Annotated in this window: 38 protein-coding genes and 2 pseudogenes; 11 read left to right on the top strand and 29 right to left on the bottom strand. The window is 73.1% G+C overall.

Annotated features, from left to right (window positions below; all coding sequences use genetic code 11):
• Together E1264_RS05990 and E1264_RS05985 are read right to left on the bottom strand one after the other, a co-directional pair.
• Positions 1–189 (bottom strand): acyl-CoA dehydrogenase family protein (locus tag E1264_RS05990; protein WP_165964028.1); only part of this gene is annotated, 189 nt, incomplete at its 3' end.
• An 88-nt stretch (positions 190–277) separates the two neighbouring features.
• Complete coding sequence (locus E1264_RS05985; protein ID WP_132170388.1) at positions 278–520, bottom strand: hypothetical protein; 243 nt, start codon at positions 518–520, stop codon at positions 278–280.
• Between the two features lie 147 nt (positions 521–667).
• Here E1264_RS05985 and E1264_RS05980 point away from each other — a divergent pair, with 147 nt between their 5' ends.
• The 4 genes from E1264_RS05980 (at position 668) to E1264_RS05965 (ending at position 4,953) form a co-directional block, all read left to right on the top strand.
• A complete protein-coding gene (locus E1264_RS05980) occupies positions 668–1,258 on the top strand; it encodes a Uma2 family endonuclease (protein WP_207935741.1) in 591 nt (196 codons plus the stop codon).
• A gap of 141 nt (positions 1,259–1,399) precedes the next feature.
• Positions 1,400–2,242, top strand: a complete 843-nt coding sequence (locus tag E1264_RS05975; RefSeq protein ID WP_243710776.1) for an NADP-dependent oxidoreductase — start codon at positions 1,400–1,402, stop codon at positions 2,240–2,242.
• A 159-nt stretch (positions 2,243–2,401) separates the two neighbouring features.
• The gene (locus E1264_RS05970) at positions 2,402–4,069 is read left to right on the top strand and encodes a hypothetical protein (protein ID WP_132170384.1); all 1,668 of its coding nucleotides are present in this window, start codon (positions 2,402–2,404) and stop codon (positions 4,067–4,069) included.
• Between the two features lie 146 nt (positions 4,070–4,215).
• Positions 4,216–4,953: an alpha/beta fold hydrolase gene (locus E1264_RS05965; RefSeq protein WP_132170382.1), complete on the top strand. Its 738-nt coding sequence runs from the start codon at positions 4,216–4,218 to the stop codon at positions 4,951–4,953.
• A 97-nt stretch (positions 4,954–5,050) separates the two neighbouring features.
• Here E1264_RS05965 and E1264_RS05960 read toward each other — a convergent pair whose 3' ends face one another.
• Both E1264_RS05960 and E1264_RS05955 read right to left on the bottom strand, forming a co-directional pair.
• Complete coding sequence (locus E1264_RS05960) at positions 5,051–6,124, bottom strand: S1 family peptidase (RefSeq protein WP_132170380.1); 1,074 nt, start codon at positions 6,122–6,124, stop codon at positions 5,051–5,053.
• Positions 6,125–6,318: 194 nt separating this feature from the next.
• Positions 6,319–7,098 carry a S1 family peptidase gene (locus tag E1264_RS05955; protein WP_132170378.1) on the bottom strand — a complete coding sequence of 260 codons (780 nt, stop codon included), beginning with the start codon at positions 7,096–7,098 and terminating at the stop codon, positions 6,319–6,321.
• A 407-nt stretch (positions 7,099–7,505) separates the two neighbouring features.
• On the opposite strand from E1264_RS05955, the gene E1264_RS05950 reads away from it, so the two are divergent.
• Positions 7,506–8,471, top strand: a complete 966-nt coding sequence (locus E1264_RS05950) for an ornithine cyclodeaminase family protein (protein ID WP_132170376.1) — start codon at positions 7,506–7,508, stop codon at positions 8,469–8,471.
• A gap of 307 nt (positions 8,472–8,778) precedes the next feature.
• Positions 8,779–9,384 carry a response regulator transcription factor gene (locus E1264_RS05945; RefSeq protein ID WP_132170374.1) on the top strand — a complete coding sequence of 202 codons (606 nt, stop codon included), beginning with the start codon at positions 8,779–8,781 and terminating at the stop codon, positions 9,382–9,384.
• Positions 9,385–9,624: 240 nt separating this feature from the next.
• On the opposite strand, the pseudogene E1264_RS46195 reads toward E1264_RS05945, so the two are convergent.
• The 6 genes and pseudogenes from E1264_RS46195 to E1264_RS05915 all read right to left on the bottom strand — a co-directional run.
• Positions 9,625–10,194, bottom strand: a pseudogene (locus E1264_RS46195) (ATP-binding cassette domain-containing protein); the annotation flags it as partial.
• A gap of 893 nt (positions 10,195–11,087) precedes the next feature.
• On the bottom strand, positions 11,088–12,779 hold the full coding sequence (locus E1264_RS05935) for an ABC transporter ATP-binding protein (protein ID WP_132170372.1): 1,692 nt from the start codon (positions 12,777–12,779) through the stop codon (positions 11,088–11,090).
• 61 nt (positions 12,780–12,840) lie between these two features.
• On the bottom strand, positions 12,841–12,951 hold the full coding sequence (locus tag E1264_RS05930; protein WP_132170370.1) for a SapB/AmfS family lanthipeptide: 111 nt from the start codon (positions 12,949–12,951) through the stop codon (positions 12,841–12,843).
• Positions 12,952–12,956: 5 nt separating this feature from the next.
• Entirely contained in the window at positions 12,957–15,578 is a 2,622-nt protein-coding gene (gene lanKC / locus E1264_RS05925; protein WP_132170368.1) for a class III lanthionine synthetase LanKC, read from the bottom strand.
• Positions 15,579–15,811: 233 nt separating this feature from the next.
• The gene (locus E1264_RS45875; RefSeq protein ID WP_132170366.1) at positions 15,812–18,778 is read right to left on the bottom strand and encodes a helix-turn-helix transcriptional regulator; all 2,967 of its coding nucleotides are present in this window, start codon (positions 18,776–18,778) and stop codon (positions 15,812–15,814) included.
• A gap of 137 nt (positions 18,779–18,915) precedes the next feature.
• Positions 18,916–20,184 carry a glycosyltransferase gene (locus E1264_RS05915; RefSeq protein WP_132170364.1) on the bottom strand — a complete coding sequence of 423 codons (1,269 nt, stop codon included), beginning with the start codon at positions 20,182–20,184 and terminating at the stop codon, positions 18,916–18,918.
• Positions 20,185–20,351: 167 nt separating this feature from the next.
• Here E1264_RS05915 and E1264_RS05910 point away from each other — a divergent pair, with 167 nt between their 5' ends.
• On the top strand, positions 20,352–20,960 hold the full coding sequence (locus tag E1264_RS05910) for a histone deacetylase (protein WP_207935740.1): 609 nt from the start codon (positions 20,352–20,354) through the stop codon (positions 20,958–20,960).
• 10 nt (positions 20,961–20,970) lie between these two features.
• Entirely contained in the window at positions 20,971–21,426 is a 456-nt protein-coding gene (locus tag E1264_RS05905) for a peroxiredoxin (RefSeq protein ID WP_132170360.1), read from the top strand.
• On the opposite strand, the gene E1264_RS05900 is transcribed toward E1264_RS05905, so the two are convergent.
• Positions 21,423–23,051: a CocE/NonD family hydrolase gene (locus tag E1264_RS05900; protein ID WP_132170396.1), complete on the bottom strand. Its 1,629-nt coding sequence runs from the start codon at positions 23,049–23,051 to the stop codon at positions 21,423–21,425. The two genes, E1264_RS05905 and E1264_RS05900, sit on opposite strands and share 4 nt — an antisense overlap.
• 187 nt (positions 23,052–23,238) lie before the next feature.
• On the opposite strand from E1264_RS05900, the gene E1264_RS05895 reads away from it, so the two are divergent.
• Entirely contained in the window at positions 23,239–24,318 is a 1,080-nt protein-coding gene (locus E1264_RS05895) for a mechanosensitive ion channel family protein (protein ID WP_243710774.1), read from the top strand.
• 30 nt (positions 24,319–24,348) lie between these two features.
• Here E1264_RS05895 and E1264_RS43165 read toward each other — a convergent pair whose 3' ends face one another.
• From E1264_RS43165 to E1264_RS43155, 15 genes and pseudogenes are all read right to left on the bottom strand, one after another.
• Positions 24,349–24,756 carry an ankyrin repeat domain-containing protein gene (locus E1264_RS43165; RefSeq protein WP_165964029.1) on the bottom strand — a complete coding sequence of 136 codons (408 nt, stop codon included), beginning with the start codon at positions 24,754–24,756 and terminating at the stop codon, positions 24,349–24,351.
• Between the two features lie 81 nt (positions 24,757–24,837).
• A pseudogene (locus tag E1264_RS43160) lies at positions 24,838–25,200 on the bottom strand (ATP-binding protein); the annotation flags it as partial.
• 51 nt (positions 25,201–25,251) lie between these two features.
• Positions 25,252–25,965 carry a lysophospholipid acyltransferase family protein gene (locus E1264_RS05885; protein ID WP_132170356.1) on the bottom strand — a complete coding sequence of 238 codons (714 nt, stop codon included), beginning with the start codon at positions 25,963–25,965 and terminating at the stop codon, positions 25,252–25,254.
• Positions 25,966–26,105: 140 nt separating this feature from the next.
• Entirely contained in the window at positions 26,106–26,732 is a 627-nt protein-coding gene (locus tag E1264_RS05880) for a GPP34 family phosphoprotein (RefSeq protein ID WP_132170354.1), read from the bottom strand.
• A gap of 2 nt (positions 26,733–26,734) precedes the next feature.
• Positions 26,735–27,028 (bottom strand): hypothetical protein, encoded by a 294-nt coding sequence (locus E1264_RS05875; RefSeq protein ID WP_132170392.1) that lies wholly within the window; start codon positions 27,026–27,028, stop codon positions 26,735–26,737.
• Between the two features lie 11 nt (positions 27,029–27,039).
• Positions 27,040–27,954, bottom strand: coding sequence for an SPFH domain-containing protein (locus E1264_RS05870; protein WP_132170352.1), 915 nt, complete (start codon positions 27,952–27,954; stop codon positions 27,040–27,042).
• Between the two features lie 39 nt (positions 27,955–27,993).
• Positions 27,994–29,541 carry an MFS transporter gene (locus E1264_RS05865; RefSeq protein WP_132170350.1) on the bottom strand — a complete coding sequence of 516 codons (1,548 nt, stop codon included), beginning with the start codon at positions 29,539–29,541 and terminating at the stop codon, positions 27,994–27,996.
• A 67-nt stretch (positions 29,542–29,608) separates the two neighbouring features.
• The gene (locus E1264_RS05860) at positions 29,609–32,740 is read right to left on the bottom strand and encodes a BTAD domain-containing putative transcriptional regulator (protein WP_207935739.1); all 3,132 of its coding nucleotides are present in this window, start codon (positions 32,738–32,740) and stop codon (positions 29,609–29,611) included.
• Positions 32,741–32,792: 52 nt separating this feature from the next.
• Complete coding sequence (locus E1264_RS05855; protein WP_132170346.1) at positions 32,793–37,100, bottom strand: AAA domain-containing protein; 4,308 nt, start codon at positions 37,098–37,100, stop codon at positions 32,793–32,795.
• Between the two features lie 199 nt (positions 37,101–37,299).
• Complete coding sequence (locus E1264_RS05850; RefSeq protein ID WP_132170344.1) at positions 37,300–38,469, bottom strand: MFS transporter; 1,170 nt, start codon at positions 38,467–38,469, stop codon at positions 37,300–37,302.
• Positions 38,470–38,612: 143 nt separating this feature from the next.
• A complete protein-coding gene (locus E1264_RS05845; RefSeq protein ID WP_207935738.1) occupies positions 38,613–39,269 on the bottom strand; it encodes an HAD-IA family hydrolase in 657 nt (218 codons plus the stop codon).
• A complete protein-coding gene (locus E1264_RS05840; RefSeq protein ID WP_132170342.1) occupies positions 39,229–40,134 on the bottom strand; it encodes a YdcF family protein in 906 nt (301 codons plus the stop codon). The genes E1264_RS05845 and E1264_RS05840 overlap by 41 nt, the downstream gene beginning before the upstream one ends.
• Before the next feature lie 4 nt (positions 40,135–40,138).
• A complete protein-coding gene (locus E1264_RS05835) occupies positions 40,139–40,963 on the bottom strand; it encodes an NAD(P)-dependent oxidoreductase (RefSeq protein WP_132170340.1) in 825 nt (274 codons plus the stop codon).
• Between the two features lie 307 nt (positions 40,964–41,270).
• Positions 41,271–42,458 (bottom strand): GNAT family N-acetyltransferase, encoded by a 1,188-nt coding sequence (locus tag E1264_RS05830; protein ID WP_132170338.1) that lies wholly within the window; start codon positions 42,456–42,458, stop codon positions 41,271–41,273.
• Positions 42,445–42,600 (bottom strand): hypothetical protein, encoded by a 156-nt coding sequence (locus E1264_RS43155; RefSeq protein WP_165964027.1) that lies wholly within the window; start codon positions 42,598–42,600, stop codon positions 42,445–42,447. The genes E1264_RS05830 and E1264_RS43155 overlap by 14 nt, the downstream gene beginning before the upstream one ends.
• A gap of 752 nt (positions 42,601–43,352) precedes the next feature.
• Between E1264_RS43155 and E1264_RS05825 the strand changes: the two genes are divergently transcribed.
• Together E1264_RS05825 and E1264_RS05820 are read left to right on the top strand one after the other, a co-directional pair.
• Positions 43,353–45,320, top strand: coding sequence for an N-6 DNA methylase (locus E1264_RS05825; RefSeq protein ID WP_132170336.1), 1,968 nt, complete (start codon positions 43,353–43,355; stop codon positions 45,318–45,320).
• A gap of 138 nt (positions 45,321–45,458) precedes the next feature.
• Positions 45,459–46,256: a class I SAM-dependent methyltransferase gene (locus E1264_RS05820; RefSeq protein ID WP_132170334.1), complete on the top strand. Its 798-nt coding sequence runs from the start codon at positions 45,459–45,461 to the stop codon at positions 46,254–46,256.
• An 892-nt stretch (positions 46,257–47,148) separates the two neighbouring features.
• On the opposite strand, the gene E1264_RS05815 is transcribed toward E1264_RS05820, so the two are convergent.
• From E1264_RS05815 to E1264_RS43150, 3 genes are all read right to left on the bottom strand, one after another.
• Positions 47,149–47,655, bottom strand: a complete 507-nt coding sequence (locus E1264_RS05815; RefSeq protein ID WP_132170332.1) for a hypothetical protein — start codon at positions 47,653–47,655, stop codon at positions 47,149–47,151.
• Positions 47,655–48,104 carry a hypothetical protein gene (locus tag E1264_RS05810; protein WP_132170330.1) on the bottom strand — a complete coding sequence of 150 codons (450 nt, stop codon included), beginning with the start codon at positions 48,102–48,104 and terminating at the stop codon, positions 47,655–47,657. Before E1264_RS05810 ends, E1264_RS05815 begins: the two co-directional genes overlap by 1 nt.
• Positions 48,088–49,474 (bottom strand): hypothetical protein (locus E1264_RS43150; protein WP_165964026.1); only part of this gene is annotated, 1,387 nt, incomplete at its 5' end. The genes E1264_RS43150 and E1264_RS05810, both read right to left, overlap by 17 nt.

Below are 49,474 nucleotides of genomic sequence, written 5' to 3'. Positions count from 1 at the left end.
GCCGTGCACCTCGGGGATCGCGAGGCCCTGCAGCCCGAGCTGCTCCGCCATCAGCGCCCACAGCCCGGGGTCGTAGCCCTCGGCCGTCCGCATCAGCCGCCGCACCTCGCCGGACGGCGACCGGTCGGCGAACAGGCGCCGCAGCGCGTCCCGCAGCTCCCGCTGCTCCTCGGTGACGACGAGCTCCATCCCCGCGGCCTCCCCACGCTGGTCCCGCGGCCATCCTGCCGCACCCCGCCGCCCGCCTCACCGGCGCTTCCCGCCCAGCGGGACCCGGTCAGGGCGCCCAGTCGTGCGGCCCCAGCACGTACCCCTGGCGGGTCGAGTGCACGTGGTTGATCGCGACCAGGTGCCCGAGCGCGGCCCACAGGTCCTCCTCGGGCCCGCCCACCAGCCGCCCGATCGTGTCGAAGTCCGCCGCCCCGCCGTCCTTGTCGATCTCCGCCACGGTCTCGTACACGGTCAGCTCGAAGTCCGTGAGCTCCTGAACGTCCCCGCGCCCCACATCTCGCTCATCCATAGACAAACCGTTCCCACTCACGCCCCGACCTACCTGCATCTGGCGAGTCTCGGCCGTAGGCTGGGGGCGAAAGCTCGGGTTGTCACGATCTGTATGCGAAAGGTGACGCTCTGCTCATATACTCGCTTGCGAGGAAAGGAGCAGGGCATGACTGTGATGGTTGATGAGCCTCTGTCGCAGGGAGACGACGTTCTCCTGGAAGGTTTCCTCGCCCTTGATACCCCCGAGGGCTTCCGAGCCGAGCTGATCGACGGAGAGATCGTCGTGACCCCACCCCCGCTAGGTGACCATGAGCGATGCGTCGCCACGATCATCCACCAGGTCATCCGGAAGAGCGCCGCCGAACTCGAGTGCTCCGGTAACAAGGGCCTTCAAGTGCCGGGCGTTGACGGGCATCCGGACAATCGCGTGATTCCGGACATCACCTTCGTCTACGTTGAGCCGGACGCCTTTCACCGGGCCCCATCGTGGATGCCCGTCCAGGATGACGACTCCATCGTCATGGTCGTCGAGGTGACGTCCTCCAGGCCGAGGCGGGACCGGGAGGCCAAACGTACCGGGTATGCGCGGGCGGGAATTCCGTTCTACCTGCTGGTGGACCGGGAAGAGGAGAGAGTGAGCCTCTTCAGCCGGCCGGACGGGGAGGAGTACGGGCATACCGATCAGGTGCCCTTCGGCAAGGCACTTCCTCTGCCGAAACCGTTCGAGATCCAGCTGGACACGTCCAAGTTCGACTGAGCTGTCACAGGTCCGGGTGGTGTGTCGTCTCCCTGGCGAGGAAGTCTTCGAGTTGGGGGGACGGGCACGATGCGAGCGGTACGGATTCATGAGCGTGGGGGCAGTGACGGGCTTGTCCTGGAGGACGCGCCGTTGCCGCAGATGGCCACCGGGGACGTCCTGGTGCGCGTGCGGGCGGCCGGGTTCGTGCCGGACGAGCTCGACTGGCCCGGGACGTGGGTCGACCGGGCCGGGCGGGACCGGACGCCGTCCATCCCCGCGCACGACGTCGCCGGGGAGGTCGCCGAGGTCAGGTACGGCACCACCGGGTTCGCGGTGGGCGACCGGGTTTTCGGCCTGACCGACTGGCACGGGGACGGGGCGGCGGCCGAGTACGTGGCGGTGGAGGCGCGGAACCTCGCGCTGATGCCGCCCTCCCTCTCCTTCACCGATGCGGCCGCGCTGCCGCTGTCGGGGCTGACGGCCTGGCAGGGGCTCTTCGTGCACGGGGGACTGGAGGCCGGGCAGACGGTCGTCGTCCATGGCGCGGGGGGAGGTACCGGTGTACTGGCTGTTCAGCTGGCTCGGCAGGCCGGGGCGCGCGTCATCGGTACCGGACGGGGGCGCGCGGCCGACCTCGCGTTGAAGATGGGCGCGCATGAGTTCGTCGACCTGGAGACGCAGAGCTTCGCGGACGCCGTCGGGGCGGTCGACCTCGTGTTCGACACCATCGGGGGTGAGCTGCTCGAACAGTCCGCGGGCGCGGTCAGGGCGGGGGGCGCTCTCGTCTCGATCACGGCGCCGCCGCCCGTCTCGCCCGTGGGCGGGCGTGCCGTGTTCTTCATCGTCGAGCCTGACCGCGGGCAGCTCGCCGAGCTGGCGGGGCGCGCCGGGACGGGCGAGCTGCGGGCCCATGTCGGGGCCGTCCATCCCCTGGACGAGACCCGTGAAGCGTTCCAAGGCAAGAAAAGAAGCATTCCCGGCAAGGCCGTTCTTGAAATCTGACACGGGTGTGAGGTATGCCACGCCTGCGCGACCAAGATCGAGGATATGGTCGTCCTGTAATCCGGGACGGAACTCCCCGCAGGTGATCCTTCCAAGGATTTCTCATCCGGTTCTGCGCCCACTCACACGACCTCTGTCATCGAACAGAAGGGAACTACGGTGAGGCGCTGGAGAACAGCCCTGATCAGTGTCGCCGCCATCGCGGCGTTACTCGTCCCCGTACAGACGGCCGCGGCCGACGAGGCCAAGAAGCCCCAGGCACGCGATCTTCTGTCCGGGAAGCCCTACTTCAAGCTGGGACACAGCAAGATCAAGCCCCCCGCGCGGGTCAGCGCGGCGGCCGACCACGCGATCACGCTCCGCGGCATCAATCTCGACGGCCAGGCGGTGGCGCCCCTGGCGAGCCTGATCGATCTGGCGAGCGGCGCGGAGTACCCGCTCACCGAGTCCGGTGCGACGCTCACCGGCGTCGTCCCGGCCGGCGACTACAGCCTGACCGGGATCGTCCTCACGGGCGACCCGTTCGCGCCAACGGACCTGGCCCTGTACGGCAACCCCACGCTGACCGTGTCCGGTGACGTCGACCTCACCATGGACGCCCGGACGGCCACGGAGATCACGTCGGTCAGCCCGTCGGCGACCGCGACCGAGTTCCACAGCCACGCCCAGATCATCCAGACGATCGCCGGGCAGGAGATCTCCGCGACCGTGAGCGGCCGGCCGGGGACCACCCTGCGCAGCTGGCCGTCGGCCAGCACGACCCGGCCGTACCACTTCACCTACGCCGAGGCCAAGACCGAGCCGACGAACACGCGGGCGTACAAGCTCGCGTTCTCGACGACCGGCCGGATCCCCGCGAACCTGACGTTCACCGCGACGGCGGGGAACCTGGCGCTGGTGAACACGACCTTCGCGTCCCAGGGGATCCCCTCCGAGGGCGTCGGGCCGCACGTCTCGCTCATCGACTTCAGCGGCATCGGCGGGGAGACGCTCGGGCTCACCATTCCCGCCAGCGCGCCGAGCAGCCAGCAGGTCTACTACTCCGCGAACAACGTGAAGTGGAAGGGCAGCTACTTCTACAACCTCGACACCGTCCAGGTGCCGGAGAACCAGCTCGCGTGGCGCGCGTACACGGCGGGCGGCACCCATTCCGAGACGTTCAACAAGGCCGCGTTCGGGCCGACCGTGAACGTCGGGCACGGGGAGGGGACGATCTTCGTCCGTCCGCTGGTGACGAACACGGGCCAGCAGGGCCACGAGAACCTCAGCGGCAACACCACCAGGGGGACGACCGGCACGGTCACCCTCTACCGCAACGGGGCACTGGTCGGCGTGAGCACCAACCCGCTGGCCGGTGACTTCGCGGTGCCGCCCGAGTCCGCCACCTACCAGGCGGTCATGTCGACGCAGCGCACCACCGGCTGGTCGAAGTACGTCACGAAGATCGACGCGCGGTGGACGTTCACCTCCGCCGAACGGCCCGGAGACCCGTTCGAGAACCAGCACAGCCTGCTCCAGCCGCGGATCACCGGCGCCTTCGACAGCAGCGGGCGCGCGGCGCCCGGCACGACGTTCCCGCTGACCGTGGCCGTGGAGCGTGCCACGGGCGGGTCCGCGGTGTCCTCGATCTCGCTGCAGGCGTCCTTCAACGACGGCGCCACCTGGGTCAACGTGCCGCTGACCGTCAGCGGCACCGACCGCTGGACCGGCAACGTCACCCATCCCTGGTCGCACAACGGCTTTGTGGCCCTGCGCTTCAACGCCTCCGACGGCTCCGGGAACTCGGTCCAGCAGACCGTGACCCGCGCCTACGGCCTGCGCTTCTGACGCTTGGCCGACGCGGTCCCGGGCGCTCTCGCGGGCGTCCGGGGCCGCACCCGCGTCCGGGGCCAGGCGTTCGGGGGCCCGGCGCGCGGGGCCTTAGGGTGGCGGCGGAGACCGGCGCGTCCGCCGCCGTGAGGAGGAGTGATCACGTGACTTGGTTCCACTGCGCCGAGAGCCGTCCCTGGGCGTCGCTGCGGCTGTTCTGCCTGCCGCACGCGGGCGGGTCCGCGGTGTTCTACCGGTCGTGGGCCAAGGAGATCAACCCGGCCGTCGAGGTCCACGCCGTCCGGTACCCGGGACGCGCCGACCGGATGGGCGACCCCCTCGTCGCCGACGCGCACCAGCTCGCCCGGCTCATCGCCGGGGCGATGGCGCCGCTGATCGACCGCCCGGCCGCGCTGTTCGGGCACAGCATGGGCGCCGTCGTGGCGTACGAGGTGGCGCGGCTGCTGCAGGAGCGGGGCACCGCCCCGGTCCATCTCTTCGTGTCCGGCACGTGCCCGCCGCACGACCGCGACGACGCCCGCATCTCCGACCGGGACGATGACGGCGTGATCGAGGAGATGGTGAAGCTCGGCGGCACCGACGCCGAGGCGCTGCGCGACCCGGAGCTGCGCGAGCTCGTCCTGCCGTACGTCCGGAACGACTTCGCGCTGGTCGAGAACTACGCGCACCGGGCGGGCGTCCGGCTGACCGTCCCGGTGACCGCGATCATCGGGGACGACGACCCGGAGGTGACCGAGCGGCAGGCCGCCGGATGGGCGGAGGTCACCGACGGGCGGTTCGCGCTCACCGTCCTGCCCGGCGGGCACTTCTACCTGGTCGAACGGCAGCAGGACGTCATCGCGGAGATCCTCCGCACGCTCGAAGTCCCCGCCGCCCCCTGAGCCCGGGCGGAGAGCGGCGGGCCGCCTCCACGGGAGTCCGTGCGGAGGCGGCCCGCCTTCTCGTGCCGGTCGATCAGCCGATCGGTGGATCAGCGGATCAGTAGACCTCGACGCCGTACACCTGCAGCGGCTCGGTGACGGGCTGGAAGAACGTCGTCCCGCCCGACGAGCAGTTGCCGCTGCCGCCGGAGGTCAGGCCGATCGCGGTCGACCCGGCGATCAGCGAGCCGCCGCTGTCGCCCGGCTCGGCGCACACGTTCGTGCGGATCAGGCCGCTGACGCTGCCCTCCTGGTAGTTCACGGTCTGGTTGAGGGCGTTGACGGAGCCGCTGTGCACCTGGGTGGTGCTGCCGCTGCGCGTCACCTGCTGCCCGACCGCCGCGTTGCCGGCGCCGGTGACGTCCCGGGTGCCCTGGCCATAGAGGCTGACGGCGCCCTGGGTGTCGGCGGGAGCGGACGAGTACTTCACGATGCCGTAGTCGTTACCGGGGAAGCTGCTGCCCGTCACGTTGCCGAGCGTGCGCCCGGAGCTGTCGGTCCACGTCGTGCCGATGTTGGTGCAGTGCCCGGCGGTGACGAAGTAGTACTCGCTTCCCTTCTTGACGTTGAAGCCCAGCGAGCAGCGGGATCCGCCGGTGCGGATGGCCTCGCCGCCGAGCGTGAACTTCTGGAACCTCCCGGCGACCCGCTCGGTCCGGACGGCCGCGCCGTGCTTGGCCGCGGCGGCCTGGACCTTCTTCAGCTTCGCGCCGGTGACGGTGCTGTCCAGCGTGAGCAGGACCTGGTTGGCGGCCGGGTCGACGGCCCAGGCGGTGCCCGGGATCGTCGCGTCCCGCTTGAGCGCGGACATGACCTTCTTGAGGTAGGAGCCGTTGCGCGCGACGGTCTGCGGGACGGCGCCCGCGTCGCGCACGGTCCGCGCGGCCTCGGCGTCGGTCACCGTGACGACGAGCTTGCCGCCCTTCAGGTAGGAGCCCGCGGACCGGGCGCCGAGCCGCTCGGCGAGCTTCGCTGACGTGTCGCCGGGATTCGCGGGAGCGGCGGCGGCCACGGGAGCTGCGGCCGACGTCGTGGTCATGGTGGGAGCGACGGCGAGCGCACCCGCCACGAGAGCGGCCGTCGACGCCGGAACGGCGACGGTGAGCACACGCCTCTTGGTGATCTTCAACATGCCTCCACGGGGGGTTGGGCGCACCCTGCCGGTGCACCGGAGGACCCGGTCATCGCGATGGAAGCGTCAAGGCAGACGAAAGACGCAGAAAGTGACCAATTCACAACAGAGCGCTTGTCACCCTGACGGTCGGCTCCGTGGTCAGTGCGGGAATCACGGCCTGCAACGGACCAAAGGAGCCGATTCGGCAGCTGTCAGTAGACCTCCAATCCGTAGGCGTCGAGCGGCTCGCCGATGGGCTGGACGAACGACGTCCCTCCCGGGCAGCGGCCTTCGGCGCCGACCAGGATCCCGATGGCGAGGTGGTCGGCGAAGACGGGTGCGCCGCTGTCGCCCGGCTCGCTGCACACCGAGATGCGGATCAGCCCGGTGACGGCGCCCTCCTGGTGGTTCACCGTGACGTTCAGCGCCCTGACCTGGCCGGTCCGGGTGCCGGACGGGGCCGCGACGGTCACGGGCCGGCCCACCTGGGGAGTGGTGACGCCGGTGATGTCGTAGAACGCGCCGTGCGCCCTGACGCCGCCCTGCGTGTCCTGCGGAGGGGCGGCGTACCGGACGATGCCGTAGTCGTTGCCGGGGAAGCTGGTGCCGCCGGTGATGCCGAGGGTGCGTCCGGAGGCGTCGGTCCAGGTGCCGCCGGCCCGCGTGCAGTGCCCGGCGGTCAGGAAGAAGTAGGTGTCGCCCCTCCTGAGGTTGAAGCCGAGCGAGCAGCGGGTTCCGGAGGTGTAGATGGGGTCGCCGCCCAGGCCGGTGATGGCGGTCGTGCGGAACGGCGCGCCGGGTGCGCCGGCGGCCACGGGTGCGCCGGCGGCCACGGGTGCGGCGGCGGGCGCGGGTGCGGTGGGTGAGTGCGCGGTGGACGCGTTCGCGGCCGGTGCGGTGGCGGCGAGTGAGGTCGCCAGCAGCCCGGTCACGGCCGCCGCGGTGGCGGTGTGCGCACGTGCGGGTCGCGCACGTGCGGGTAGGGACTTCACGGTGCCTCCAGGGGAGCGGGCGCACCCGGACGGATGCGTCGGAGGTCTCGGGTCATGCTGAAAGAATGACGAAGAAGGCGTAAGGCAAGAAAGTGACAAATCAGTGGCGGCAGGATTGTCACAATGGGTGGCCGAGCGTCCAACTGATCGTCACGGTGGCCGGGGCGCGCTGACGGCCGCGCCGCTCGATCCGCCGTCCGGGGAGGGGCCGGAGGTGCGCTAAGTGACATCGCCGCCCGTCCCGGGCGGCGATGGACAAGGGCGCGGAGGGCCGGTCGATTGGGGCACTGAAAACGCTCGGGAATTGGCTTCCGCAATGGACCAATTGCTCCGGGGGACGGTTTCGTTCCCGGGGCGGGGGCGCCCGGGTAGTGACGCCGCGATGGGCGGGACGGGAGAATGGTCCGGTGACGCTCCTTTTGACCCGTTCCGACCTCGAAGCGCTGCTCGACCCCGCCGGCTGCCTGGACGCGCTGCGCCGCGGCTTCATGGCCGAGGAGGGCGAGGCGGTGGCGCGCCGGGTGGTGGGCAGGCTGCCGGGCCAGGGCACCGCGACGGCGCTGCTGCCCGGCCTGGTCGAGGAGATCCCCGCCTACACGGTGAAGGTCAACGCCAAGTTCCCGGGCAGCCGGCCCGCGCTGCGCGGCGTGGTCTGCTTGCACGATCTCGGTACCGGCGAGCTGCTGGCGCAGCTCGATTCGGCCACCGTGACCGCGTGGCGGACCGGCCTCGCCGCCGCGCTCGGCACGCACGCGCTGGCCCGCCCGGACGCCGGCGAGGTCGCCGTGATCGGCGCCGGTGCGCAGGCGGAGCTGGTCATGCGGGGGCTGCCGGAGCTGCGGGAGGTGCGCCGCCTCACGGTCTGCGACCTGGACGCCGCCCGGGCCGCCGGGTTCGCGGAGCGGCACGGCGAGCGGCTCGGCCTGACCGGCGACGGCGCGGTGTCGGTCGCGGCGGACCCGCGCGCCGCCGTCGCGGGCGCCGGGATCGTCGTCATGGCGACCTGGGCGCGCCGCCCGATCCTGCACGCCGCGGACGTGACCCGCGGCACCCACATCACCTCGCTCGGCGCGGACGAGCCCGGCAAGGCCGAACTGTCGGCCGACCTGCTGGAGGGCGCCCGCGTCGTGGTCGACGACGTGCCGCTCGCCGTGGAGATGGGCGTGCTGGCCGGAGCCGGACTCGACGTCAAGCACGCGGCCGGGACGCTCCGGGATCTGCTATGCGGCCAGGTGCCCGGACGGGTGAAGGGCAGCGAGATCACGGTCTACGCCCCGGTCGGGCTTCCCTGGCAGGACCTCGCGGTGAGCTGGGCCGCTTACCGCGCGGCCCGAGCGGCGGGCGCGGGCACCGAGTTCGACTTTCTTTCGTGATCATGTGTAGCGGAGGGTTTTCGCGGTATATGTGCGACCGGAATGGCCCTTTGTGACGCTCTTTACAATGACGCCGCGAATAGTGTTGACTCCGGGCGGTAGGTCATCCCGCTGACTATATCTCCGTCAAGGTGGCCCCCATGGAAGATCGCTCTTGTCCGGCCCAGCCCGGTCTTCCCACCCGTTCTCCGCCCGTCCCCCCTGGTCAGAGTGCGATTAGGGATCAGAATGCGATTCGGGCAAAGCATTCGCGCAGGCCGTGGCTGCTTTGCCGCGTATCGCCGCGCGCCAAGGCTAGGAGACGAAAATGATTCGCATACTGCTCGCCGAGGGGGCGCCCCTCCTCCGCGGCGGGTTGGTCGCGTTGTTCTCGGATGTGAAGGATCTCGATGTCGTCGCCGCGTTAGGAACCGGTGAGCAGGTGCTTCCGACGGCGCGCAGACGGCGGCCCGACGTCGCGCTGATCGACGTCGGGCTCCCCGGCATGGACGGTTTCGACGCCGCGTGCGCGCTTCGCGAGGCGGTGCCCGAGTGCCGCACCGTCCTGATGTCGGGCAAACGCAGGCCCGGTGACCTGCGCCGCGCGGTGGCGGCGCGGGCGGCCGGTCTCGTCCTGAAGGACACCTCGCCCGGGGACCTGGTGGACGCGATCCGGCGCGCCGCGAACGGGTCGCGCGTCATCGACGCCGACATGGCCTTCACCGAGCTCGGGTCGATGGACAGCCCGCTCACCGAGCGGGAGGTCGAGGTGCTCGAGCTCGCCTCACGTGGCGCGTCCGCGGCGCAGATCGCCGAGGACCTCGTCCTGACGATCGGCACCGTCCGCAACCATCTGTCCCGCATCAACCGCAAGGTCGGCGCGCAGAACCGGATCCACGCCATCAGGATCGCCGAGGAGGCCGGCTGGCTCTGAACCGCGGCCGGGCCCTGACTCCCACCGGCCGATGAGATCCCGGTAGAGGGGCGAGACCGCGGGCAGGTCGGCGTGCCGGCCGACCTGCGCGCGGGTCCCGTCCAGGACCAGGACGCGCCGCGCCCGCGCCGCGGAGCTGATCCGGTGCGCGATGACGATCAGAGTGCCCGGGCGCCGCGCGAACGCCTCCTCCGCCCGCGCCTCCGCGGACGCGTCGAGCCGGTAGGCGGCCTCGTCCAGGATGACGATCGGCTGCGGTGCGAGGTAGGCGCGGCACAGCGCGATGAGCTGCCGGTCGGCCTCCGACAGGTCCGCCGGGACGAGCCGCGCGCCGTACCCGCCGAGCCGCTCGGCGAGCGGCGCCAGCCCGACCTCGTCCGCCGCGCGTTCCACCTGCCCGGGTGCGGCGTCCGGCGCGTAGTAGGCCAGGTTGTCGTGCAGCGTGCCGCTGAACACGTACGCCTCCTGCGGGATGAGGACCCGCCGGTCCGGGTCGCCGGGCGGGTGGCCGTCCACCAGCACCTCCCCGGCGGTGGGGGAGACGAGGCCCGCGATGAGGGCGGCGAGCGTCGACTTCCCGATCCCGCTGGGGCCGACCACGGCGAGATGGCCGCCGGACGGGACGACGAGGTCGAGGTCCTCGATCACCGGCCGCGCGCCCTCCCCGTAGGCGAACGACACCCCGCGCAGCTCGACGGCCGGCGCGCCCGCGACGGGCGGCGCCGCCTCCGGCCGGGCGGGCGGGGCGGGCGCGCTCGTCTCCAGGATGCGGGCGAGCGTCACCGCCAGCCGCAGCCCGCTGCCGCCCATGCCGTGCACGAGCGTCCGCAGCGCGGGCTGCAGCCCGTGCAGGACATAGGTCAGCGCGCCGATCAGGACCCCCGGCGTGGCGCCGCGCCGCATCAGCCACGGCGCCGCCGCCAGGACGAGCAGCAGCGGCAGCCATCCGCTCACCGCAAGCGAGACGGCGCGGAGCGCCGCGAACCGCGCCACCGCGCGACCGGCCGCGGCCTGCGCCTCCACCGCGGCGCCCAGCTCCGCGCGGATCGCGTCCTCGCCGCCGCAGGCGACGGCGTCCCGCAGCCCCTCGGCCAGCGCCGTGGTGCGCTCGGCGATCTCCTCCTCGCCGACGACCAGGGCCCGCTGCCGGACGGCCGCCGCGCCGAACACCGCCCCGAACAGCAGCAGCCCGAGCACCAGCGGCGGCACCACCAGCAGCGCCACCTCGGGCATCAGGGTGACCAGGCCGATCAGCGCCGCGCCGGTCGCGAACAGGAACCCGCGAACGACGACGAGCAGCCCGCCGAAGGTGTCCCGGACGATCTCCACCTGGTGCGTGAGCCGCGCGACCGCGCCGGTGTCCGGCCGCCCGGCCAGGGAGCGGCGCAGCGCCCCGTCCGCGACGCGGCGGACGAGGTCGTCGCGGAACGGCTCCACGATCTCGGCGAGCGCGGGGTAGAGGCGGCGGCTGCCGAATGCCCCGGCAGCCGCCGCCAGGGAGAGGACGCCGAGCCAGATCGCCGCGTCCGCGGTGCGTCCCGTGCGGAACGCGTCGACCGCCTCGCCGACCGCGCGGCCGAACACCGCCGTCGGCACCGCCTCGACCGCCGACCACGCGGCGGCGCGCGCGACCGCCCGCGGCCGGGCCTTGACGGCGCCGCCGACCGTTTGCCGGAGCACCCGCGCCGCTTCCCGCCTGCTCCTCACCCGGCACCCCCGAAGAGCCCCCGGTAGTCGGGGTCGCGCCAGAGCTTCGCGTGCGGGGCCAGGGCGCGGACGCGGCCGTCCTCCAGCCACGCGACCAGGTCGGCGCGCGCCGCCGTGGACGCCCGGTGCGTGATGATCAGCCGCGTGCGGTCCCCGAGCCGGTGCAGCAGCGCGTCGGTGATCTGCAGCTCGGTGACGGTGTCGAGGCTCGACGTCGCGTCGTCCAGCACCAGGACACGCCCGGCGTGCGCGAACGCCCGCGCGAGGCCCATCCGCTGCAGCTCGCCGCCCGACATCGGCGCGTCGGCGAGGGGGGTCTGGTAGCCGTGCGGGAGGCGGCGGATGAAGTCGTCGGCGCGGGCGGCCCGGGCCGACTCGCGCAGCCACGCGTCCGGCGGGCTCGACGGACCGAACGCGAGCGCGTCCCGGACGGTGCCGCCGAACAGCGCGGGCCGGGCGAACGCGTAGCCGATCTCGCGGCGCAGTTCGGTGCGGGTGAGGCGGGGGAGCGGCGTGCCGTCCAGCAGGACCTCGCCCTGGTCGGGGTCGGTGAGGCGGCCGGCGAGCGCGGCCAGCTCCGAGGTGCCGGAGCGTCCGGTGACGGCGACGGCGAGGCCGCCCGGGACGGTCAGGTCGAGGCCGTCGATCGTGCCGCCCGCGGCGGTGACGCCGCGGAAGTCGAGGCGGCCGGGGCCGGACGCGAGGGTCTCGTCGCCGTGCCCGGGCGCGGGGAGCGCGAGGATCTCGGCGGCGCGGGCGGCGCCCGCGCGGGCGCGGCCGAGGCGGAGCACCTGCGTCAGGACGGGACCGAACCCGGCCGCGAGCCCCGTGTACTGGACGATCGCGACCAGCTCGCCGGGCGAGACCCGTCCCGCCGCGAGCTCCATGCCGGCGACGCCGACCGCCGCGATCTGCAGGAGCAGCAGCGCCAGCAGCCCGCGCGCCGCGATGCCGCCCTGGACCCGCCACATCGTCTCGCCCTCGGCGCGCAGCCCGGGCAGCGGCTCCAGGACGCGGACGGTCTCGCGGTCGACCGTTCCGGCCGCGGCGATCGTCCGGCATCCGGCGAGGGCCTCGGCGAGGCGGCCCGCGATCGTCCCCTGGACGGTGAGGTAGCGGTGCGCGGTCGCGCTGATGTCGCGGACGAACGCCCGCAGCAGCAGGAAGATCGCCGGCAGCGCCACCGCGATCGCCGCCGCGACCCGCCAGTCGATCAGGAACAGCGCGACCAGCGCCCCGGCGGCGGGCACCAGGCCCACGGCGGCCTCCGGCGCGGCGGCGGGCGCCACCCCGGCCTCGGCCGCGCCGCCGACCACGCGCCCGGCGACGTCGCCCGGCGGGACCCGCAGCGCGGGACCGACCGCGAGGACGTGCCTGACCAGCGTGTGCCGCAGCCAGGCCGTCGACCGCGCCGCCGCGCAGCCGGTCGAGAGCTCCGACAGCACCTCCGCCACGGCCGACGCCACGACGAGCGCGACGCACGGCCACACCGCCGCGGCGGCCGGGGCCCCGCCCGGCGGCACCGCGTCGATGGCGCGGGCCAGCGCGTACGGGAGCAGCACGGCCGCGGCGGCGTCGGCCAGCGCGGCGGCCGCCACGAGCGCGGTCCAGCCGCGGGCGCGCCCGGCGGCGCGCAGCAGCAGCCTGTTCGCGCCGGCCGTGGGGCTCGCGGCGGGAAGGGTGGTCATGGGGGCTCCAGAACGAGGGCGGCCATGGCCCCGGTGAGGGGGCCATGGCCGCAGACCGCCATTACAGGCAGATCGTGACACTGTGCGAGCTGTGGCAGAGGATGCTCAGGCTGCTGTTGCCGCCGCCGCCGCCGTTCTCGCTCGTCATCCCCTGAAGGTCGAGAAGCGCCATGTTCTTCACCTCCTTTCGGGCTGGATAGAGGTGGCCGCCGTAGGTGTTCCTACGGGGAGCTCATCGAGTTGAACGGAGCGAACCGGGGGGTGCGAGGGGTCGTCCCCCCGCCCGAGTTCGTCCGTCCTGAAGAAGGGCAGGCCGGGTGCCGGGTCGTGGAGGGCCGAGCCCAGGGCCAGCAGGACGCCGGCCGTGCCGGTCGCGAGGTCCATGGACAGGCGGTACATGTGCTCGCCCGGGAACGCGAGCCCGCCCGCGTACGGCAGCGCGTGCCAGGCCAGGTCGCGGACGTGCCCGGCGACCCGCGCGTCGTCGCGGCCGTGGCGGGCCAGGTAGAGCAGCATCCCGGCGCGCCCGCCGAACAGGCTCGGCTGCGCGTAGTACCGGGACATCGCGGCGACCCGGATCCCGCGCTGTGCTCGCTCGAACTCCTCGTCGGGGCGGTGCGCGAGGTACTCGTCCAGGACGAGCCCGATCCCGACGCTGCCGCGCCCGAGGTACGGGAACACCCGGTTGCCCTGGTCGACGTGGAGCGCGCCGTTGTGGTCGGTGACGCAGGCGGCGAGGTCGCGGCGCAGCGCGGCGGCGGCGAGGTCGAGCAGGGCCGCGTCGCCGGTCCGCTCGTGGGCGCGGATGAGCATCAGCGCGACGCCCGCGCCGCCGTGCATCAGGCCGGGGCGTGCGGTCGGGCCGTCCCCGGCGGCGTCCGCCGTGCGCCCGGCGACGATCTCGGTGGCGCAGCGGGCCTCGTCGTGCAGGGACGTCTCGCCGGTCGTCTCGGCGAGGTCGGCCAAGGCGAGCGCGACGCCGGGCAGCCCGCCGTACAGGTCGTCGCCGAGCCGTTCCCATCGCTCGTTCAGGCAGTGGTCGGCGGCGGTGAGCGCGTCTTCGCCGCGCCCCAGGCGGGCCAGCGTGTACGCGGCTCCGAGGAGCCCGTCGTACAGGCCGATGCCGGTGCCGCGCCTCGGGTCGGCGGCGCGCGCCGCCAGCCAGTCCTCGTGCGCGGGGAGGCGGCCCGCGCCCGTCGCGTCCAGCGCGTACAGGACGCCGGCGGCGCCGTGCGCGAGCCCGAGCGACGCGCCGTCGAACTGCTCGGGGTCGCCGGGGAACAGCCGGTCGGCGCGGTCCGGGGTCGCGCTCGCGCGGATCGCCAGCGACAGGGAGTCCCTGGCGCGGGCCCGGCCGGGCGCGTCCGGGACGAACTCGGGCGCCTCCATGGGCTCGGCGCCGCGCGTGATCTCCTCGACGGCCTCGTCCAGGAACGCCCGCGGCACCGGGAAGTTCGCGGCGATCAGGTCGGCGAGCTGCGGCGCCTTGCCCCGGTCGATGACGAACAGGGTGGTCAGCGGGACGAACAGCGCCAGCCGCAGGCACGCGAGGCTGTAGAGGTCGACGTCGGTGCCGCGCCGGTCGGGCGGCGCGAGGAACGCCGGGTTGGCGAGGGTCTGCCGGCCGCGGTCGGACGCGGGCGCCGCCGTCTCGAAGTCGATCAGCGCGGCGGAGTCGTCGGGGCCGACCATCACGTTGAACATGTGCAGGTCGTTGAACGCCACACCGCGCTCGTGGATCGCGGCGACCACCCGCTCGACGCCCGCGTGGACGCGCAGCGCCCATTCGGCATAATCGGCCGTCTTCTGCGGATCCGGGTCCGGATCGAGCATCGGATGCCGTTCCGCGAAGAAGGTGTTGAGCGTCCGGCCCTCGATGAACTCCTGGACGAGGAAATGGTGCTCGCCGAGCGTGAACCAGTCGAGCGCCTCGGGCACGCCGTCGATTCCGGCGAGCTTGCGGAGAACGTCGCGCTCCCGTTCGATGCGCGTCACCGCGTCCGCTCCGTCGGCGGCGAGCCCGGCATGCGGGCGCCCCTCTTTCAGGACGACCTTCCGCCCGGAACGGGTGTCGGTCGCCTCATAAACGCCGCCGCCGTTGGAGAAATGCAGCGCCTTGGTGATCTGGTACGGCAGATCGGTCGTCGTGGTGGCGCCGCGCGCTTTGAGATGCGGTTCCAGGCACGCCGGAAGGGTCACCCAGTCGGGGACGGAGAAGACCGGCTCGCGGCGGTCGGGCACCAGTTCCCCGTCGCCGTTCTCCAGCGCGGCGACGAGCTTGCCCTGCTCGTCCAGGCAGCGCCGCTCGGCGAAGCCGCCGTACCGCACGTGCAGGGGACCGGCGCCTATCCGCAGGTCACTGAGGATGTAGGGACCGGGGAGGCCGTCCAGGCGGGCGCCGAGCTCGGCCAGCACGCGCTCCAGCTCGCGCTCGTCCGCCGGGTAGATCGTGACGAGCTTCCCGCTCGCCCCGCGCGGCGCGTATTTGGCGTTCCGCATCCGGAGCGTGCCGGGGCCGCGCAGATGTTTGAACTCGATGTCGTTGTCGACGCAGTATTCCCAGACGCCGGACAGGATCTCCGTGGCGCTTTCCGCGCATCCCGAGACGTGCACTTTCCAGCCCTGCAGCGGGGCGCGGCGCTCCGGCGGGTCGTAGACGACCCACTCGTCGCCGAAAATCTGCTCCCAGCCCGCCGGAAGGTCACGTTCGGTGATTCCGAAGTCAGTACTGCGGGTGACGGGTGGCGCGTCGTAGAACAGCTTGTCCGCGAGGCAGTAAAGCTCGTACCCCTTGTCCACTGCGGTATTCCCTCCTCGCGCGCCGGCCCGTTTTGGCGCTCACAGGAGAAAGCGTCGCAGTTCGGACCGGTATAGGCCAGTACCGGGAATAACGAATGGCGTGTGAAGAACTACCGTCCGCCGCGTGTGCCCGTCACCGTACCGGTGCGTGACCGGCCGCTGACAGGGGGAGATCACGGAGAGAGACGGTGAGGGGAGGCGAGAGGGGGAGACGGAAAGGCGGGCGACGGCGGTCAGCGGAGCCCTTCGCGGTGCGCGATGGCGGCGGCCTGGGTGCGGCTCGCGACGTTCAGCTTCGCGAGGATGTTGGAGACGTGGACGCTCGCCGTCTTCGGTGAGATGAACAGCCGCGCCGCGATCTCCCGGTTGCCGAGCCCCTCCGCGACCAGCTTCAGGACCTCGCGCTCACGCCCGGTCAGCGCGCCGAGCGGCCCGGACGAGCCCGACGAGCCGGACGAGCCGGAAACCGGCGCCCCGCCGGGGGAGCCGAGCCGGGCGCGGGACCCGAGGTCGCGCAGCGCGGCCAGCAGCGGCTCCGCGCCGAGCCGCCCGGCGGTCGCGACCGCGGCCCGCCACTCCGCCGCGGCCGCGTCGCGGTCGCCGTTCTCGGCGAGCGCCTCGGCCAGCCGCCACCGCGACCGCGCCACCTCGTAGACGAACCCGCCGTCCGGGTCGCCGTAGGTGAACAGGTCGGTGGCCTTCCGCCACAGGTCCACGTCGTGGACGCCGTCCACGCGGCGCCGCTCGGCCTCCGCGCGGGCGAGCCACGCGTGCCCTTCGAGCCCGAGCCAGGCGCGGGGGAGCCCGTCGGTGGTGGTCTTGGACACCGTCCTGGCCCGGTTCAGCAGGTCGTCGGCCGCCTCGGCCGCCGCCCGCACCGCCTCCGCGTCGCCGGCGGCGCGGGCGCGGGACGCGATCTCGGCATGGGCCCACAGCCCGGTCGCCGCGAGGCGGATCGTGCCGTCGCCCTCGGCGTAGGCGGTGCCGAGGATGTTCGCGATGTGCTCGACCGCCGTGTCCGGGTCGCCGCGCCACAGGGCGTGCTCGGCCGCGAGACCCCGGGCGAGGTAGTTGAGGAACAGGTCCTCGCCCCACAGCGGCCCAATCCACCGCAGCCGCTCGTCCGCGCGCGGGGCGCCCTGCGCGACCTCGACGAACAGCGCGTACGCGGAGATCTGCGCCTCCGCCGGCCGGACGACCTGGACGGCGAACTCGTCGGAGAGCCGCCGCGCCGCCGCCCAGTCCCCGGTCGTGTAGTGGATCAGGTACCGCAGGGACCGCATGATGATGCCGTACGTGCTCCACCGCAGGCCCTTGTCCAGCACGAACCGGACGCCCGCGTCGGCGGCGCGCGCCGCGCCCGCGAGGTCGCCGCGGTCGAACATCGTCCGGGCGTGGTGGTACCGGGCGCGCACCGCCGCCTGCGGGCTGTCGCCCGCCGCGTCGGCCAGGTCACGGGCCCGCGCGAACACCTCCGCCACCCCCGAGTCGGCCTCCCGCGACTCCCGCCACAGCCCCAGCGTGACCAGCAGCGCCGCCTCGGCGCCCGGGGTCCCGGCGGCGCGGGCCTCCGCGACGGCCTTCTCCGCGAACTCCGGCATCTCGCCGTCCGGGTCCCGGTAGAGCAGCGACCGGGCGTAGGTGGCGAGCGCCCAGGCCCGCTCGGGCGCCGCCGGGTCGCCCGCGAGCATCGCCACCGCCTCCCGCGCGGTCGCCTGCGACTCCTCGTCCTGGTCGATGTCGCCGAGATAGGTCGCCAGATGCTCGCGGATCTCGGAGCCGAGGCGCAGGTCCGCCGGGTCGGCGACGGCCAGCAGGCGGCGGAGCCGGTGCACGGCGCGGCGCGGCTCCCCGGCCCGGGCCGACTCCTTCGCGGCCGTCAGCGACAGCCGGGCCCGGGTGACCCCCGCCTCCCCCTCCGGATCGGGGACGGCGTCCCACAGCTCCAGCGCCCGCTCGTAGTGCTCGAACGCCTCGTCGGGGGCGCCGAGCCGGCCCGCCTCCCGGCCCGCCCGGACGGACGCGGCGAACGCGGCGGGCAGGTCGTGCGCGGCGAGGCTGTGGTGCGCCAGCTCCGCCGCCGACCCGCGGGTCCCGGCGGGGAGCTCGGCGAGGAGCCGCGCGAAGTCGGCGTGCAGCCGGGTCCGCTCGCCCGGCAGCAGGTCGGCGTAGACGGCCTCGCGCAGCAGCGCGTGCCGGAAGGTGTACCCGGTCCCGGACGGGACGAGCAGCTGGTGCGACACGACCTCGCGGAGCGCCTCGCCGACGGCCGCCTCGTCCAGCCCGGACACGCGGCGGGCCAGCTCGTCGTCGATGCGGCGCCCGGCGACCGCCGCGACCCGCACGACGCGCTGCCCGGCGTCCGACAGCCGCTCCATCCGCGACAGCAGCAGGTCGGCGAGCCCGGACGGCAGCCCCTCCGGCTCGCCGCAGGGGGCGTCGAGCCCGGCGGAGTAAAGCTCGGCGGCGTAGAACGGGTTCCCCTCCGACCGGCGGTGCACCCGCTCGACGGCCTCCGCCGTGACCGGCGCGCCCCCGCGGGACAGCTCGGCGAGGTACTCCGCGGTCTCGCCCGGCCCGAACGGGGCGACCTCGACGCCGGTCACGTTCGGCAGCCGCAGCAGCTCCGCCACCACCGGCCGCAGCGGATGCCGCCGGTGCAGGTCGTCCGACCGGTACGTGCCGACCAGGCACACCCGCTCGCGCTGCAGGACGCGGCAGAGGAACGTCAGCAGATGCCGGGTCGACCGGTCGGCCCAGTGCAGGTCCTCCAGGACGAGCAGGACGGGCCGCTCCTGACCCAGCTCGCCGAGCAGCCCGAGCGCCGCCCCGAACAGCTGCTGCTGCCCGAGTTCCGTGACGGAGCCCGGCTCGGCGCCGCTGTCGGGCAGCAGCCGGCCGAGCACCGGGCGGGCGTCGAGCGCGGCGCGGACCGCGTCCGACTCGGGGGCCCCGGCGTGCGCGGCGGTCCAGAGGGCGTCCGCGAGCGGCAGGTACGGCACGCTCTCGCCCAGCTCGGCGCACTGCCCGACGAGCACGGCGAAGCCGTCGTCGCGGGCGGCGCGGACCAGCGCGGACACCAGGTGCGTCTTCCCGACGCCCGCGTCACCGCTGACCAGCACCGCCGCGGCGCCGTGCCCGGCGGCACGCGCCAGCGCCGCCCTCAGCTCCGCGAGCTCGGCCGCCCTGCCGATCAGCACGAAAAGCCCCTTCCGGTCACCAGCCAGTATCCCAGCCGACCAGGGATGACCGGGCGGGTCAGGGGACCCGCACGTGAACGGGCCCCGGATCCGGGGAGGGATCCGGGGCCCGCAGCGTGTGCCGGGCGGACGGTGCGTCAGCCGGCCAGGGCGGGGGTCCGGTCGGTGTCGTGCTCCGCCTCGTCCTCGGCCGCCTCCGCGTCCGCCTCGGGCTCCGGCTCGGCGGGCAGGACGCGCTGGTACGCGCGGAGCGTCTCGGCGGCGATCCGCTCCAGCGAGTACCGGGAGCGGGCGCGGTCGGCGGCGGCGATCGAGTAGCCGTGGAGGGTGGTCTCCTCGGTGAGCAGGTGCCGGATGGTGCGCCCGATCACCACGGGCCGCCCCGCCGGGACGTGCACGCCGGTGATGTGGTCGAGGACCTCATCGGCGTTCCCGCCCGCGGGGGTCGCGACGACGGGGACGCCGCAGGCCATCGCCTCCAGCGGCACCGACGGGCACGGCTGGTGCGGGGTCAGGCAGAGCGCGAGGCTCGCCGTCCGCAGCAGCTTCGGCAGCGCCTTGCGGGGCAGCCGCCCGAGGAAGATCACCCGGTCGTTGACGTGCAGCTCCTTCGCGAGCAGCACCAGCCGGTGCACGACGGGGTCGTTCTCCAGCTCCTCGCGGACCGGGCCGCCCGCGACGGCCAGCTCGGCGTTCGGGACGTGCACCAGCGCGCGCAGCGCGGTCGCGACGTCCCCGGCCTCCAGATCGCCGCAGATCATCACCAGCCGGCGCCGGTCGCCGCGCGGCATCGCGGGCCCGACCTGCGCGAACTGGTCGCCGTCGACGCCGTAGGGGACGACGGCGACGCTCGGTCGCGGCACGCCCATCCGGACGAGCGCGCCCGCCTCCTCGGCATGCCCGGCGAGCACGACGTCGGCGTCCCGCGCGATGGCCTTCTCCAGCCGGTCGCGGTGCGGGTGCACCCGGATCCCCGCGCGGCGCTCGGTTGCGGCCACGCCGTGGTAGCTCTGCGCGAAGGGGATGCCGAGCTCGCGGGCGACGGCGCAGGCGGCGAGCCCACCGATCCAGCCGTGCGCGTGCACGATGTCGGGGCGCCCGGCCCCGGACCAGCGGCGGCGCAGCCCGTCGGCGAAGTCGCGGACGTGCTTCAGCAGCTCGTCGTCGGAGAGCGGGCGGGCCGGCCCGGCGTCCAGATGGACGAGCGCGGCGCCCGGCGCGAGCCGGACCCGGGCGCGGGCGGAGGTGTCCTGCCGGCGGGCGTACACGGTGACCTGGTTCGGTTTCCCGTCGGCGGACAGCGGACGGGTCAGCGAACGGGCGAGATCCCGGACATGGACGGACTCGAGGTGTTCGCCGTCAAGGTCGGAGGCGGACACGAGAGCGATGTTCAGCGCGCGGTGCATACGGATCCTCCGGGACATCACAGGGGAAGCACGGAGGTATCTGCGTCGTAGACACCTGCTTGGCTAGTCTCCTATCCGGCCGCAGCTCCCGTCAAACCTCGCGAATCGGATCTCCCGCCGCGTCCGGCCCACCGCACCGCCGCCCACCAGGGGAGATAATGGATCAGATGGATGACGAGCCGCTCTGGTACGTGGCGTACGGATCGAACCTCTTCCGGGAGAGGTTCCGCTGCTACCTGTCCGGCGGCCGTCCGGCGGGCGGGAACCGGCACTACACCGGCTGCCGCGACCCGCGCCCCGCCCGCGCCGACGCGCCCGTGACGGTGCCGGGCGGGATCTACTTCGGGTACACGTCCCTGGTCTGGGGCGGCGGGATGGCGTTCTACGACCCCGGCCTGCCCGGCCGCGCCGCCGCCCGCGCGTACCTGCTCACCCGGCGCCAGTTCTGCGACGTCCTGTCCCAGGAGATGCGCCGGGACGTCGGCGCCGACCACGACCTGTCCGAGGCCGTCGCCCGGGGCCGCCAGCGCCTCGGCCCGGGGCGGTACGAGACCGTCCTGAAGGTCGGGGAGCGCGACGGGCACCCCATGCTCACGTTCACCTCCTCCGGCCCGCACCCGCCGAACGCGCCGACCGCCGCCTACCTCACGATGCTGGGCCATGGCCTGCGCGAGGCGCACGGCTGGTCCGCCGGACGCGCGGGCGCCTACCTGGCCGCCCGCCCCGGCGCCCGCGGAACCTGGACGTCCACCGACATCTCCGCCCTTCTCGGCTAGGTTCGGGCCTATGAACGCCGGTGACTTCGTCGACGACTTCCAGCTGCCCGACGAGACGGGCGAACCGCGCACGCTGACCGGGCTGCTGGAGCAGGGCCCGGTCGTCCTGTTCTTCTACCCGGCCGCGATGACCCCGGGCTGCACCGCCGAGGCGTGCCATTTCCGCGACCTGGTCGCCGAGCTCGCCGCCGTCGGCGCCCACCCGGTCGGCATCAGCGCCGACCCGGTCGCCAAGCAGAAGGAGTTCGCCGACAAGCACTCCTTCGGCTACCCGCTGCTGTCCGACCCGTCCGGCGACGTCCGCGCCCGCTTCGGCGTCAAGCGCGGCATCGCGCTGATGCCGACCAGGCGCCAGACCTTCGTCATCGGCACCGACCGCCGCGTCCTCGCCGTGATCAAGAGCGAGATCCGCATGAACGCCCACGCCGACAAGGCCCTGGAGGTCCTGCGGAAGCGGGCGTCCTAGCTCCCGACGACCGGGAGGTTGATGGTGGACGGGTGCGCGGGGGAGTGGAAGATCTCCTGGTCGGCGGTGAGCATCTCGGTGGCGGTGCCGATGGGGGCGCCCGTGCCGGGGTTGCGGGCGACGCGCGGGTAGGCACCGGACGCGACCTGCACGCGGATCCGGTGCCCGGCGCGGAACCGGTGACCGGCGGGCCACAGCTCGATGGCGACGTGCCGGACGCCGTCCTCGCCGGGCTCCGGGGTGCCGGGGACGAGCCGCCGCATCCCCTCGCACAGGTTCAGCGACGCGCCGTCCGGGGTGACGTCGCACAGCCGGACGACGAAGTCGGTGTGCTCCCGGTTCGACCGGATGTGCAGGTCGGCGGTGACCGGCCCGATGATCTCCAGATCGTCGTCGAGGACCTCGGAGGTGTAGGTCAGGACGTCCCGGCGCCGTTCCAGCCGCTTCTGGTCGGTCGACGGGTGGGTCTCGCCGAGCATGGTCGGGCCGCCGAGGAACGGGGTCGGGTGGTCCGGGTCGTAGCGGTAGGTGTCCGGCTCCGACTCGGGCGGCTCGCCGGGGGAGAGGGCGCCGCCGGGCTGCAGGTGCCAGCGCTCCTCTCGCATGCCGGGGACGGGCCAGTCGGGGAACTCGCGCCACTCGTCCGCGCCCGTGATGTAGAGCCGGACGGGCTGCTCCCGCAGCTGCGACGGGTCGTCCAGCAGGTGCGCGCGGAACCAGGCGATCGACTCGCCGATCGAGCCGCGCATCATCCGCTGGTCGGAATGGAACCACGGGCCGATCGTCAGGTAGGGGCGGCGCCCGGCGGCGCGCAGCGCCGCGTAGTCCTTGATCTGCCAGGGCAGGAAGATGTCGTACCAGCCGCCCGTCAGGTTCACCGGGGCCGTGACCTGCGACACGGTCGGGGAGAAGTCGCGCTTGTCCCAGAACGGGGTGTCGGGGCCGTTGATGAGGAGGTCCTGGAAGAAGCGCTGCTGCTCGCCGGTGGCGAGCCGGTCGAGCTCGGCGAGGGGGCGTCCGGACAGCGTGGCGCGGCGGGCGCGGCGCGGCGACAGCACGGTGGCGGAGATGCCGGACAGGGAGCTCTTCATCCGCGCGGTCATGTCCACCCAGATGAGCGCCGACTCCAGCGCGAACGTCCCGCCGACGTTCACGGCGTCCCGGAACGTCGACGCCGTGACCTGCATCGACAGCGCCTTCAGCTCCGGCCCGGCGTCGGCGGCGACGGCCCACTGGACGTAGCCGAGGTAGCTCGGGCCGTGCATGGCGAACGTCCCGCCGAACCAGGGCTGCGAGGTCAGCCACTCGACGGTGGCGAGGCCGTCCTCGCGCTCGTCCAGCGCCTCGAACACGCCGCCTGACCCGAACCCGCCGCGGACGCTCTGCACCACGACCTGGAACCCGTGCGAGGCGAACCCCTGCCCGCACATGAGCCCGAACGGCCCGCGCCGCCCGTACGGGGACCGGACGAGCACCGTCGGCGCCCGTTCCACGTCGGCGGGCGCGTAGTGGTCGGCCAGCAGCGTGACGCCGTCGGCGGCCGGGACCTCCAGGTCGCGCTCGACCGTGACGCGGTGGGGGCCGTTCCGCAGTCCCAGCGCCGTGACCCCGAGCCGGCGCATCATTCCCACGCCTACCACTTGATCGATCGTAATGGCCCCATGGAGCGTTCCCCGTCCCGGGAGCCCGTGATGTGCCTCGCACGCTGCGGGTCTTCACTACCATCGGGGACGCACAAGCATGGCAAATCGGACGTCACGGGCAGCCCATGGGGTGGCCGGGGCGCCGGGCGGAGGGAGAGATGCACGCGTCATGGACGACCTGAGCTGGGAGCGGATCATCGTCGCCGCGATCGTGCTGGCGGGCGCCCTGGCGATCGCGGTCATCCTGCGGTTGCTGACCGGACGGCTGTTCAAGCGGGCGGGCGACACCCGCTGGGCCTGGGACGACCTCGCCGCCCGGCTGGTCAGGGACCTCGCCGTCCCCGTCTCGGTGATCCTCGGCCTGTGGTTCGCGGCGAAGGCGCTGCACCTGCCGCGCGGCACGCTGGACGTGACCGCCAAGGTGCTCGTCGCCGTGACGATCTTCATGGTGTCGCTGGCGCTGGCCCGGCTGATCGCGAACTCGGTCAGCTCGTTCGCGCTGACCGGGCAGGGCGGCGCCGCCGCCAATGTGACGATCTTCGCCAACATCGCCCGGGTGGTGGTGATCGGCGTCGGCGTCCTGGTGATGCTGCAGAGCCTCGGCGTGTCGATCTCGCCGCTGCTCGGCGCCCTGGGCGTCGGCGGCCTCGCGGTCGCGCTCGCGCTGCAGGACACCCTGGCGAACCTGTTCGCGGGCGTGCACGTGCTGGCGTCCAAGACGATCGAGCCCGGCGACTACATCAAGCTGGCCACCGGCCAGGAGGGGTACGTCGTCGACATCAACTGGCGCAACACCTCCATCCGGACGCTGTCGGACAACATCGAGGTCATCCCGAACCAGCGCTTCTCCGACACGATCCTCACCAACTACCACCGTCCCGCGCAGGACATGTCGATCATGGTCTACGCGAAGGTGGCCTACGAGGTCGACCTGGACCGGGTGGAGGAGCTGATCACCGAGGTCGGCGAGGACGTGATGCAGGACGTCCAGGGCGGCGTCGAGGATTCGAGCGTCCTGGTCCGGTTCGACGACTTCAACGACGCGACCGTCGGCTTCCACGTCATCCTGCGCTCGACGGAGTTCGGCGACCAGTTCCTCATCAAGCACGAGTTCCTCAAGCGGCTGCACCGGACGCTCCGCGAGGAGGGCGTCGCGCCGCCGTACTGGCACCACCGCGTCGTCCTCAGCGACCAGACGGGCGCGACGGGCCCGAGCGAGCTGCCGCAGAAGGACGGCCTGCACCTCTGAGGGGCGCCTCGGCCCCGGTCGCCCGGCCGGTCAGTCGCCGGGCGGGGGAGGCGTCTCGTCGAACCAGGCGAGGAACTCGGCGGCGCCGAACATCCGCGCCGTGTCGACGGCGGACGGCGACCCGGCCCGCGGGTCGGCGCCCGCGTCGAGCAGGGCCCGCACCACGTCCGGCTCCTTCTTGAACACCGCGCCGGCGAGCGGCCGCTGGCCCCGGTCGTTGGCACGTTCCGGGTCGGCGCCGCGCGCCGCGAGCGCCCGTACGGTCCCGGCGTGCCCGTGGTAGGCGGCGAGCATCAGCAGCGTGTCGCCCTTGTCGTTGGACAGGTTCGGCGGGACCCCGGCGTCGACGTAGCCGGCGAGCTCGGCGGTCCGGCCGGCGCGCGCCATCTCGAACAGCCGGGTCGCGAGCTCCTCCATCTCCGGGTCGGTCTCGCTCATGGTCGGAACCTTACTGTCCGCGGTGAGCAGGCCGCCGAAGCTGTCCTCCCGGTACCGCAGGTGCTTCTCCAGCGCGACGAGCGCGCCGTTCTGGGGCAGCGTGCGGAAGCGGACGTCGTCGGCGAGCGCCTTCATGATCAGCAGCCCGCGGCCCCGCTCCGCGCCCGGGGCGGGGTCGGGGACGTCCCCGGGATCGAATCCCCGGCCCGCGTCGATCACCTTGATCAAGCAGCGGCGGTCCTGAATCGTGGCCCGCACGGTGTAACCTGCGCCGTCCTCGGCGTGCTGGATCACGTTCGTGCACGCCTCGGTGAGCATCACCTCGATGTCGCCGCGGATGTCGGCATCCACCCCGAGGGCCGTCAGCGCCGCGTCCAGCAGCCTCCGTGTCGCCGGGACGCTCGCGGCGTCCCGGGGGAGCAGGAGGTCGAGGCTGATCTCCACGTCCTCTCCGTCCGTTTTCCGTCCCTGTGGTTCGTGCCCTTCCGGGCCCCCTCAAACATCGGACGGGCCCCCGCGGCGGGGCGGGCGGGGCGCTCTCGGCGCGTAGGCGTCCACGTACTCCTGGCCGGACAGCCGCTGGATCGCCTCCATGATCTCGTCGGTGACCTGCCGCGCGGCCTTCCCGCGCGGGACGCCGTCGTCGCGCCCGGCGAAGTCCATCGGCGCGCCGATGCGCAGCCCGATCCGCCCCGGTTTCGGGACGGCCCGCCCCACCGGCTGCAGCCGGTCGGTGCCCTCGATCGCCACCGGCACGACGGGCGCGCCGGTCCGCATCGCCAGCCGCGCGACGCCCGTGCGGCCCCGGTACAGCCGGCCGTCCGGCGAGCGGGTGCCCTCCGGGTGGATCGCGAACACGCCGCCGCGCTCCAGCACCGCCGCCGAGGTGTCCAGCGCGGCGACCGCCGACCGACCGCCCGCCCGGTCGATCGCGATCGCGCCGAGCCCGCGGAACAGCGACGCGACGGCGCGGCCCTTCACGCCGGTCCCGGTGAAGTACTCGTGCTTGCCGAGGAAGTGGACGCGCCGCGGGACCATCAGCGGCAGGACGAACGAGTCCAGGACCGCCAGGTGGTTCGCCGCCAGGATCACCGGCCCGATCCGGGGGACGTGCGCGAGGCCGCTCACCCGCGGCAGGAAGGCGACGCGCATCACGGGGCCCATCAGGACGTGCTTCAGCAGGGGATAGATCACGCGATCGGGCTCCATGTACGACGAGGCTATGGCCCGCGCGATCCCGGCCGCCGCTCGCGCCCGGTACAAGTTCGGCCCGCCCGTCCTTGTAGGACCCCGCACTTGCGGCCACCGGCTCGGCGTGGGGGGTGCTCCGCCCGCGTTCGCGGCGGTGCTCAGCCCGCGGCCTCGGCGGCGTTCTGCTCGCGGATCACCCGGCGGACCGCGGGCGCGGCGGGCCCCGACCGGGCGGTCAGCTCCTTGATCCGCCGCCTGTGCCGCCGCCGGTCCCGGCCGGGCAGGACGGTCTTCAGCTCGCCCGCCGCCGCCAGCGCGACCGCCGCCGCGTCGTAGCTGTTCACGTGGGCGACCGGACGCCCGCGCAGCGCGGACGACGCCCCGCCCCACAGCTCCTTCACCACCCGCGGGTCCCTGACCGTGATCTTCCGGTAGGGGAACAGGCCGAGGGCCTTGCGCGTCCGCACCCGGATCCAGCCGCCGCGGACGAGCTCGTCCCGCACCGCGTCCACGATCGCCTTGCTGTCCTTGCGCACCCAGTGCCGCCACGACCGCGGCCGCGACGCCGCGATCTGCGCCAGCACCCCGTACGGGTCGTCGCCCGGCGTCCCCGGGACGGGCCTGCGCCGCTCCTCGCCGAGCCTGCCGTCGAGGTACAGCTCGGTGAGCGCGGCGCCGCGCAGCACGTAGCCGAGCCGCGCGCCGTTCTTGGTCATCTTGTGCTTGGTGGTGTCGTAGGCCAGCAGGAACATCCGCGCCGGCAGCGATTCCGGAACATCGACCATGGCTAGTCCTCGCTCCCGCCGCCGCGCGCGGGGCCCGGCGGGTCGTGCTCTTCTTGCTCTTCTTGCTCTCCGTGCTCTCCGTGCTCTTCTCCGGGTTCGGTCTCCGCCTTGCGGGGACGGCCCCGCCCGCGCATCCGGCCCGCCGACCCGGGCATCCGGCCCGCGTCGGCGAGCGCCCGCCGGAGCAGGAACTCGATCTGCGCGTTGGTGCTGCGCAGCTCGTCCCCGGCCCACCGGGCGAGGGCGTCGTGCACCGCCGGGTCGAGCCGCAGGAGGATCTTCTTCCGCTCAGCCACGGGCAGGGCGGTCACTGGTAGAGGCTGCCGGTGTTGACCACCGGCTGCGCATCGCGGTCGGCGCACAGCACGACCAGCAGGTTGCTGACCATCGTCGCCTTGCGCTCCTCGTCCAGCTCGACCACGTTCTCCTCGTCCAGCCGGTCCAGGGCGAGCTGCACCATGCCGACCGCGCCCTCGACGATCCGCTGCCGCGCCGCGACGACCGCGCCCGCCTGCTGCCGGCGCAGCATCGCCTGCGCGATCTCCGGCGCGTAGGCCAGCCGGGTGATCCGCGACTCGATGATGTCGACGCCCGCGGAAGCGACGCGCTGGGACAGCTCCTCCGACAGCTGCGCGGTGATCTCGTCGGCGTTGTCGCGCAGCGAGATCCGGTCGTGGGCGTCGTAGGGGAAGCTGCCCGCGATGTGCCGGACGGCCGCCTCGGTCTGGAACGCCACGAACTCGACGAAGTCGTCGACCTCGAACACGGCGCGGGCGGTGTCGGCGACCTGCCACACGACCACGGCCGAAATCTCGATCGGGTTGCCGTCCAGGTCGTTGACCTTGGCGAGGCCGGTCTCGTGGTTGCGGATCCGGGTCGAGACCCGGCTCCGCTCGGTCAGCGGGTTGACCCAGCGGAGCCCGTCGGTGCGGACCGTCCCGTAGTACCGGCCGAGCAGCTGCAGCACCCGCGCCTCGTTCGGCGCCACCGGGGTCAGCCCGGCCGCGACGACCAGCCCGGCCAGCCCGAGCAGCGACCCCGCGACGACGCCCGCCGCGATCGAGGCCCCCTCGCCGCCCGCCACGCCCAGCAGCACCGCCACGGCGGCCAGCAGGATCAGCGCCAGCGCGAGCCCGAGCATCGCCCATCCGCCGCGGTCGGCCGCCGCCCGCTCCTCGATCTTCGGGCGCGGCATCTCGACCTTGGTCGTCACGTCTGCCATCCCCGTCCCCCTTCACGTCCATCGGTTGGCACCAATCTATCAAAGTGATATCACTTTTTCCAGATCGGGGTCGTCGGCGGCGTCCGGGATGACCTTCGGGACGTTGCGGAGCGTGACGAGCGCGAAGACCGCGACCAGGGCGGCGCACCCGGCGCTGCACACGAGCGCGGCGTGCATGCCGTCCACGAACGCGTCCCGCGCGGCGGCGGCGACCTGGGCGGCGAGCGCGCCGGGGAGCTGCGCGGCGGCCTGCAGGGCGGCGCCGAGGGAGTCGCCCGCCGCGGCCGCGGCGGGCGCGGGGACGCCCGCGGGGAGGTCCAGCACGTTGCGGTACACCGCGGTCAGGACGCTGCCGAGGATCGCCATGCCGAGCGCCCCGCCCAGCTCGGTCGCGGTCTCCGCGATCGCCGACGCCGCCCCCGACCGCTGCTTCGGCACGGACGCCAGCACGGTGTCGCCGGTGACCGTCATGGCCACGCCCATCCCGATACCGGACAGCAGCATGCCGGGGACCATCGCCCAGTACGGGGTGTCCAGCCCGAACGTCAGGTACGCCGTGAAACCGCAGGCCGACAGCAGCATCCCGGCGGCGACCACGCGGGCCCGCCCGAGCGCGCCGATCAGCGGCGGGGCGAGCAGCGCGCCGCCGAGCATCGCCCCGGCCGCGCCGGGCAGCCCGGCGAGGCCCGCCGTGAGCGGCGACCAGCCGAGCGCGAGCTGGAAGAACAGCGAGAAGATCAGCGCCTGCGCGACCAGGGCGAACATCGCGAACATGGTGGTGACGACCGAGCCGGTGAACGCGGCGTTGCGGAACAGCCGGACGTCGATCAGCGGCTCGTCCAGCCGCGTCTGCCGGAAGAGGAACGCCGCCAGCGCCAGCACGCCCAGCGCCGCCGACACGTAGATCCGCGGCTGGTCCAGGCCGTGCGCCGCCGCCTCCTTGACCGCGTACACGGCGCCGAGGACGCCGCCGACCGACAGCGGGACGCTGGGCAGGTCGAGCCGCCCGGGCACCGGGGTGCGCGACTCGGGCAGCACGAGCGCGCCCGCGACCAGCGCCACCGCCATGATCGGCACGTTGATCAGGAAGACCGAGCCCCACCAGAAGTGGTCGAGCAGCGCGCCGCTGACGACGGGCCCGAGCCCCACCGCGAGCCCGGCGACGCCCATGAACGCGCCGACCGCCACCGTCCGCTCCTTCGGCTCGGTGAAGGCGCGGCGGATCAGCGACAGGCACGACGGCATCAGCGTCGCGCCCGCGACGCCCAGCATGGCGCGGGCCGCGATCAGCAGCTCAGCGGTCGGCGCGTAGGCGGTCACGGCGGACGCGGCGGCGAACAGCGTGATGCCGATCAGCAGCAGCTTCTTGTGCCCGATGCGGTCGCCGATGCCGCCCATGGTGATCAGCAGGCCGGCGAGCGCGAACCCGTAGGCGTCCGCGATCCACAGGATCTGGGTGGACGAGGGGTCCAGGTCGGCGCTCAGGTGCGGGACGGCCTGGTTGAGCGCGGTGAGGTCGATGTTCGGCACGAGCGCGACCAGGAGGCAGATCGTGAACGTGCCCCATTTGCGGGCCGAGGTGTTCATGCCCGCAACGGTCGCGGAGGGCGCTGACCGTCCCCGCACCGTCCGCTGACCGCGCCGTCAGCCGCCGTTAGCGGGCGTGCAGCAGGGCGAACGCCTCCTCGCGCGACAGCCCGGCGCCCCCGGCGAACGCCGCCTCGTACGCCGCGTCGCCGAGCACGCTCCGGGCCGCGGCCGTGACCCGCTCGGTGTCGGGATCGGACGCCGCCTGGACGCCCCGCAGCGCCGCCGCCGCGCCGAGCAGCGCCGCCGCCCGCTGCCCGTCGCCGTCGGCGAGGGCGACGCCCGCGAGCCCCGCCGCGGCGAGCGCGTGGTAGGTGAAGATCGGATGGTCGAACGCCAGGTCCAGGGCCTCGTGGAACAGCTCCTCCGCCCGCGCGTGGTCGCCCTCGACGACGGCCGTCCACGCCAGCCCGACCAGCGCCGAGCCGCGCACCCCGGCGGCGATGAACCGCTCGGAGGAGTAGCCGGTCAGCGCCGTCTCGAACAGCCGCCGCGCCCCGGCGAGGTCCCCGCGCAGCCGCGCGACCTCGCCGAGCCCCTGGTACCCGGCTGCGATCTTGTCGGGGGTCCCGGCCCGCCGGGCCAGCTCGATGCCGTGCTCGTACCCGGTCCGCGCCGCGTCCAGGTCGCCGCCGTGGATGTGGACGAGGGCGCGCTGGTAGAGCAGGTCGGCGGTGTCCTCCAGCGCGCCGAGCTCCCGCATCAGCTCCAGCGCCTCGTCCAGGAGCGCGAGCGCCCGGTCGCGGTCGCCGCGCCGGTCGGCGGCCTGGGCGAGCGGGTCCAGCGAGTTGGCGATGCCCCACCGGTCGCCGCAGGCCCGGAACCCGTCGGCGGCCTCCGCGCAGGTCCGCTCCACCTCGGCGAGGTCGCCGCCGATGTGGGCGAGGAACCCCTCGCTCATCCGCACCAGCGCCCGCGTCCACGGGTCGTCGCCGATCTGCTCGGCGAAGATGGCGTACTCGGTCCGGGCGGGACCGGCGATCAGCGCCCACATCACGACGGTGACCGGATTGCGGAGCGGTCCCGTGATGCCGCGCAGCAGTTCCGCGGCGCGGTCGAGCCACGCCGCCGCCCGGTCGAGGGAGCCGCCGCCCGAGACCGCGTTGGTCACGCACAGGGCGTACTCCTCGTTGAGCCCTTCCGGCGGGTCGTCGCCGAGCACGTCCAGGACCTCGCACGCCAGCGGCGCGCCCTCGACGCGGCCGCGCAGCAGCCAGTACCACGACAGGGCCCCGATCAGCCGCAGCGCCAGCGCCGTGTCGGCCCGGACGGACCGGCGCAGCGCCGCGTGCAGGTTCCCGTGGTCGGCGGCGAGGAGCGCGAGCCATTCCAGCTGCTCGACGCCCCGCAGGTGGGGGTCGGCGCGCTGCGCGAGCGCGAGGAAGTACTCCGCGTGCGCCCGCTCGAACCGCTCCGTCTCGCCCGCCTCGGCGAGCCGCTCCGCGCAGAACGCGCGGACGGTGTCGAGCATCCGGTACCGGGCGCCGTCGCTCTGCACCAGCGACTTGTCGGCCAGCTCCGCGACCAGCTCGTCGGCATCGGCCAGATCGCCGTCCAGGTCGCAGACGCCCACGGCCGCCGCCAGCGTGAACCCGCCCGCGAACACCGTGAGCCGCCGGGCGAGGGTCTGCTCCGCCTCGTTCAGCAGGTCCCAGCTCCACTCCACGACGGCGCGCAGCGTCCGGTGCCGCGGCGGGGCGCTCCGGTCGCCGCGCGACAGCAGCCGGAACCGGTCGCCCAGCCGCGTCGCGACCTCGCCGACCGGCAGGGACCGCAGCCGCGCCGCCGCCAGCTCGATCGCGAGCGGCAGCCCGTCGAGCGCCCGGCAGATCCCCACGACGGACGCGACGTTGCCGTCGTCCACCGCGAAATCCGGCCGTACCGCCCCGGCCCGGTCGAGGAACAGCCGCACCGCCGGATACGCCGCCACGTCACCGGCCTCCGCCCCCTCGGGCGGCAGTTCCAGCGGCGGCAGCGGACGCAGCGCCTCGCCCGTGATGCCCAGCGCCTCCCGGCTGGTCGCGAGGATGCGCAGGCCGGGGCAGGCGGTCAGCAGCCGGTGCGCGAGGTTCGCCACCGGGACGACGACGTGCTCGCAGTTGTCGAGCACGAGCAGCATCCGCCGCCCGTCCAGGGCCGTGACCAGCCGCTCCAGCGCGTCCGGCGGCCCGCCGGGCACCGGCCGCATCCCGCCTTCCCGGAGCCCGAGCGCCGCGAGCAGCGCCTTCGCGACCTCGTCGCGGCCGACCGGCGCGAGGTCCACGAAGCAGACGTCGCCGCCCTCCCGGCCCGCGGCCTCGACCGCCAGCCGCGTCTTGCCCGCGCCGCCGGGGCCGAGCAGCGTCACGAGCCGCCCGTCCGCGAGCATCTTCCCGACCCGGCGCAGCTCCTCGTCGCGCCCGACGAAGCTGGTGAGCTGCGCGGGCAGGTTCGCCCGGGCGGCCTCGGGCGGGCGGTCGTCGGCGCCGCCGATCTCGCCGCGCAGGATGGCCAGGTGCACGTCCGCGAGCTCCCGCGACGGGTCGGCCCCCAGCTCCTCGGCCAGCGCCCGCCGCCCGTCCTCGAACACGGCGAGGGCCTCGGCCTGCCGACCGCAGCCGTGCAGCGCCCGCATCAGCAGCGCCCGCGCCCGCTCCCGCAGCGGCTGCGCGTCCACCAGGCCGCGCAGCTCCGCGACCACCGTCGCGGCCTCCCCGGTCGCGAGCCGGGCCGCCGCGAGATCCTCGACGACCGCCGCCCGCTCCTCCTCCAGCCGCGCCGCCCGCGCCTCCGCGAACGGCGCGCTCACGCCGGCGAGCGCGGGCCCGCGCCAGAGCGCGAGCGCCTCCGCGAAGGCCGCGGCCGCCGCGCGGTGCCGCCCGTCCGCCAGCGCCCGCCGCCCGTCGCGTGCCAGCCGCTCGAACCGGTGGACGTCGACGTCATCGGCCTCGACCGCGATCCGGTACCCGGCCGGGAGGTTCTCGACCAGGGCCGCGTCCCCGAGCCCGCGCCGCAGCCGCGACACCTGCGACTGCAGCGCGTTGGCGGCCCCGCCCGGCGGCTCGTCCCCGTACAGCCCGTCGATGAGCCGCCCGGACGGGACGACCCGTCCCGCCTCCAGCAGCAGCATCGCCAGCACGGCCCGCACCGAGGGACCGCCCACCGGCACGGGCGCCCCGTCGATACGGGCCTCCACCGGACCCAGGACGCCGAACCGCATGCCCCGATTCTCCCGCATCACGATGCTTTCGGAGGCGGCGGCGTAGGCCGGTTCAGGAGTCGATACGGGCGGGGTCGTCAGGCGTGATGCCGAGCGTGCCGAGCAGGGGCCAGAGCGAGGACATCGCGGCGTCCGGGTCGCGGTAGAAGACGCTGCCGCGGACGCGCCAGAACCGCCAGCCGAGCCGCTCCAGGACGGCCTGGCGGCGCAGGTCGTCCTCCCACTGGCCGGGGCCGTGGAACTTGTCGCCGTCGCACTCGATCGCGAGCTTGTGCCCGCCGCCGCGCACCACCAGATCGATGCGCAGGTTCCCCACGGGATGCTGCGGCGTGACGAGGTACTCGCGAGCGAGCAGCATGCGCAGCACGCGGCGCTCGAACCCGGAGTCGCAGCGGGCCTCCAGGTCGCGGGCGAGGTCGGGGGAGCGCTGCCCGTCCGCCGCGTAGCGGATGAGCCGGGCCCGCTGGTCCTCGGGGTGCAGCCGGTGCGGCTGGACGCTGTGGAACACCCACATCTGGTCGCGGGCGCGGCTGGCGGCGACGTTGATCCGCTGCTCGTAGCGCCGGGACGTGAACGGCGCGCCCTCCCCGTCCGACACCACGCTGATGAAGACCACGTCGCGCTCGTCGCCCTGGAAGCCGTAGGAGTCGCCGCAGCGCAGCAGGCGCCGCTCGTACTCCTCCGGGCCGAGCTTGCCCAGCAGCCGCTCGTCGATGAGCTGCGCCTGGCGGCTCGTCCCGAGCAGCGAGATGACGCCCATGGTGCGGCCGTCGTAGGCGGGGTCGGAGCAGCACTGGACGACCTGGTCGACGACCGCGTCCGCCTCCGCCTCGTTGACGTTCCCGATCGCCAGGTCGCGGCGGACGCCGTCCGGGACGTGCACGGCGCGGACGGCGGGCCCCGGCGGCCGGTCGGCGGTCTCCTCCCGCAGCGGCTGGATCTCCCCGCCGTAGTAGTGCTGCGAGGAGAACTCGATGATGCGGGGCAGGCAGCGGAAGTGCTCCCGCAGCCGCACCACGCCCGGGAACAGCCGCGCGGACGCGTCGTAGAGGCTCGACTCCATGTCCAGCAGCAGCGCGTTGGGGAAGCCGGGCAGGTGGGCGCGGATCAGCTCGTCCACGCGGTCGCGGCGGACGCCCACGGCGGACGGGCTGATCTGCTTGTCGTCGCCCACGACCACGACCTTGTGCCCGAGGCCGAGCAGGCCGAGGGCGAACACGTCGCACTGGCTGCTCTCGTCCACGATGACGACGTCGAACGGGGGAGCGGCGGCGGGATCGAACGACTCGGCCACCCGGTAGTACGGCATGATCCACACCGGGACGGCGCCCATCGCCTCCGGCATCAGCCGCTGCGCCTCGGCCCGCCACTTGTTCGCGTTGACGCCCGTCCCCTTGCCGATCTTGCGGAGCGTCTGCAGCCAGCCGACGAGGGCCTGCCGCTGCGTGTGCCCGAGGCCCCGCTTCATCGCGAGCCACGCGGACCGCCGCGTCAGCTCCAGCGTGAGGCGGCGCTGCTCCTCCTGCGCCTCGTCCAGCCGCCGCTGCACCTGGCCGAGGTCGTCGGCGTCGATGATCGCGCGGAGCCAGGTCTCGGCCTGCCGCCACCGCCACAGCGCGTCGAGCCGCGAGGGGTCGCCGCACGCGCCGGTGTCACCGCCCGACTCCAGGATGAGCCGCGCCCACCGCGGCGCGACGGCGGCCAGCCGCGCGTGCAGCTCGTTGAGCCGTTCCACCTGGGGCCGCAACGCGGCCAGCCGGGTGGCGGTCGCGAGCGCGGCGTCCCAGGCGCCGGCGTCGTGGCGTTCGAGGGCGGTCAGCAGGTCGGTCCAGAGGGGGCTTGCGCCGTCCCGGCCCCGGCCCTCTGCGAGGAAGGCGGCCAGGGAGTCGAAGTCCGCGTGCAGCCGCCGCTGCCGCACCCGCGCCTGCAACCCGCCGAGCACGGTCGCGAACCGGTGCAGATCGTCCGGGACGGGACGCGCCGGAACCGCCTCGTCGGCGAGCACCCGCGCCAGCCGCGAGCGCAGCCGTGGCCACCGCTCGGTCTCCCAGGCCAGCGCGGCATGGATCTTCTGGGCCTCGGCGTCGATCCAGACCTCCACCGCGCCCCCGCCCGCGCCCGGCGGGACGGGCGCGCCGAGCGCCGCGACCAGCTCCTCGTGCCACAGCCGCGCAGCCGTCTCGCGCCGCCTGCGCAGCTCCGCGAACGCGGCGATCTTGTCGATGTCCGCGGCGGTGCGGGGCGGCTCGCCGTCCAGCAGCGTCGTCTTCAGGAACTGGGCGAGCCCGCGCTGCACCAGCGGCGACACCCGCTTGCCCTGGGCGAACCGCGCCCGCGCCTGCTCCAGCAGCGCGAGCGTGTCCCGGTAGGGCGCGGCCGTCAGCTCGATCAGCGACCCGGCGATCGTGGCGCGGAGCCGCCCGCATTCGGCGGCGTCCTCCGACAGCCGCCGCGCGTGCCCGGCCCACAGCTCGCGCCACCCCGGATTCTGGGCGACCTGCCCCCGCAGCCGCGCCACCCACGGCTCCTGCAGCGTCCCGAGCGTGCGCGCCGCGTGCCCGCATTCCTCGGCGAGCGCGGCCAGCTCCTCCGGCGCGACGCCGTCGACGCGGCCGAGGTCGGCGCCGTGCTCCTGGAGCCCGGCGAGGACCTCGCCGAGCCTGCGCAGCTCGTCCCACCGGGCGGTGAGCCCGGCACCGGCGGGGAGCCGCCGGGCGGGCGGCAGGTCCAGGGTCGCGTCGACCGCGTCCTGCCGCCCGATCCCGGCGGCGAGCGTGTGGAACTCGGTGATCTCGCGCGTGTCCAGGGGGCACTCGGACGCGGTCGTGAGCGGATCCGGGACGCGGCCGAGCTCGCCCTCGTGCTCGGCCAGCCACTCGGCGACCTCCGCCGCCGTCCGCCGGAACCCGCCGACGTCCAGGCTCTCCCGCTCGCGCTCCAGCGACGCGCGGAGCCGCTTGCGCAGCAGCGCCACGTCCGCCTCCACCCGGTCGAGCCGGTCCCGGAGCGCGGCCGCGGCCCGCTCCTCCCGCTCCTCGTCGACGCCGTCGGCCGCCGCCGTGATCGCCTGAACGGACCGCTGCAGCTCGGTGATCTCCGCCGACGACGACCCCAGCACCGCCAGCGACAGGTCCCGCAGCTCCTGCGGGATCTTCTCCCGCAGGACGGCGAGCGCCTGGTCCTTGTGCGCCGTGACCAGCACCCGCTTGCCGTGCGCGACCAGATGCGAGACGAGGTTGGCGATGGTGTGGCTCTTGCCGGTCCCGGGCGGGCCCTGCACGGTCACGCCGCTGTGCCGGGCGAGCTTGCGGGCGATCTGCTCCTGCTCGTCGTTCGCGGCGAGGGGCAGCAGCAGGCGTTCGGCGACCGGCGCCCAGTCCCCGTCCCCTACCGCGACGGCCTCGCGCGCCGCGTCCTCCCCGGCGGCGAGCGCGACCATCGGGGCGGGCAGCCGCTCCCCATCGGCGACCGCGGCCTTGAGCTGCTCGAAGAACCGCAGGAACATCACCCGGCGCCTGCGGACGAACAGCCGCCACGTCGCCGCGATGACCGGCGCCCTTCCGCTCTCCGGCAGCGCGTGGCCGTCGTCGAGCCGGTCGTCGAGGCCGAGCGGTGCGAGGATCCGCCGGTACAGCGCGCGCGTCGCGTCCGGCGCCCAGGGGTCGACGGCCTCGTCCCGCACGTGCTCCACGACCGCGGTGAGCCGGTCGAGCCCCGCGACGCCAAGGCCCTGCAGGCAGTCCAGCTCCAGCGCGGGCAGCCCGTCCGGGACGATCGAGAGCTCGCCGGACCGCTCGTCGAACGCGATCCGCGCCCGCGTGATCAGCAGCGGGTGGCACACGCGCTGCCCGCCCTGCCTCCAGCCGAGGACGCCGTGGCCCCAGACCAGCTCGTGCGTGGCCTCGTCCGCCCGCATCCGCTGCCGGAGCCGGAACAACGTCTCGTACAGGTGCCGCGCCGCGAGGACGTCCCGCGCCGCCTCCGCCCAGGGCGCCCACACCCCCTCCCGCCACCGCTCGAACGCGGCGACCAATGCCTCGTCGTCCGGGGTGAGGTCGTCCGGGGCCTCCGGCGGGACGCGCGGATCGTCCCGCACGACGCCGCGGAACCGTTCGCGCAGCTCAAGGGGGAGCCCGGGCGGCAGCGGCCGCGGCACCTTCCCGACGCGCAGCCACGCGTCCCCGGCCGCCGCCCCGGCGCGCACCGCGGGATGCGCGGGCAGCTCGTCCGGCGACACGGCGATGTCGTGCTCCCCGACATGCCGGACGGGTTTGGCGTGAACCTCCTGGGCGAGCGCGCCCAGGTAGTCGTAGAGATGCCCGATCCGCTCCCGCGTCATCGCGTCCCCGGCCACCGGCACCCCCACAATCCTCGCGTTTCTCCCATATACCCACGAACTAGACCTAGATGGGACGCGCACCACCGTGTTCCGGTTGCCGTCGCGGTGACATCCCGCGCTTTGGCCTATGCAGGACGACTCCAGTGACGCCATTCCGCTCTCGCCGTGATCGTCCAGCTTTTATTCCCGAACACGCGGAGAGGCGTCGTGAATATCGATTTCAGTGCTGATGCTCTTCCGATTCGTCGGAGCGTTGCTCAAGCGTGAAAGCGCCGACCCCACCGCCGGACCGCGCCGAGCGCCATGCCCAGGAGGCCGCCGCCATGGCGAACACCCCGGCCGCGGAAAAGAACAGCGGAATGGTCGCGGGCGCATGGGTGACGGGCCAGGTGATGAGAACCGGCACCAGGACGCTTCCCGCCATCGACGACGCGGACGCCATCCCGACGGCCCGCTGGCCCCCGCCGAGCCGGACCAGCCAGGCGAGGCCCGTCGGGAAGACCGGGCCGAGCGCGAGGCCCGTGAGGGCGTAGGCCACGACGGACGCGTGCGGCACCGTCGCCAGGGCCAGGGCCGCCGTCGTGCCCGCCAGGCCGATGAGAATGATCTTCCCTTCGGGCGTCCTGGCCGCGTAGATCGGGACCGCGAACTTCGCGATGGCGGTGCCCGCCCAGAAGGCCGCCAGAATCCGGGCGGCGTTCGCCGCGGAGAAGTCCTGGCTTTCGAGATGGGTGGCGGCCCAGCCCCCGATGCCCGTCTCCAGAACCCCGTAGCAGAGGTAGAGCAGGAGGAACGGCGCGATGGACCTCGCGATGGCGACACCGGACGAGGCGCCGGACGAGGTGTGGTCCGAGGCCCCGGGCGAGGCATCGGAGCGCGGTGGTCCATCCTCCGCGGGCCAGTGGCGCAGGCGCGATACCCGGTGGCAGAAGACCGTCCCGATCGTCACCGCCAGCAGCCCGTACGGCCGTCCCGTGCCGATCGACCAGCCCGCCACCAGCGGGCCGACGATCGTCCCCGAGGCGAACATCCCGTTGAGCAGGTTGATCAGCGCGACGCCCCCGTCCTGCCGGGCGAAGGCGGTGTTGGTGTACAGGATCAGGCCGCCCGCGGACAGGCCGGCCATCGTGGCGGACGCCGCCGCGGGCCCCAGCCACGGTGACAGGAACAGGCCCGCGTTCCCGGCCGCGTAGAGCGTCAGGGCGCACGGGAAGAGCCAGCGCCCGGACAGCCGTACCAGCGACGCCGTCAGCATGGCCAGCAGCGCCCCGGCGAAGTAGCCGGTGATGAGAAGCGAGGAACGCGGCGTGCCCACGTCGAACCTGTCGTTGTAGAGCGACAGCAGCGGTCCGAGGCTCGACTGCGAGATGCCGATGAGGAAGAACACCACCAGCGCGGAGGCGAATCCGGGCCGCCCGCCTCCGGACCGCCCGCCTCCGGGCCGCCCGCCTCCGGGTCGCCCGCCTCCGGGCCGGAGGCCGGAGCGGCGGCCGCGCGGGGTCTGAGGCTTCCCCGCCGCCCGTCCGTCCACGGTCAGTCCGCGACCGTGATCCGGAGGCCGCCGGAAAGCACGGTGACGCGCACCCGGCTCAGGTCCTCCACGGCGGCGGCGAGGATGCCGTCCGGTGCCGCGATGGCCTCCGCGCCGACCCCGACGCACCGCATTCCGGCCGCGCGGGCGGCCTCCATTCCGGCGCGCGCGTCCTCGAAGACCACGCACCCGGCGGGGTCGGCCCCGAGGACGCCCGCCGCCTTCAGGTAGCCCTCCGGGTCGGGCTTTCCCGCGGCGATGTCCTCCGCCGCGACCAGGCAGTCGGGCGTGGGCAGGGAGACAGCGCCGAGCCGTCCGGTGGCGACGGCGCGCGGCGCGGAGGTCACCACCGCCCACCGCCCGGGCGGCACGGCGCCGAGGAGGGCGGCGGCGCCGGGGATCGGGCGCAGCCCGGCGAAATCGCGCTCCTCGCGTTCGGCGATGGCCCGCGCCTCGGCCTCGGCGTCCAGGTGCGGCGCCACCAGGCGGACGACGTCGATGTCGCGGCGCCCGTGGGAACCGGCGAAGACGAGGTCGGCGTCGAGGCGCCGTTCCGCCGCCCACGTCCGCCAGTTGCGTTCGATGAGCGGCAGGGAGTCGACGAGGACGCCGTCGAGGTCAAACAGGAGGTGGCCGCAGGACATCGGGGTCGTTCGCATCGCCGGGGCGCCTTTCGAGTGGGGTCGGCAGGAAGTCGGGACCGAAGAGCAGGGTGGCCGCCACGGTCTTGGCCAGCGCCTCGGACTCGTGCTCGGAGAAGGCCGCGAGCCGTTCCGCGGGCAGGTCCGGATGCGGGACCGCCACCACCCGGCATCCGGGGAGGACCAGCCGCGTGATGTAGCGCACCCGGGCCGCGTGGTAATCGGAGGTGATCAGGGAGGCGTCCGCGAAAGGGTGGTGGTCGCGCAGCTGCCGGAGGAAGAGGAGGTCGTCATAGGTATGGCGTGTCTCCAGGCAGGCGAGGACGTCCTTGGGGAGGACCCCCTGTGGTTCCAGCCACCGCAGGCAGTGCTTCCAGTGCGGTTCGGGGGTCGTGTTGAACTGCTTCCCGAATCCGCCCGTCAGGACGATCCGGGATCCCGGCGTCCGGCGTGCGAGGTCGACGGCCGCGCGCGTCCGGTCTTCGGCCATGACGCTGAGCCGGCCGCGCTCGTCGTTCGGGGCCGCCAGCACGACGACCACCAGCGGGACCCGCCCCGCGGCGGCGGTGGGCTCCGCCGCCGCGGGGGGCGAGGTGGCGCCGGCCAGGCACGGCCGGAAGCCGGGGCCGCCGACGGCATGGGTGAGCGCCGCGAGGCCCCGCCGGTCGCCCTCGATGCCGACGAGGCCCGACATCACGACCGAGGTCCCGGTGGCCCTGCCCGCGCGCACCAGGTCGGGGACCGCCTCGGGGACGGTGATCCGCACGTCCGCCGGCGCCGGGTGCCCCGCCCGCCAGCGCGCCCCGGAGCCGCCGTCGACGACCAGGTGATGCGCGCGGAGCGGACGGCCGTCGCGCTCGACGACCACACTCGCCGTGAACAACGGGTCAGGCCTCCGCGAACTGCCGGTAATGCACGATGGTGCGTTCTAGCTCGTCCTCGCGGAACTCCGGATGCCAGCCCAGCAGGTCCCATCCTTCGCCTTTGGCCACGAGGTCCGTCGTCGCGGTCTCGCCCTTGCGCATGGGGAGGTACTCGACCCCCGCCTTGGATCCCGTCACCGCGAGGACCCGCTCGGCGACCTCGTTCACCGTGAGAGCCAGTCCCGTGCCGCCGTCGAAGACCTCACGGTCGCCGAAGGCCAGGGCGTCCACGAGCATGCGGCCGAGGTCGGCCGAGTGGACCAGGTCGAGGGTCTGGTTGCCGTCGCCCCAGATCGGAATGGGCTGCCCGCTCCAGGCGCGGACCGCGAACGTCGGGATGATCTTCTGGACCCCGTAGTGCTTCTGCCCGGGACCGAACGCGTTGAACGCCCGGACATGACTCACCGGCACCCCGAAATTGGTGTTCCAGGCGTAGGACAGTTCCTGCCCGCACCGTTTCGTCGCCTGGTACACGTTGCTCCATACCTGCGGCATGGTGATGCCCACGAACCGGGTCCCGTTGTTGCGGCACGCTTCGAGGATTCGGTACGTGCCCTTGATATTGACGTCGATGGCCGCCTCGACCGAGTCGAACAGTTCCTCGGTGCCTAATATCCCGGCCAGGTGGATCACTCCTTCCGTCCCGCGCAGGGCCGGCTCCAGTTTGTCCTCCATGATGTCGATGCCTGAGGCACGGTCGATCGAGAAGGCCTCGTGGCCGAGGTCGCGGAGATGCTGGATGGCGTAACGGCCGATGAAACCGTCACCACCGGTCACGGCGTATCGCATTGTGCTTCCTTCCGGATGATGTGTGGTTGCTGCGTCGGTCGGACAGGGCTTCGCGCCGCCGGCATGTCGAATCGCCCTGGCGCAGCCCTGTGGGGCGGGCCGCCGGTCTGGACGGTCGCCGGGCTCGGAGTCATGGCTCGTCGTGCTGGGAGCCGCTCACATCAGTGGAGCGATAGGGCGCACCCCTGCCGTCGTCGCTCCGAGCGCGGGGCCACCGGCGTGCCGGTGGGGAAGTGGCGCTCGTAGCCGTGTGGGGTCGTGCCGTGTGTGATCGTGCCGTGCGGGGACCCGCCGTGCCGGCGCGGAATCAGAAAAGGTCGGCGAGCCAGGGTTCCTGACCTCCCGTCATGGCGTCCATCGATTGCAGGGCGGTGGTGTCGGCGCGGAGCAGGCAGAGCCGGCTCGCGCGGGACGCGCTGAGCGCTCCCGCGTACCAGGCGGCCAGTCCGCGTTCGGTGATGGGAATCAGCCCGCGTCCGCCGTCGTGCACCTTTCCCTGGCCGCCGGTGACCACCAGCGTCAGTAGCCGGTCGGCCTCCGAGCGGCTCTCGACGGCCAGTTCCAGCTCGGCGTCGACGGCCGGGGACCAGCCGCGTGCCTCAAGGGCGCCGCGGATGTCGGTGAGGCGGAGCATCCAGGGGTACCAGTCGTAGGATTCCGCGCGGTGGCGGGGGAGCAGCCACGTGAAATCGGGGTCGGGGGGCAGCACCCCGGGAGGGAAATGCACCCGTTCGGCCTGGGCGCCGTGCTCGCTCAACATCCCGGAAAGGGCCTGGAGCGTCCGCGCGTCCGGGGCGTGGAGATCGCGGACCGCGAGGTCGTATCCCCATGGACGCCGCGTTTCACAACGCAGGGTCGCGTAGCCGACGAGGTCGCCTCCGGCGGCGAATCCATAGGAGACGGTGTCGTCCTCCCCGCCCGCCTGTTTCCACGCCGTCCACCAGCCCGGCCGGAGCAGCGCGCCGTTCCAGCGCGCCGCGTCCCGCTCCCGCACGGCCCGCATCGCTTCGGGTGAGGGGTCGGGAACGAGCGTGAGATCCGTGGCGGGCGCGTCGCGGAAGGCGTCGATCGGGTACCACGTTCCACGCGCGTTGCCGGCCACCTCCCAGCCGCACCGGCGGTAGACCCCCGGGGTCGCGGTCCACAGCGACACCACGGGCATCCCGTCGGCGGCCAGCGCCGTCGCCAGCTCCGTGACGACGCGGGCGGAGATCCGCCGTCCGCGCGCCTGCGGCGCGGTGCAGACCAGTGAGAGTCCCGCGGTGGGGACGACCCGCCCGCCGAAGTGCTGGTGAAAGGGCAGGGCGATGGCGCCGCCGACGACCTGGCCGTCCAGCAGGGCCAGGCAGACCAGCCCATGCCGGCGCGGGATCTCCAGGTCCATGTCGATAGGGCCGAAGCACCGCCCTGTCAGTTCGGCGTACTGCGCCCAGTGCCCGTCGGACACGCCGGATCCCGGCTCCGGCCCGGCGATCCGCGGCTCAGCCGAGCTCAAGGCGTCCGCCCCGGTGAGGGCCCCTGCCCACCTCCTTCGCCGTCACGGCGCCCCCGGCCGCGATGCCTTCGGTGGTGCTGGATAAGTGCCCGTGCGCGCTCTCCCGCAGGTCGAAGAGCACGGCGTCATTGATCGGCGCCATTTAGGAAATACCCCCGGAACCATTCATGAAGTAGTGGTGATGCCCCGTACGCAGGAAGGCCACCGTGCTGCCCGGCAAGGGACATGGCGGATGACCAGGATGATCTCGCTCCGAACAAGTAGTTCGACGCGGAGGTCAGGGAGACTTTGTTGGCTAATTGTGCTGACAAGAGGCAATGCTAGTAGTCACTATCTTGTTTGCAAGGTGTGATCATGTCCGGATCCGGCCACTGCGGTGGCGGGGATCAGTGAGCCGGAGCGTCGCGCGAACGACCACACAACGTGATTTCGTGCTGGTGGGGGCGCCGCTCCTCGGCCCTCATCTTGACGACGGCGGCGTCCGCCGGACGTGACGTGGCCGGTAGGGCCCTTACCGACCGTTGTTGAATTTCGCTCTTCGGGAAATTCAGGCGACGATGCGGGCCATGTCCCCGGCGGTGCGCGAAGCGCCGTTGTCGTTGCCGGGATGGGCGTCGTGCCATGCGCGGAGGAACGCCTCGACGAGCCCTTCGGCGCGGGCGGCGGAATCGAAGCGCTCGGCGCCACGGCGCCTGGCGATGGAGGCCAGTGAGTCCGCGGTCTCGTTCCACGGATGGCCGAGCCATACCTAGAGCTGTGAACTCAATCAACCTAGAAGAATTTGGGAATCTCAGATACGGTGGAAATGATCTTTTGAGGAGGCGTGAACCAGATCAACCGCTGCAACGGCCGTGGTGGGCGCTAGGGTGAGGTCGTTCGCAGGAGGGAGTGCCGGTGTCGAACGACGCGACGGTCACCGCGGCCGACATCGCGCGGCTGGCCGCGGTCGGCCGCGCCGCGGTGAGCAACTGGCGCCGCCGCCACGACGACTTTCCGCAGCCGGTCGGCGGGACGGCGGTCAGCCCGACGTTCTCCCTCGCCGAGGTGGAGGACTGGCTCCGCGGCCAGGGCAAACTGTCCGGATCACCCGTCCGCGAGCGCGTGTGGCAGACCCTCCGCCAGGCCACCGCCGGCGGCGCCGAACTCGCCGACGTGCTCACCTACGCGGGCGCGTTTCTCCTCGGCCTGCGCCCGGACGGCGACCGCCGGATCGACGTCCCCGCCGGTGTCCCGGCCGACGTTCCGGCAGGTGTCCCAGCCGACGTCCCGATCACGGACGCGCTCGCAGACCTGGTGGACGAGCGCGGCCCCGCGGAGGCGTTCGAGTTCCTCCGCACCCGCTACCTGGAGCATCACAGCCGCCGCGTCTACCTCACGCCCGAGCCGGTCGTCCGGCTGATGCTCGAACTCGGAGCCGCCGCCCCCGCCGGGCCCGCCGGGCGCGCCGGGCCCGTGCGGACCGTCCTCGACCCGGCCTGCGGCACCGGCGCGTACCTGAGCATGGCGAACGACCTGTTCAAGGGCGTCGAGCGGCTCCTCGGCCAGGAGATCGACGACACGACCGCCCGCATGACCGCGATCCAGCTCGCGCTGCGCGGCGCTCCCGCCGAGGTCCATCCGGGCGACTCGCTCCGCGCCGACGCCTTCCCCGGGCGGACGGCCGACCTCGTCGTCACCAACCCGCCGTTCAACGACCGCGGCTGGGGCTACGAGGAGCTCACCGGCGACCCGCGCTGGGAGTACGGCCTGCCGCCGCGGATGGAGTCGGAGCTGGCGTGGCTGCAACACGGCCTCGCGCACGCGCGCCCCGGCGGTACCGTCGCCATCCTCATGCCCCCGGCCGTCGCGAACCGCCGCTCCGGGCGCCGCGTCCGCGCGGAACTGCTCCGCCGCGGGACGCTCCGGGCCGTCATCGGACTGCCCTCCGGCGCGGTGCCGAACATGGCCGTCGCGCTGGCCGTATGGGTTCTGCGCCGCCCGTCCCCTGGCGACCAGCCCGCGGACGACGTCCTGATGGTCGACACCTCGGCCGACCCGGAGACGTTCCACGACGTCGCCCTGAACGCCTACCGCCGCTACCTCAAGGGCAAGGGCGACGGTACGGACGCGAGCGCCGTCGTCCGCATCATCGACCTGCTGGACGACGAGGTCGACCTCACCCCGGCCCGGTACCTCCCGCAGCGCAGCGCTCCCGCCTCAGAGGGCTCGTTCACCGCCGCGCGCGACGTCCTGGAGAAGAAGGCGGCGGAACTGCCGCGGGCGGTCGCCGAACTGTCCTCCCTCACGCAGGCGCGGGCACGCCACGACGTCGCGATGACGACGGTCGGCGAACTCGCCAAGGCGGGCGTGCTGCAGGTGCTCCGTCCCCCTGTCAGGGTGCGGATGGGGGAGGGCACCGTGCCAGTCCTGACCCTCGACGACATCGCCGCGTCGCGGGGAGCCACGGGAACCGCCGCACCCGACGCCGACCACGTGTGGATTTCCGCCGGGGACGTCGTCGTCTCCCTGGCCGCCCGCCACCCCGTCTCGCGCGCGATGGCGGAGGGCGGCTCGGTCCTGGGCCCCGGCCTCGCTCTGGTGCGGGTCGACCCGTCCCGCAGCGACCCCGACTTCGTCGCCGGATGGCTGCTGCTCGGCGCGCAGGGCGCCCGGCTCCGCAGCTCCACCTCCTCGGCCCGCTTCGACGTCCGCCGCGCCCGCCTGCCCCGCCTCACCCTGGCCGAACAGGCCGAACTCGGGAAGGCGTTCCGCAAGCTCACCGACCTGGAGACCGCGCTCCGCGAGATCCAGGAGCACGGCGCGGACGTCCTGCGCCTGGGCCTGGAAGGCCTGGGCGCGGGCACCCTGCGCCCGTCCAACTGACCCCCTTCATCGGCGGCCCGGCCGCATCCCCGTACAACCCGTCCGGACACGATTTCGCCCCCACGCCTAGAATGCGAGCCTCCGACGATCAAACGCCGGGCCGGCTCCGACGCCTCGGCCGGACGGAGGCGACCCCTCATGAGCGACGACCCCTCCGACCTGCTGGCCCGCGGCTGGGACGACGCGGCCGAAGGCTACGACCGGTACTTCGTCCCCAGATTCGCGCCCTGGGTCGCCACGGCGACCTCGGCACTCCACGCCCGGACGCTGCCACCGGGCCCGATCCTGGTTCCGTGCTGCGGCACGTTCCCCGAACTCCCGGCGCTCGCCGCCGCACACCCCGGCCGCGAGATCGTCGGGATCGACCTCTCACCCGGCATGCTCGCCCGCGCACGCCGCCGCACCGCCGCCCACCCGCAGGCCCGCCTGGTGCACGGCGACGCCGTCGAACTCGCGTCCCGCTGGCCCGGCGAGGCCGCCGCCGTCGTGTCGGTGTTCGGCCTCCAGCAGCTCCCCGACCCGGCGGCCGCGATCACCGGATGGGTGTCCGCGCTGCGGCCGGGCGGCGTCCTGTCGGTCCTGTGCTGGCCGGACGAGACCGAGACCGACGGCCCGTTCGCGCTGCTCGACGAGGTCATAGACGAGGCCCTTCCGAACGCCGCGGGCAGCGCGGCGTGGCACCTCCAACTCGCCGAACGAGCCACCTCGGCGGGCGCCCGGGTAGAGCACGACGAGCCGGTGTCGCACCGCATCGACCACCCCGACGCGGAGTCGTTCTGGACGGCCATGGTCGGCGGCGGACCACTGCACAAGCTCGTCCTGTCCCACGGCGAGGAGTTCACGGCCGAACTCGGCAAGCGATTCATGACCCGCGCCCCGTCCGGCCCTTGGCATCACCACCCGACCGCCCACTGGCTGGTGGCCCACGCCACCTGACGCCAGACAGGACACCCTAGGCGCCACGTCATTGCTTACAGCCCGGCCACTCCCTGGACCATCGCCCCGATCCCGGTCATCGACGCGGGAATCGTCATCAGCTCGGAGTGCCTCCCTGTGCCCGCGGCAAGGCTCAGGACGGCGCCGCGCCCGCCGGAGTACCCGCGCTTGCGCGTTACCCGGCAACCTGCCGTCCGGCGGCGACCGCGAACACGTCCCCGGACGTCCAGCCCGCCGCCCCGTACGGCTGCAGAGGCACCGTCCGGCGTCCAACTCCCCTTCACGTCCCGCCGCACCACCCACGATGGAGTCCCAGATGATCAGTCCGAAGACGAAAACAATCCCCGCCAGCGGAATCAGAAGAACCGGTTACCCAGGACGAAACATCTTCCCCGGCGACGTGGCCAGATTAGGGGAGCGACTGAATAGCGTGGACCCCCGTATTTCCTGCCACGCCACGCTGCGGTGACATCGAGGATGTCCAGCATGTCCAGGAATTCGGCGAGGATCGGACGGATCTGGGCCTTCTCCAGGCAGGTTGCCTTCGTCCGAGAATGGAACACGAACTGGGCGAGGGGGGCGGTCGTGAGGCCGCGGGCTCTCATGGAGTTTGCGGATCTTCTCCGCCAGTCGGCGGCGGACGTATGGGCTCGGCATGACCGTCCTCCCCGTTGTCACATCGGACGCGGTCTGTGTTGATCGCTGACTCTGTGCTACCGATCACTCGCGAACAAGCTAAAGGTCACGCACCGTCAGATTCCGCGCCAGCAATCCGACGGCGAATATTCGCACGTGCGCGATTCCCGTACCCTCGCATTTTCCCACCAAATATCCGCTTATGTGGGACTATGGCACTGTCAGTGCCTTACCGGCCGACCGTTACCACCGTTCTTCAGAGGTTCGCTGAGGGACTCGAAGCAGATGCCTCGGCCCTCCGCGCGGCCAGCCACATCTCGGTGTAGGCCGTGGCTTCCTCGATGAACTGCTCCAGTCCAGCTCGGTCGAACTGCGCTTCAGCGACCAAGGAGAGCAGGACGAAGACTTCGGCGTAGAGGACGGTCGTCACGTCGTCCGGCCCACCGTCCCGAAGTGGTGGCGCACCGACGACGCGGCGGATCATGTCTTCGGCGGCGAGCGCGTTGATCGGCTCGGCGTCCTCTTCGGTCGCCATCCGTAGCTCAGCCACGAAGCGAACGATCTCACCGACCGTGTACTTCGGCGAGAACCTCCGACGCACCGCCACACAGAAGGCCCCGTAAACCAGCGACATGTAGCCAGCAGCCGCCTCGTCTGTCTGCATTCCGCTGAGGAGCTCCTCCCATGCCTGCGGTCCCTCTTGCAAGAATGACCGCAATGCCAGGATGTTCTCCTCGCGAATCGCGACAGCCGAGTAGTCCATCAATTGATCAGCTCGTCGGCGTCGGAACGAATCTTTTCCATGAATGCATTGAGCTCCGACTCGCTCAACTGTGCGTCACCGATCAGTGCTGCCAACAGAATCAGCTGATGCTGGATCACTGTGTCGGGGTCGATGTCAGATATTGAAGCGCCCGTGTCCAGCGCGTGTAGAATCATTCGCTCGGCGATATCTGGCTTGATGAGATCGGGTGTCTCGTCCGTCCTCTCTCGGACCGAGGCGACGAAGTCGATCACGGCGGCGTTGTCGGCTACGTTTCCGTCCACGATGAAGCGTCGTTCGACCGCCTCGAAGAACCCGGCGGCTAGAAGCGTGGAGTAACCTACATTGGCTGCGGTTCGGTCGAGTTGGCTGAGAAGCCTCTGATGCTCCTCGCGCTGCCCCGAGAGTAGCGCGCGGAGCGTTGCTGCCTGGTCATCGGTTACTGGCACGATGATGTCCTCTCATTTCTCTCACTCTTCCGGCCGTCCACTGTCCTATCCGTGTGACCATAATGGCTGCACCAAGGACGCCGAATGCCACACTACCCACTTTCACCGGTGTGTGTACGGACTCGATGGAAGGGCCCGTGTCGCGGGCAGTTGACGGATGCCCGGACGGTGCTTTGGCGTCCAGTGCCTTGAACGCTCCATCGATTGCCTTGTCGACCGACTTTACGATGTCGGTGGAGCTCTGTGCGGCTTCCCTTAGGAGCTCTTTCCTGCGAGACGAGCGCTCTGGGTCGCGCTCGCGAGGGTCCCGATCTGCGGGATCGGTTTCCGGGCTGCCGAATTCCCCGCGTCCCCGTGTGCCGACCTCAGCCTCGGTTCGCCTGGGGTTTTCACCCGTGGGATCGGGTGAGGGAGCCGATGTTTCCGCCTCATTCGACTCGCCGGTCTGTTCTCGTCCGTACCGGGGTTCGATGCGCACTCTTCCCTGGCTGTCGGTGTAGACATCGGAAAGTATGGGATTGGCAGGGGCCTCCGGATTCGTCTCGCCGGGCTCGTCCGGGGGCGGCTCGGTGCCGTCGTCCTCGGATTTCCTATCACGGTCGCCAGCGGTGGCCTCGCCATCGGCGCGCGGCTCCGGCGTTTCGGTGGTCTCGCCATCCTGCGGGCCGTCGCCGGGCCGGTTCTCTGGCGGGGTGGGTGTGTTGTCACCGGGTGCGTCCGAGACCTGCGGGAGTTGCTCGGTGTCCTGCCCCGGTGGGGCTTCGCGGTCGCTGACGTGGCCCGGCGTGGTGTCTGGACGGTCTTCCTGCGGTTCCGTGGACGGCTGGTCCGGGGCCCGCGCGGTCTGCTCCGCTGCGGATTGGTCCTGCTCGGGGTGAGGCCGGTCGGTGGCGCCGGGTTCGGGTCGGTCCGGCGGGGGGAACGGCTCCGCCTCCTGATCTTGGGACCGTTCGGTCTCGCCGGTCGCGGCACCGGTGGAGGGGCCGTCTTCCTGGACGGTGCCGTCGTCCTCCGGGATCTCGCGATCGCCCTCGTCCCGGCCAGGGAGCTCGGGCCCGCTGGCCGCCTCCCTGTTCTCCGTCCCGCTGGCGATTCGCGCCGAGGTGGATTCGTCTTCTCGCCCGCCGGTGGTCTGGTCGTCCTGTGTGGTGTCCTGTTGGACTTCCCGGGCACGTGCCCAGCTCTCCAGGCGGGATGGCTGGCCGGGTGTCCCTGGTAGGTCGGTCCCGGAGCGGTCTTCCTGGGCGGCTGGGCCGGGTCGCTCGGTTCGGCCGCGTTCTTCGTTGCCTGTGTCTCTGGTCTCGGCCGGTTGGGGGTTGTCGTCCTGCTGCTCGCCGCGGGCGCGGGCGCGGCTTTCCAGACGGGAGGGC

It is taken from the genome of Actinomadura sp. KC216, from assembly GCF_004348535.1.
GTDB lineage: Bacteria > Actinomycetota > Actinomycetes > Streptosporangiales > Streptosporangiaceae > Spirillospora.
The sequence above is the reverse complement of the archived record's forward strand: the minus strand, read 5'-3'. Positions and strand labels throughout refer to the sequence as shown.

Bases quoted from the DNA above. Each gene is read 5' to 3' on its own strand.
- E1264_RS05985 (WP_132170388.1), bottom strand. From the start codon at position 520: ATGGATGAGCGAGATGTGGGGCGCGGGGACGTTCAGGAGCTCACGGAC.
- E1264_RS05980 (WP_207935741.1), top strand. From the start codon at position 668: ATGACTGTGATGGTTGATGAGCCTCTGTCGCAGGGAGACGACGTTCTC.
- E1264_RS05975 (WP_243710776.1), top strand. From the start codon at position 1,400: ATGGCCACCGGGGACGTCCTGGTGCGCGTGCGGGCGGCCGGGTTCGTG.
- E1264_RS05960 (WP_132170380.1), bottom strand. From the start codon at position 6,124: ATGTTGAAGATCACCAAGAGGCGTGTGCTCACCGTCGCCGTTCCGGCG.
- E1264_RS05945 (WP_132170374.1), top strand. From the start codon at position 8,779: ATGATTCGCATACTGCTCGCCGAGGGGGCGCCCCTCCTCCGCGGCGGG.
- E1264_RS05935 (WP_132170372.1), bottom strand. From the start codon at position 12,779: ATGACCACCCTTCCCGCCGCGAGCCCCACGGCCGGCGCGAACAGGCTG.
- E1264_RS05930 (WP_132170370.1), bottom strand. From the start codon at position 12,951: ATGGCGCTTCTCGACCTTCAGGGGATGACGAGCGAGAACGGCGGCGGC.
- E1264_RS05915 (WP_132170364.1), bottom strand. From the start codon at position 20,184: ATGCACCGCGCGCTGAACATCGCTCTCGTGTCCGCCTCCGACCTTGAC.
- E1264_RS05910 (WP_207935740.1), top strand. From the start codon at position 20,352: ATGGATGACGAGCCGCTCTGGTACGTGGCGTACGGATCGAACCTCTTC.
- E1264_RS05905 (WP_132170360.1), top strand. From the start codon at position 20,971: ATGAACGCCGGTGACTTCGTCGACGACTTCCAGCTGCCCGACGAGACG.
- E1264_RS05900 (WP_132170396.1), bottom strand. From the start codon at position 23,051: ATGATGCGCCGGCTCGGGGTCACGGCGCTGGGACTGCGGAACGGCCCC.
- E1264_RS05895 (WP_243710774.1), top strand. From the start codon at position 23,239: ATGGACGACCTGAGCTGGGAGCGGATCATCGTCGCCGCGATCGTGCTG.
- E1264_RS43165 (WP_165964029.1), bottom strand. From the start codon at position 24,756: ATGAGCGAGACCGACCCGGAGATGGAGGAGCTCGCGACCCGGCTGTTC.
- E1264_RS05885 (WP_132170356.1), bottom strand. From the start codon at position 25,965: ATGGAGCCCGATCGCGTGATCTATCCCCTGCTGAAGCACGTCCTGATG.
- E1264_RS05880 (WP_132170354.1), bottom strand. From the start codon at position 26,732: ATGGTCGATGTTCCGGAATCGCTGCCGGCGCGGATGTTCCTGCTGGCC.
- E1264_RS05870 (WP_132170352.1), bottom strand. From the start codon at position 27,954: ATGGCAGACGTGACGACCAAGGTCGAGATGCCGCGCCCGAAGATCGAG.
- E1264_RS05865 (WP_132170350.1), bottom strand. From the start codon at position 29,541: ATGAACACCTCGGCCCGCAAATGGGGCACGTTCACGATCTGCCTCCTG.
- E1264_RS05860 (WP_207935739.1), bottom strand. From the start codon at position 32,740: ATGCGGTTCGGCGTCCTGGGTCCGGTGGAGGCCCGTATCGACGGGGCG.
- E1264_RS05845 (WP_207935738.1), bottom strand. From the start codon at position 39,269: ATGCGAACGACCCCGATGTCCTGCGGCCACCTCCTGTTTGACCTCGAC.
- E1264_RS05835 (WP_132170340.1), bottom strand. From the start codon at position 40,963: ATGCGATACGCCGTGACCGGTGGTGACGGTTTCATCGGCCGTTACGCC.
- E1264_RS43155 (WP_165964027.1), bottom strand. From the start codon at position 42,600: ATGGCGCCGATCAATGACGCCGTGCTCTTCGACCTGCGGGAGAGCGCG.
- E1264_RS05820 (WP_132170334.1), top strand. From the start codon at position 45,459: ATGAGCGACGACCCCTCCGACCTGCTGGCCCGCGGCTGGGACGACGCG.
- E1264_RS05815 (WP_132170332.1), bottom strand. From the start codon at position 47,655: ATGGACTACTCGGCTGTCGCGATTCGCGAGGAGAACATCCTGGCATTG.